At 50.4% G+C, this 57142-nt stretch carries 56 protein-coding genes, 5 tRNA genes and 1 pseudogene; 25 read left to right on the forward strand and 37 right to left on the reverse strand.

Annotated features, from left to right (window positions below):
- The 6 genes from IE054_RS02680 to miaB form a co-directional block, all read right to left on the reverse strand.
- On the reverse strand, positions 1-417 hold a 417-nt coding region (locus IE054_RS02680), incomplete at its 3' end, for an Hsp20 family protein (protein ID WP_189403524.1).
- A 170-nt stretch (positions 418-587) separates the two neighbouring features.
- On the reverse strand, positions 588-2072 hold the full coding sequence (gene lnt, locus IE054_RS02685; RefSeq protein WP_189403789.1) for an apolipoprotein N-acyltransferase: 1485 nt from the start codon (positions 2070-2072) through the stop codon (positions 588-590).
- 18 nt (positions 2073-2090) lie between these two features.
- On the reverse strand, positions 2091-2948 hold the full coding sequence (corC, locus tag IE054_RS02690) for a CNNM family magnesium/cobalt transport protein CorC (protein ID WP_189403525.1): 858 nt from the start codon (positions 2946-2948) through the stop codon (positions 2091-2093).
- Positions 2949-2982: 34 nt separating this feature from the next.
- Complete coding sequence (gene ybeY / locus IE054_RS02695) at positions 2983-3471, reverse strand: rRNA maturation RNase YbeY (protein WP_373293809.1); 489 nt, start codon at positions 3469-3471, stop codon at positions 2983-2985.
- A complete protein-coding gene (locus IE054_RS02700; protein ID WP_189403526.1) occupies positions 3468-4538 on the reverse strand; it encodes a PhoH family protein in 1071 nt (356 codons plus the stop codon). Before IE054_RS02700 ends, ybeY begins: the two co-directional genes overlap by 4 nt.
- A 33-nt stretch (positions 4539-4571) precedes the next feature.
- Positions 4572-6008: a tRNA (N6-isopentenyl adenosine(37)-C2)-methylthiotransferase MiaB gene (miaB, locus tag IE054_RS02705; protein ID WP_189403527.1), complete on the reverse strand. Its 1437-nt coding sequence runs from the start codon at positions 6006-6008 to the stop codon at positions 4572-4574.
- Between the two features lie 341 nt (positions 6009-6349).
- On the opposite strand from miaB, the gene IE054_RS02710 reads away from it, so the two are divergent.
- Both IE054_RS02710 and IE054_RS02715 read left to right on the forward strand, forming a co-directional pair.
- Complete coding sequence (locus IE054_RS02710; RefSeq protein ID WP_189403528.1) at positions 6350-7537, forward strand: FAD-dependent monooxygenase; 1188 nt, start codon at positions 6350-6352, stop codon at positions 7535-7537.
- Positions 7525-7704, forward strand: coding sequence for a hypothetical protein (locus IE054_RS02715; protein WP_189403529.1), 180 nt, complete (start codon positions 7525-7527; stop codon positions 7702-7704). The genes IE054_RS02710 and IE054_RS02715 overlap by 13 nt, the downstream gene beginning before the upstream one ends.
- Here IE054_RS02715 and IE054_RS02720 read toward each other — a convergent pair.
- Positions 7663-8286: a TetR/AcrR family transcriptional regulator gene (locus IE054_RS02720; RefSeq protein WP_189403530.1), complete on the reverse strand. Its 624-nt coding sequence runs from the start codon at positions 8284-8286 to the stop codon at positions 7663-7665. The genes IE054_RS02715 and IE054_RS02720 overlap by 42 nt on opposite strands.
- Before the next feature lie 117 nt (positions 8287-8403).
- Here IE054_RS02720 and IE054_RS02725 point away from each other — a divergent pair, with 117 nt between their 5' ends.
- Positions 8404-8952: a carboxymuconolactone decarboxylase family protein gene (locus tag IE054_RS02725; protein ID WP_189403531.1), complete on the forward strand. Its 549-nt coding sequence runs from the start codon at positions 8404-8406 to the stop codon at positions 8950-8952.
- A 45-nt stretch (positions 8953-8997) separates the two neighbouring features.
- Here IE054_RS02725 and IE054_RS02730 read toward each other — a convergent pair whose 3' ends face one another.
- The 9 genes from IE054_RS02730 to IE054_RS02770 all read right to left on the reverse strand — a co-directional run bounded on the left by IE054_RS02730 (position 8998) and on the right by IE054_RS02770 (position 14646).
- Positions 8998-10401 carry an alanine/glycine:cation symporter family protein gene (locus IE054_RS02730; RefSeq protein ID WP_189403532.1) on the reverse strand — a complete coding sequence of 468 codons (1404 nt, stop codon included), beginning with the start codon at positions 10399-10401 and terminating at the stop codon, positions 8998-9000.
- Between the two features lie 211 nt (positions 10402-10612).
- A tRNA-Gln gene (locus IE054_RS02735) sits at positions 10613-10688 on the reverse strand.
- A gap of 39 nt (positions 10689-10727) precedes the next feature.
- Positions 10728-10803, reverse strand: a tRNA-Gln gene (locus tag IE054_RS02740).
- A 4-nt stretch (positions 10804-10807) separates the two neighbouring features.
- A tRNA-Leu gene (locus IE054_RS02745) sits at positions 10808-10892 on the reverse strand.
- 46 nt (positions 10893-10938) lie between these two features.
- A tRNA-Met gene (locus IE054_RS02750) sits at positions 10939-11015 on the reverse strand.
- 152 nt (positions 11016-11167) lie between these two features.
- Entirely contained in the window at positions 11168-12028 is an 861-nt protein-coding gene (locus IE054_RS02755; RefSeq protein ID WP_189403533.1) for a peptidylprolyl isomerase, read from the reverse strand.
- Positions 12029-12256: 228 nt separating this feature from the next.
- Positions 12257-13348: a redox-regulated ATPase YchF gene (gene ychF, locus IE054_RS02760; RefSeq protein WP_189403534.1), complete on the reverse strand. Its 1092-nt coding sequence runs from the start codon at positions 13346-13348 to the stop codon at positions 12257-12259.
- A gap of 27 nt (positions 13349-13375) precedes the next feature.
- Positions 13376-13963, reverse strand: coding sequence for an aminoacyl-tRNA hydrolase (gene pth, locus IE054_RS02765; RefSeq protein WP_189403535.1), 588 nt, complete (start codon positions 13961-13963; stop codon positions 13376-13378).
- 5 nt (positions 13964-13968) lie between these two features.
- Positions 13969-14646 carry a 50S ribosomal protein L25/general stress protein Ctc gene (locus IE054_RS02770; RefSeq protein ID WP_189403536.1) on the reverse strand — a complete coding sequence of 226 codons (678 nt, stop codon included), beginning with the start codon at positions 14644-14646 and terminating at the stop codon, positions 13969-13971.
- Positions 14647-14962: 316 nt separating this feature from the next.
- Here IE054_RS02770 and IE054_RS02775 point away from each other — a divergent pair, with 316 nt between their 5' ends.
- Positions 14963-16330 carry an amidohydrolase family protein gene (locus tag IE054_RS02775; protein ID WP_189403537.1) on the forward strand — a complete coding sequence of 456 codons (1368 nt, stop codon included), beginning with the start codon at positions 14963-14965 and terminating at the stop codon, positions 16328-16330.
- 48 nt (positions 16331-16378) lie between these two features.
- Here IE054_RS02775 and IE054_RS02780 read toward each other — a convergent pair whose 3' ends face one another.
- Both IE054_RS02780 and IE054_RS02785 read right to left on the reverse strand, forming a co-directional pair.
- A complete protein-coding gene (locus IE054_RS02780) occupies positions 16379-17002 on the reverse strand; it encodes a YceI family protein (RefSeq protein WP_189403538.1) in 624 nt (207 codons plus the stop codon).
- A 112-nt stretch (positions 17003-17114) separates the two neighbouring features.
- Positions 17115-17501, reverse strand: a complete 387-nt coding sequence (locus IE054_RS02785; RefSeq protein WP_189403539.1) for a hypothetical protein — start codon at positions 17499-17501, stop codon at positions 17115-17117.
- 503 nt (positions 17502-18004) lie between these two features.
- Between IE054_RS02785 and IE054_RS02790 the strand changes: the two genes are divergently transcribed.
- Positions 18005-18790 (forward strand): alpha/beta hydrolase, encoded by a 786-nt coding sequence (locus tag IE054_RS02790; RefSeq protein ID WP_189403540.1) that lies wholly within the window; start codon positions 18005-18007, stop codon positions 18788-18790.
- A gap of 398 nt (positions 18791-19188) precedes the next feature.
- Here IE054_RS02790 and IE054_RS02795 read toward each other — a convergent pair whose 3' ends face one another.
- The 5 genes from IE054_RS02795 to lolB all read right to left on the reverse strand — a co-directional run bounded on the left by IE054_RS02795 (position 19189) and on the right by lolB (position 22351).
- Complete coding sequence (locus IE054_RS02795) at positions 19189-19680, reverse strand: hypothetical protein (RefSeq protein ID WP_189403541.1); 492 nt, start codon at positions 19678-19680, stop codon at positions 19189-19191.
- A gap of 131 nt (positions 19681-19811) precedes the next feature.
- The gene (locus tag IE054_RS02800; RefSeq protein WP_189403542.1) at positions 19812-20759 is read right to left on the reverse strand and encodes a ribose-phosphate pyrophosphokinase; all 948 of its coding nucleotides are present in this window, start codon (positions 20757-20759) and stop codon (positions 19812-19814) included.
- A 31-nt stretch (positions 20760-20790) separates the two neighbouring features.
- A tRNA-Gln gene (locus IE054_RS02805) sits at positions 20791-20866 on the reverse strand.
- A 4-nt stretch (positions 20867-20870) separates the two neighbouring features.
- Positions 20871-21749: a 4-(cytidine 5'-diphospho)-2-C-methyl-D-erythritol kinase gene (gene ispE / locus IE054_RS02810; protein WP_189403543.1), complete on the reverse strand. Its 879-nt coding sequence runs from the start codon at positions 21747-21749 to the stop codon at positions 20871-20873.
- Positions 21734-22351 (reverse strand): lipoprotein insertase outer membrane protein LolB, encoded by a 618-nt coding sequence (gene lolB, locus IE054_RS02815; RefSeq protein ID WP_189403544.1) that lies wholly within the window; start codon positions 22349-22351, stop codon positions 21734-21736. The genes ispE and lolB overlap by 16 nt, the downstream gene beginning before the upstream one ends.
- 113 nt (positions 22352-22464) lie before the next feature.
- Between lolB and hemA the strand changes: the two genes are divergently transcribed.
- From hemA to kdsA, 6 genes are all read left to right on the forward strand, one after another.
- Complete coding sequence (gene hemA / locus IE054_RS02820; RefSeq protein WP_189403545.1) at positions 22465-23748, forward strand: glutamyl-tRNA reductase; 1284 nt, start codon at positions 22465-22467, stop codon at positions 23746-23748.
- A gap of 8 nt (positions 23749-23756) precedes the next feature.
- A complete protein-coding gene (gene prfA, locus IE054_RS02825) occupies positions 23757-24842 on the forward strand; it encodes a peptide chain release factor 1 (RefSeq protein WP_189403546.1) in 1086 nt (361 codons plus the stop codon).
- Positions 24835-25680, forward strand: coding sequence for a peptide chain release factor N(5)-glutamine methyltransferase (gene prmC / locus IE054_RS02830; RefSeq protein ID WP_189403547.1), 846 nt, complete (start codon positions 24835-24837; stop codon positions 25678-25680). The genes prfA and prmC overlap by 8 nt, the downstream gene beginning before the upstream one ends.
- 154 nt (positions 25681-25834) lie before the next feature.
- Positions 25835-27385: a DUF3369 domain-containing protein gene (locus IE054_RS02835; RefSeq protein ID WP_189403548.1), complete on the forward strand. Its 1551-nt coding sequence runs from the start codon at positions 25835-25837 to the stop codon at positions 27383-27385.
- Between the two features lie 15 nt (positions 27386-27400).
- The gene (locus IE054_RS02840; protein ID WP_189403549.1) at positions 27401-27772 is read left to right on the forward strand and encodes a SirB2 family protein; all 372 of its coding nucleotides are present in this window, start codon (positions 27401-27403) and stop codon (positions 27770-27772) included.
- A gap of 17 nt (positions 27773-27789) precedes the next feature.
- Complete coding sequence (gene kdsA, locus IE054_RS02845; RefSeq protein ID WP_189403550.1) at positions 27790-28644, forward strand: 3-deoxy-8-phosphooctulonate synthase; 855 nt, start codon at positions 27790-27792, stop codon at positions 28642-28644.
- A gap of 57 nt (positions 28645-28701) precedes the next feature.
- On the opposite strand, the gene IE054_RS02850 is transcribed toward kdsA, so the two are convergent.
- Positions 28702-28980 carry a hypothetical protein gene (locus tag IE054_RS02850; protein ID WP_189403551.1) on the reverse strand — a complete coding sequence of 93 codons (279 nt, stop codon included), beginning with the start codon at positions 28978-28980 and terminating at the stop codon, positions 28702-28704.
- A gap of 218 nt (positions 28981-29198) precedes the next feature.
- Between IE054_RS02850 and IE054_RS02855 the strand changes: the two genes are divergently transcribed.
- The 5 genes from IE054_RS02855 to fusA all read left to right on the forward strand — a co-directional run bounded on the left by IE054_RS02855 (position 29199) and on the right by fusA (position 34458).
- The gene (locus tag IE054_RS02855) at positions 29199-30098 is read left to right on the forward strand and encodes a transcriptional regulator GcvA (protein WP_189403552.1); all 900 of its coding nucleotides are present in this window, start codon (positions 29199-29201) and stop codon (positions 30096-30098) included.
- A complete protein-coding gene (locus IE054_RS02860) occupies positions 30091-30732 on the forward strand; it encodes an alpha/beta family hydrolase (protein ID WP_189403553.1) in 642 nt (213 codons plus the stop codon). The genes IE054_RS02855 and IE054_RS02860 overlap by 8 nt, the downstream gene beginning before the upstream one ends.
- The gene (locus tag IE054_RS02865) at positions 30729-31100 is read left to right on the forward strand and encodes a DUF423 domain-containing protein (protein ID WP_189403554.1); all 372 of its coding nucleotides are present in this window, start codon (positions 30729-30731) and stop codon (positions 31098-31100) included. Before IE054_RS02860 ends, IE054_RS02865 begins: the two co-directional genes overlap by 4 nt.
- Positions 31100-32176, forward strand: coding sequence for a 23S rRNA (cytidine(2498)-2'-O)-methyltransferase RlmM (rlmM, locus tag IE054_RS02870; RefSeq protein WP_189403555.1), 1077 nt, complete (start codon positions 31100-31102; stop codon positions 32174-32176). The genes IE054_RS02865 and rlmM overlap by 1 nt, the downstream gene beginning before the upstream one ends.
- A gap of 197 nt (positions 32177-32373) precedes the next feature.
- Positions 32374-34458, forward strand: coding sequence for an elongation factor G (gene fusA / locus IE054_RS02875; RefSeq protein ID WP_189403556.1), 2085 nt, complete (start codon positions 32374-32376; stop codon positions 34456-34458).
- 353 nt (positions 34459-34811) lie between these two features.
- Here fusA and IE054_RS02880 read toward each other — a convergent pair whose 3' ends face one another.
- The 4 genes from IE054_RS02880 to IE054_RS02895 form a co-directional block, all read right to left on the reverse strand.
- Positions 34812-35759 (reverse strand): transposase, encoded by a 948-nt coding sequence (locus IE054_RS02880; protein WP_189403557.1) that lies wholly within the window; start codon positions 35757-35759, stop codon positions 34812-34814.
- Between the two features lie 212 nt (positions 35760-35971).
- Complete coding sequence (locus tag IE054_RS02885; protein ID WP_189403558.1) at positions 35972-37990, reverse strand: transglutaminase TgpA family protein; 2019 nt, start codon at positions 37988-37990, stop codon at positions 35972-35974.
- Entirely contained in the window at positions 37987-38961 is a 975-nt protein-coding gene (locus tag IE054_RS02890) for a DUF58 domain-containing protein (RefSeq protein WP_189403559.1), read from the reverse strand. Before IE054_RS02890 ends, IE054_RS02885 begins: the two co-directional genes overlap by 4 nt.
- A 2-nt stretch (positions 38962-38963) precedes the next feature.
- Positions 38964-39881 (reverse strand): AAA family ATPase, encoded by a 918-nt coding sequence (locus tag IE054_RS02895; protein ID WP_189403560.1) that lies wholly within the window; start codon positions 39879-39881, stop codon positions 38964-38966.
- A 216-nt stretch (positions 39882-40097) separates the two neighbouring features.
- Between IE054_RS02895 and seqA the strand changes: the two genes are divergently transcribed.
- The 3 genes from seqA to IE054_RS02910 all read left to right on the forward strand — a co-directional run bounded on the left by seqA (position 40098) and on the right by IE054_RS02910 (position 45043).
- On the forward strand, positions 40098-40643 hold the full coding sequence (gene seqA / locus IE054_RS02900) for a replication initiation negative regulator SeqA (protein ID WP_189403561.1): 546 nt from the start codon (positions 40098-40100) through the stop codon (positions 40641-40643).
- A gap of 54 nt (positions 40644-40697) precedes the next feature.
- Positions 40698-42350, forward strand: coding sequence for a phosphoglucomutase (alpha-D-glucose-1,6-bisphosphate-dependent) (pgm, locus tag IE054_RS02905; protein ID WP_189403562.1), 1653 nt, complete (start codon positions 40698-40700; stop codon positions 42348-42350).
- 215 nt (positions 42351-42565) lie between these two features.
- A complete protein-coding gene (locus IE054_RS02910) occupies positions 42566-45043 on the forward strand; it encodes a glycogen/starch/alpha-glucan phosphorylase (RefSeq protein WP_189403563.1) in 2478 nt (825 codons plus the stop codon).
- Positions 45044-45201: 158 nt separating this feature from the next.
- On the opposite strand, the gene IE054_RS02915 is transcribed toward IE054_RS02910, so the two are convergent.
- From IE054_RS02915 to betB, 3 genes are all read right to left on the reverse strand, one after another.
- Positions 45202-45909: a TorF family putative porin gene (locus tag IE054_RS02915; RefSeq protein ID WP_189403564.1), complete on the reverse strand. Its 708-nt coding sequence runs from the start codon at positions 45907-45909 to the stop codon at positions 45202-45204.
- A 70-nt stretch (positions 45910-45979) separates the two neighbouring features.
- Positions 45980-47644, reverse strand: coding sequence for a choline dehydrogenase (gene betA / locus IE054_RS02920; RefSeq protein WP_189403565.1), 1665 nt, complete (start codon positions 47642-47644; stop codon positions 45980-45982).
- 12 nt (positions 47645-47656) lie between these two features.
- Positions 47657-49129 carry a betaine-aldehyde dehydrogenase gene (gene betB / locus IE054_RS02925; protein ID WP_189403566.1) on the reverse strand — a complete coding sequence of 491 codons (1473 nt, stop codon included), beginning with the start codon at positions 49127-49129 and terminating at the stop codon, positions 47657-47659.
- Between the two features lie 305 nt (positions 49130-49434).
- Here betB and IE054_RS02930 point away from each other — a divergent pair, with 305 nt between their 5' ends.
- The 5 genes from IE054_RS02930 (at position 49435) to IE054_RS02950 (ending at position 52959) form a co-directional block, all read left to right on the forward strand.
- Positions 49435-50745 (forward strand): putative bifunctional diguanylate cyclase/phosphodiesterase, encoded by a 1311-nt coding sequence (locus tag IE054_RS02930; protein ID WP_229804976.1) that lies wholly within the window; start codon positions 49435-49437, stop codon positions 50743-50745.
- Between the two features lie 93 nt (positions 50746-50838).
- Entirely contained in the window at positions 50839-51879 is a 1041-nt protein-coding gene (gene astE / locus IE054_RS02935) for a succinylglutamate desuccinylase (RefSeq protein WP_189403568.1), read from the forward strand.
- Complete coding sequence (locus IE054_RS02940) at positions 51872-52276, forward strand: HIT domain-containing protein (RefSeq protein WP_189403569.1); 405 nt, start codon at positions 51872-51874, stop codon at positions 52274-52276. Before astE ends, IE054_RS02940 begins: the two co-directional genes overlap by 8 nt.
- A 25-nt stretch (positions 52277-52301) precedes the next feature.
- Positions 52302-52622 (forward strand): heavy metal-binding domain-containing protein, encoded by a 321-nt coding sequence (locus tag IE054_RS02945; RefSeq protein ID WP_189403570.1) that lies wholly within the window; start codon positions 52302-52304, stop codon positions 52620-52622.
- Position 52623: 1 nt separating this feature from the next.
- Positions 52624-52959 (forward strand): iron chaperone, encoded by a 336-nt coding sequence (locus IE054_RS02950; RefSeq protein ID WP_189403571.1) that lies wholly within the window; start codon positions 52624-52626, stop codon positions 52957-52959.
- Between the two features lie 52 nt (positions 52960-53011).
- On the opposite strand, the gene IE054_RS02955 is transcribed toward IE054_RS02950, so the two are convergent.
- From IE054_RS02955 to IE054_RS02970, 4 genes are read right to left on the reverse strand one after another with little or no spacing between them, the layout of a single operon-like run.
- Complete coding sequence (locus tag IE054_RS02955) at positions 53012-53185, reverse strand: DUF2897 family protein (RefSeq protein WP_189403572.1); 174 nt, start codon at positions 53183-53185, stop codon at positions 53012-53014.
- Positions 53185-53856, reverse strand: coding sequence for a M15 family metallopeptidase (locus tag IE054_RS02960; protein ID WP_189403573.1), 672 nt, complete (start codon positions 53854-53856; stop codon positions 53185-53187). Before IE054_RS02960 ends, IE054_RS02955 begins: the two co-directional genes overlap by 1 nt.
- Positions 53853-54980, reverse strand: a complete 1128-nt coding sequence (gene dapE / locus IE054_RS02965) for a succinyl-diaminopimelate desuccinylase (RefSeq protein WP_189403574.1) — start codon at positions 54978-54980, stop codon at positions 53853-53855. Before dapE ends, IE054_RS02960 begins: the two co-directional genes overlap by 4 nt.
- Positions 54973-55326: an ArsC family reductase gene (locus tag IE054_RS02970; RefSeq protein WP_189403575.1), complete on the reverse strand. Its 354-nt coding sequence runs from the start codon at positions 55324-55326 to the stop codon at positions 54973-54975. Before IE054_RS02970 ends, dapE begins: the two co-directional genes overlap by 8 nt.
- Before the next feature lie 200 nt (positions 55327-55526).
- Here IE054_RS02970 and IE054_RS02975 point away from each other — a divergent pair, with 200 nt between their 5' ends.
- Complete coding sequence (locus IE054_RS02975) at positions 55527-55958, forward strand: OsmC family protein (protein WP_189403576.1); 432 nt, start codon at positions 55527-55529, stop codon at positions 55956-55958.
- A gap of 31 nt (positions 55959-55989) precedes the next feature.
- Here IE054_RS02975 and IE054_RS02980 read toward each other — a convergent pair whose 3' ends face one another.
- Together IE054_RS02980 and IE054_RS02985 are read right to left on the reverse strand one after the other, a co-directional pair.
- Positions 55990-56496, reverse strand: a complete 507-nt coding sequence (locus IE054_RS02980; protein ID WP_189403577.1) for a PTS sugar transporter subunit IIA — start codon at positions 56494-56496, stop codon at positions 55990-55992.
- Positions 56493-56884: pseudogene (locus tag IE054_RS02985) on the reverse strand (ACT domain-containing protein). The gene IE054_RS02980 and the pseudogene IE054_RS02985 overlap by 4 nt, the downstream one beginning before the upstream one ends.
- Positions 56885-57142 lie beyond the last annotated feature (258 nt).

A 57142-nucleotide genomic window follows, 5' to 3' on the forward strand; every position in this document is an offset into this window, starting at 1 on the left:
TTCAATTTGACGCGGCTTCTTCGCTTCTGGAATGACACGCTCCATATCGATATGCAGCAGTCCGTTTTCCATATCGGCGGCCAGTACTTTAACGTGATCGCCCAACTGGAACTTGCGTTCAAAATTACGCTCGGAGATCCCTTTGTGCAGGTACTTGCGTTCGCTACCTTGTTTCTCTTCGGTCTCTTTCTTACCGGTAATGGTCAGCGTATTTTCCTGCACCTCAATGTTGACGTCGTCTTTGCTGAAGCCGGCAATCGCCATGGTAATGCGATATTTATCCTCACCTAACAACTCAATGTTATAAGGCGGATACGTGCTTTGTTTTTCAGCGCGGGACGCTGCATCAACCAGTGATGCCAGGTGGTCAGAACCAATGAATGAACGGTATAGTGGAGATAGATCGATATTACGCATAGTCATATCCTCAAAATTAAGCAATATGTTTTAAGTTAAGTGCCCCGAAACATCGGCGGCGGTAGTTGTCGGCCTGACTGTTCAGCGCCGACAATTACTAAATAGGGTAGGACAAAATGTTTTCAAGAGAGAAAAGTAAAAAAATTAAAAAATTATCGATAAACGGATGATTACTGACGGCGCAGCCGCCAGGCCAGCACCAGCATAGCCAGGGTTAACCCCCAAATCAGGATATCGCCAAACCGACCGTATGGTGTAATTCCTCGGGTCAGGGTGACAGGCGAACTCAGGCTTCCCACTTCAAACTGTGGCAGGCGTGACGTCACATTACCCCGGTGATCGATAAAGCCGGAAATACCATTATTGGTAGAGCGGATCACCGGACGTCCGAATTCCAGTGCGCGTACCCGGGCAATCTCCATGTGCTGTGCCGGACCATGAGAGTTACCAAACCAGGCATCATTACTCAGGGTGATAATGGCGTCGGTGTCGTTATGCACATTTGCCCCGACCTGGCGAGGGAAGGCAATTTCGAAGCATAACGCGGGTGCCATGCTAACCCCGTTAGCCTGGATATTCGGCTGCTGAAAATCCCCCCGTGCGAAAGAGGACATCGGCAAATCAAAAATGGGTGCCAGCCCACGCAGCAGATCTTCGAAAGGTACGACCTCTCCAATGGGTAGCAGGTGGTGCTTGGCGTAACGGTTTGAGTGGAAATAGCGGTAGTGACCCTGCTGAGCGTCAGGCTGTTTCTTACCCAGTACAATCATGCTGTTCCAGGCATCATCATTTTCCCAGTTAAAGTTAACAATGCCTGTCACCAGCGCGCTGTTAGTTTGTGCGGCTTTTTTATCTATCTCAGCGAGGTAATCCAGCGCCAGCGGCTCTAATTTAGGCACTGCGGCTTCAGGCCAGATGATCACGTCATTGTCCCATAGCGGCTCGGTGAGAGTGCGGTATTTCTCCATGGTCGGGCCGTCCTGTTCAGGCACCCAGCGCAGGCTTTGCGCAATATTGCCCTGCACCATGGCCATCGAGATGCTGCGCTCCGGCGTGACCCAACTGTACGTTGAGGCAACCCAGCCACTGACATACGCGATAGCGATAGCCAGACCTGCCCGCAGCAGGGCTGCTCTGGTGTGGGCCAGCGCCAATGCGGCGCCCAGACAGACCAGCAGGGCGCTGATACCTGTTTCACCCAGTATCGGAAACCAGCCTGCCAGAGGACTGTCGATTTGGCTGTAGCCCAGCGACAGCCAGGGAAAGCCAGAAAACACCCAGCTTCGTAACCATTCACTCAACGTCCAGAAAAACGGCAGTGCCAGTGGCATAAGGTGAGCAGGGAACAGCCGCCGGGTAAGATAGAACGCCAGTGCCGGATACAGTGACAGATAAGCACAAAGTAGAGCCATCATGCCGACCGAGCCAATCAGTGGCAGGCCGCCATAATCAGCAATACTGACGTGGACCCAGCTGATCCCCGCGCCAAACCAGCCAAGCCCGAAAACCCAGCCGGTCAAAAAACCACGATGTTCAGTGCGGTGTAATTGTCTGACAGCAATGGCACAGGCCAGGATCGTGACCGGCCATACGCCAAATGGCGCAAACGCGAACGTCAGGCTGGCGCCAGCCAGCAATAATAATCCGTAATGTATGAGAGACGACAGGGGAAATTACTCCAGAGCTGGGACCGTGACTTTTAACTGCACCAGACGGCGCTTGTCGGAATGGGTAATCTTAAACTGAATATCATCAATGGTAATTTCATCATTGGTAGCCGGCATATGACCAAAGGCTTTGAGCACGATGCCGCCAATGGTGTCCGCTTCTTCTTCACTGAATGTGGTTTCAAAGAAACTGTTGAACTCGTCCACCGGGGTCAGAGCTTTAACGGAGTAGGTGTATTTATTCAGCGGGCGAATATCATCGGTGCCATCTTCTTCGGTGTCATATTCGTCCTCAATCTCACCAACGATAATTTCCAGAATATCTTCAATGGTCACCAGACCCGATACACCGCCATATTCATCAACCACAATGGCCATATGATAGCGCTGCTGCCGGAATTCTTTAAGCAGTACATCAACCCGTTTACTTTCCGGCACAATCACTGCCGGCCGCAGGATCTCACGTAAGGAAAATTCTTTCTCAGCATTAAAGGCATAACTGAGCAGATCTTTGGCCAGCAGGATCCCCTCAATGTGATCTTTATCTTCACTAATGACCGGAAACCGGGAGTGGGCAGACTCGAGCATCACGGGCAGGAATTCTTCTACCTTCTGGTTGATGTCAATGGTAGACATCTGCGCCCGGGGGATCATGATATCCCGCACTTTCATTTCGTTAACGCCGATAACGCCTTCGATCATTTCGCGGGTTTGCGGATCGATCACCTCGCGCTGTTCAGCGTCACTGATGACTTCAACCAGTTCATCCTTGCTTTGCGGCTCTCCGGAGAAAGACAACTTTATTTTGTCAAACCAACTTTTACCCGAAGAGCCGTTGGTAGAGTGGGGATTATCGTCGCTCATAAATTCCATAATTTCGATAAACAGAAAAGAAAACTTAATGCTCTTGATACGGATCGTCAATGCCTAAGCGGGACAAAATCGCAATTTCCAGCGCCTCCATTTCTTGTGCTTCAGCATCAGTGATGTGATCAAAGCCCATCAGGTGTAGCACGCCATGTACGATCATGTGCGTATAATGATCAGAAACCGCCTTGTTTTGCTCGCGGGCTTCTTTGCAAATTACCGGTACACAGACCACCAGGTCGCCAAGTAAATTCAGCTCGATACCCGGCGGCGCCTCAAACGGGAATGACAAAACATTGGTAGGATAGTGCTTATCACGGTAATCGCCGTTGAGCGTGGCAGACTCTTCTTCACCGACAAATCGGACGGTCACTTCCTGTGTACCCATTTTCTGATGCGCAAGGACACGTGATACCCAGTATGCGATATCCTCTTCAGAAGGCAGCGATGCGACAAGTTGTGCATCGCCGTCAAAAGCCTGCTGGTAATCTACCAGGGCAGTGGGGGAAGCGTCCGTCACGACGGCGTTTCACCCTCAGGACCGGCTGGCTTGCCGCCGTCTTTGGCCTGCGCTTTTTTCTCATCGCTTCGTTGCTTACGCTGGGTTTCCTGCTCCGCGTCATGCTGCTCATAAGCCTGCACAATACGCGCAACGACGGGGTGTCGAACGACATCGCCGGCGGCAAAGAAGTTAAATGACAAGTCAGACACATCACTGAGCACATCAATCGCATGACGCAGACCAGAGCGCGCGCCGCGCGGTAAGTCAATCTGCGTGATATCGCCAGTAATCACAGCTTTGGAATTAAAGCCAATGCGGGTTAAGAACATTTTCATTTGCTCAACCGTGGTGTTCTGGCTTTCATCCAGAATGATAAACGCATCGTTAAGCGTACGTCCGCGCATGTAGGCCAATGGCGCCACTTCAATCACATTGCGCTCCATCAGCTTTTCGACTTTTTCAAAGCCAAGCATTTCAAACAGAGCGTCGTACAGCGGGCGCAGGTAAGGGTCAACCTTCTGTGACAGGTCGCCAGGCAGGAAACCCAGCTTTTCGCCTGCCTCAACGGCAGGACGGGTCAGCAGTATACGGCGTACTTCCTGACGTTCCAGTGCATCCACCGCACACGCCACTGCCAGGTAGGTTTTACCGGTACCGGCCGGACCAATACCAAAGCTGATATCGTGATTGACGATATTGCTGACGTATTTCGCCTGATTGCCGTTGCGCGGCTTAATCACACCACGCTTAGTGCGTATATTCGCCTCTTTGCCGTAATGCGTCGGCTCATCCTGCTCCAGTGTGCGTGCTTCCTGAATCGCCAGGTGGATCTGCTCGGGTTCGAGCACCGGAATGATGCCTTTCACCGGCTGCGTCTCGATATACAACAGTTTAAGCAGTTCCGATGCACCATTGGTCTGCTGGGGTTCACCCAGCACTTTGAACATGTTGTTCCGATAGGTGATCTCCACCCCCAGGCGGCGCTCTATTTGTTTGATGTTTTCATCAAACGGCCCGCACAGGCTGGATAACCGGCGGTTGTCTTCGGGTTCCAGTACGAATTCGCTACTTACCACTTTACTCAAACTGTTGTTTTCCTCGCTATTGCTTAACTATCGTTACTGAGCGGGAGTAAACTGACCCACGCCCAGCGCGTCGGGCTGACTGCCCTGATGTTTATTCATAATAGATTGGGGCGAAACCGCAACACGCAAGCCCATATCCTGTTCGCGGCGCAGCACATTGCCACGCAGTGAGTTGGTGAATACATCAGTGACGACGACATCCACAAACTCGCCAATCATGTCCGGACTGCCTTCAAAATTAACCACGCGGTTATTTTCAGTACGACCGCTCAGTTCCATCGGATTCTTCTTTGACGGCCCCTCGACCAGAATACGCTGCTCGGTATCCAGCATGTTGCGGGCGATTTGCTGTGACTGCTGATTTAAGCGTTGCTGCAGTAGATGCAGGCGCTGCTTTTTGGTCTCATCGTCCACGTCATCTACCGCATCGGCTGCCGGCGTACCGGGGCGGGCACTGTAAATGAAACTGAAGCTAAGATCGAAGTTGACCGCCTGAATTAAGTCCATGGTGGCTTCAAAATCAGCGTCGGTTTCACCGGGAAAGCCAATAATGAAGTCTGAGGACATACTAATGTTCGGGCGAACTTTCTTCAGCTTGCGGATTTTTGACTTGTACTCAATGGCTGTATGACCGCGCTTCATCAGGTTCAGAACCCGGTCTGAACCGCTTTGCACCGGCAGGTGAAGGTGATCAACCAGCTCAGGAATAGAAGTGTAGGCGTCAATGATATCGTCTGTAAATTCGACCGGGTGTGAGGTGGTATAGCGAATGCGGTCGATGCCATCAATGGCCGCCACCAGTTCCAGTAATTCAGCAAACCGGCACTCGGTGCCATCAAAATTATCGCCGCGATAGGCGTTGACGTTCTGGCCCAGCAGGTTGACTTCACGTACGCCCTGGCCCGCTAACTGCGCCACTTCTAACAGTACATCATCGACCGGACGGCTGACTTCCTCACCACGGGTGTAAGGTACCACACAGAAGGTGCAGTACTTCGAGCACCCCTCCATGATGGAGACAAATGCAGTGGGACCTTCCGCGCGAGGCTCAGGCAGACGGTCAAATTTTTCAATTTCAGGGAAGCTGACATCTACCACCGAGCGTGCGCCACCCTGCAACTGATTAATCATTTCGGGCAGGCGGTGCAGGGTTTGCGGTCCGAATACCAGGTCAACAAACGGCGCACGCTGACGAATAAGCTCACCTTCCTGGGACGCGACGCAACCGCCTACGCCAATGATCAGGTCAGGGTTGGTTTGCTTTAGATTTTTCCAGCGGCCCAGTTGATGGAAGACCTTCTCCTGCGCTTTTTCCCGGATGGAACAGGTGTTAAGCAGGATCACATCGGCCTCTTCAGGCTCAGCAGCTTCGCTGTAGCCATGGGTCGAGTCTAGCAGGTTTGCCATCTTGTCCGAGTCGTACTCGTTCATCTGACAACCCCAGGTTTTGATATACAGCTTCTTAGTCATAGCAAGTAGTTGATAACCCGTAATTAATTGAAGTATGCTCGGTTAACGCCAGCGATTTACATGTGCAGTCAGTACGACAACGTGGCACGACGCTGGGTTCCATACCCGTTCAGTGTCGAAAATAGCCGCACATTTTACCTTTTCTGCTCCGCTTTGCCCAGTCACTCGTAGCATTCATAGTCAGAAATCCAGTTGCCTGGCGTTAGCGCGCATTACAACCGGGCAGGTAACTGCATTGCATCGTCGTGTCTGACCATGACTTTTAGCGCAGCTAACCGCATAATGGCAGGCGCAGGCGCGTCGTTAACCAGAGCGCTGTCTGCGATTTGATAGGAGCTTTCATGTTCGATTTTTGTATTAATGGTGGTGGTATGGTGGGCTCAGCACTGGCGCTGGGGCTGGCGCAGCAGGGCTACCATATCGCGGTGATTGAGCCTGTCACCCCCATGGCGTTTTCAGCAGAGCAGGGACCGGATTTACGGGTGTCGGCCATCAGTCATGCATCCGTCACACTCTTAAAAGCGCTGGGAGCCTGGTCGGCTATTGAACGCATGCGACTTAAACCTTATACCGCGTTATCCGTGTGGGAAACTGCCGACGTCACAACCTTTTCAGCCGACATGGCCAACATCGATACGCTGGGCTATTTTGTAGAAAATCGTTTACTGCAGCTAGGCTGTATGCAGGCACTCAAAGGGTTTGAAAATGTCACCTGGCTGTCAGATAAAACTATCAGGCATATTGCGCAAAACGAGGACGGGGCATCGCTTACACTGGATAACGACGAATGCCTTGACTGTCGGTACCTGATCGGCGCGGATGGCGCTGCTTCGCAGGTACGTAGTGCCGCTAACATTGGTACCAGTGGCTGGCAGTACGGGCAGCAGGCGATGGGGATCGTTATAGAACTGGAACAAGACAGTGGCAGCGAAACCTGGCAGCAGTTCACGCCAGACGGGCCCAGAGCCTTCTTGCCGATGTACGGCAACATGGCCTCGCTTATCTGGTATGACTCACCACAAGTACTAAACAGGATAAAGGGGTTAAGCGACAGCGAATTAAAGGCACAGATTCGTGACCATTTCCCGGCTAAACTCAACGAGCAGGCGGCAGAATTTACCATCAGGGGCAAGGCAGCCTTTCCGCTAAGCCGGTCTCATGCCAGTGCATATGTCGCTGCGCCGTATATTTTAATTGGAGATGCGGCCCATACCATCAATCCGCTGGCCGGACAGGGGGTTAATCTGGGCTTTAAAGACGTGGAAACGTTGCTTGCCGTGACGGCTGACAAGCCGGATTTGAATATACCTGATTTTGCTTCGCAGCTTCGTCAGCGCTATGAGATACCGCGCCGGCGCGAAAACCTGCAGATGATGACCGCGATGGATGGCTTTTATCTCTTGTTTAGCAATAATATCGGCCCCATCAAATGGATAAGAAATCAGTTATTGTCAGCAACCGAGCATTTTGAACTGGGTAAGCGCTCGGTGCTTAAATACGCGTTAGGAATGAACGAATGGAAGTTTTAATCATACTGGCGGTACTGTTTATCAGCCTGGCAGTTATTGTGCCGCTGCTGGAACGCTCGAAAATGCGTATCAGTAATGAAGATGCCGCGAAATGGGCGAAGTGGATCTGGCCATTGATGGGAATTCTACTTGTCGCCCAACTGGTTCGTATGCTGCTCGGTGGATGAAGTGTCTGGCCACGGACTTTGAAGATCCAGCAGCACTTTGTCGATCATGATCGTGGTATCAACCAGATCATCATGGGTGCTGGCAAAGGTGCGCAGTCCGACAAACTGGTTTTGTAGCCACTTGGCCAGGAGGTCTCGTCTGACCGGGTAAGAGAGACGATCCTGCGCGCTTAGCGCATCAACAACACTGCAAAAGCCTGCCTGAAGTTTTTGCATTCCCTGTTCAATGGTCTGGCGGGATGCGGCAGGCAATGTGTCTATCTCCGCGAGTGACTTTACCAGCAAACACTGCCTTTTATAACGGTGGGCTGACGAGGTCGTGATACTGTCGACGAAAAACGCTCTCAATGCCGCTAAAGGGTTTTCAGCGTCAGCCACGCTACGCAACGTTGCCTGCATGTGTTTCACATAGTCCCCAAGCACTCGTTCGAAAAGCGCATCTTTGCTGCGAAACCGCGCATAAACACTGCCTGGCCGGAGGTCCAGCCTGGCCTGTATATCGCGCATACCCGTTGCGTTAAAGCCACGTTGCCAGAATAAATCTGTGGCTTTTTCGACCAGTCTGTCGCTCTCGTATTGCAAAACGTTATTCCTTATAAAAGTTTGTTTTGAACACTTGTTCAATTGATCTTGAACGAGCGTTCAAGCGTTCATATGTTTAAAGCGTCGTAAACGAAATCACTACAACAGGAGATAAGTATGACAGACTTTACTTTACACGATAAATCAAGCGCACCGGAAGAGTCCAAGTCGTTGCTTGAAAAATCAGAACAGGCATTTGGCATGATTCCGAACCTTCATGCTGTGATGGCGGAAGCACCGACCCTGCTAGATGGCTATCAGCAATTGCACGAACTGGCGCAGAAAACGTCATTCAATGCTGACGAACTGACGGTTGTCTGGCAAACGATTAATGTAGAACATGCCTGTCATTACTGTGTGCCGGCACATACTGGCATAGCGAAAAGCATGAACGTCGATGATGCACTTATTGAAGCGTTGAGAAATGATGAAAAACTCACCGACGAGAAGCTTAATACACTAAAAAACACGACCCTTGCATTAGTGCGCAATCGCGGCCACCTTGATGCCTCCGAGAAAGACGCATTCTTCAGCGCCGGGTACGACAAGCAAAACTTACTTGAGATTGTACTTATCCTGTCTCAGAAAGTGATGAGTAACTATGTCAATCACTTTGCTGAGACCCCCGTCGATGAGTCATTTAAAAAGTTTGAGTGGCACAAATAATACAGGGTAGTGCTTAAGCGGTGAGGCGTGTTATCGCCTCACCGGTTACCAGATCCCTTTCTCTGTTTTGCCCTGGATCTCACAGTCACCGCGCTTGTATTCGGGGCGTTCACCACGTTGGTGCTTGGTAAAATAATCTTTGCTTATCGCCACTATCGTGGGCGTTAACCAGATGATGGCAACAATATTAATCACTGTCATCAGCCCCAGTGCCATATCGGCCATAGCCCATACCTCTGGCAGCGCCGCCTGTGCTCCCCAGAAAATCATGGCCAGATAGCCAACGGTATAGGCCGCACGACCAGGCCGGTTGTCCAGTTTAAAAATATGAAGGTTACTTTCGCCGTAGGCATAGTTCGCTACGACTGACGTAAAGGCAAACAGGCAAATGGCAGCGGCCACAAAATCACTGCCACCGTCGCCAAGGTGAGAGACCATAGACTCCTGAGTAAGGCGGATCCCTTCCATTTGATCAGACGACGAACCGCCTGCCAGCAGAATAACAAACGCTGTGGCCGTACATAAAATCATGGTATCCAGAAACACGCCGAGCATTTGTATGTAACCCTGGGATACCGGGTGATTAGGATTTGGCGTGGCAGCCGCTGCAGCGTGTGGGACTGAGCCTGAACCGGCTTCATTAGAGTACAGACCTCGCTGGATCCCGTTTTTAATGGCAGCGCCCAATGCGCCGGCACCGGCCTCCTGTAAACCGAAGGCTGACTGGATAATGTCCATCAGCATACCGGGTACCGCATCAGCATTCATCAGCGTGATCACCAGTGCGACGGCCACGTAGCCAAAACCCATAAAGGGGACGATGTATTCCGCAAAGCGTGCAATACCGCGCAGACCACCAACGACAATGAGTGCCGCCAGTACAATGATGACAAGGCCGGACCAGGTCGTCGGGAACTGGTAGGCATTGTTCAGCGCATCGGTAATAGTATTGGCCTGAACTGCACTGAATACAAAGCCGTAGCCTAAAAACAGACACAACGAAAAGAGAACTGCCAGCCAGCGCTTATTGAGTCCCTGCTTAATGTAGTACGCAGGTCCGCCACGAAACTCGCCGCGATCGTCCCGTACTTTATACAGTTGGCCCAGCACGCTCTCAGCGAAGCCTGTCGCCATTCCCAGCAGGGCAATCATCCACATCCAGAAAATTGCGCCAGCGCCGCCCAGTGAAATGGCCACCGCCACACCGGCAAGATTTCCGGTGCCAACCCGGGCTGAGAGGCTGGTGCACAACGCCTGAAAGGAACTGATCCCGTCTTTCGTCGAGGCAGTGCTGCTCTTCAGCAGGCCGAACATGTGGAAGAAGTGCCTGAATTGTACGCCACCGAGTCGATAGGTAAACCAGCACCCGCACACAATGAGCATTAGGATAAGTACCTGGCCGTCGCCCCAAAGTACATTATTAATGGCTGAAACTAACTCATTAATCACGCTATATCCTTGATTATAATTATGTTTATTGAGCTGTGCGCGCGACTGGGCGCGAGCGCAAAATCCATAGTACCAGTTATGTAGCCGTATGGAAGGCCAGAAGCTCGAGATTAAGCAGTAAAAACCTGCAACTTACCGTAGTAAGGCGGACTGTGTGCTGTAAGGAAAGCGTCAGAGACAAAAAAACCGGCACTGGGCCGGTTTATGTATATGGCTGGGGTAGCAGGACTCGAACCTGCGAATGACGGGATCAAAACCCGCTGCCTTACCAACTTGGCTATACCCCAAGTGGCAACCGCGTTGAAAACGCAATTACTCTGGAAAAATGGCTGGGGTAGCAGGACTCGAACCTGCGAATGACGGGATCAAAACCCGCTGCCTTACCAACTTGGCTATACCCCAACGATGGTGCGGAAGGAGAGACTTGAACTCTCACGCCGTGAAGCACTGGAACCTAAATCCAGCGTGTCTACCAATTCCACCACTTCCGCATGGTTTCACACAATAAAAAACCCATAGACTGGGTTAGTGTGAAAATGGTGGCTACGGCGAGATTCGAACTTGCGACCCCATCATTATGAGTGATGTGCTCTAACCAGCTGAGCTACGTAGCCACTTAATTGTTTACTCCCTCTTGGGAAGTGGCGCGTATTATGCGGATATGCGTTGTCACCGTCAACCCCTTTTTTTACACATTTATTTAAGTGGCTAATATATAACCCGCAGGGGCTAAAAACTATGCTTATTGATGCATAAATGCCCGGTTTTAATCGTGTTTAGCAGCAATTTCCTCGACTTCAGTCTGGTAGTAACAAACGTCAATCATCCGCGGTGTGAGTGACGTGTCGTGGTAAAACGGATTAACTAAAGTACGCGAAATTGAGACTTTCTTCTGATAATCAGGGTGAGAGGCCTGCTGTACACGAAAACGACGCTGCTCGCTGGCGGCAAGTGAGTCGCCAGTGGTTGCCGAGACAATCAGGCTGTCCGAGCCTGGCGAGGCGAGTACGCCGCCTGCCTCACGTTCGCCGCGTGGCAGCATTTGCAGGTGCTCCATTCCGGACAAAACCTTACCTATGACTGACATATTTTTATCCAGGTGGCGCGGTGCCTGGCCAAGGACAATATAAAACTCAGTAGTCGCACTGTCTTTATCATTGTTGCGAGCAAATGCAACGGCGCCCGGACAGTGAAGCAGCCACTGTTGATTGGCTTTTGTATCGCGTCCAGCAGGGATGCCGTTAATAAATCCGGTTTGCGGGGCATGTACTGCATTGGGCTCAACCAGGAGGAAGGACCTAGTCACAGGCGATACAAACTCCGCACCAAGGGAGGACTTATCCGGACCATCCTGGCTTTCCATGTTACTCCCCGCCTGGGCGACGAAACCGTCAATGACCCTGTAAAAATATTTATCATTGTAGTAACCATTATTCACCAGCGCGGTAAAGCGCGCTTTGTGTGCTGGCGCAATGGCACTACTTAACATGATCACCACCTCACCGAACCGGGTGTTAAGGTGTACCAGGTCTTCTGGCGGAGGCGTGTACCACTGCGCGTCATTTGTTTCTGAGTAGACAGGCGTAGTCAGCAGGGCAAGAAGCAGCAATAGGTAACGGTAGGGCATTGAAACCAGCCTTAAATTTGTCAAGTGAGTGCAATAGGTAATGGTATACGCCGCGAGCGAATCATTGCGATTTCACGCTACTATGTTATCGGTATCAAAGACACATATAACGTTATGAGCAGACTTTGTGCAATACCAGATGTGTGGGTAAAACGCTCAAATAAGCAGGGGAATATATAAAAAAGCCCTGCAGTGATCTGCAGGGCTTGGTGTAACGTGACTGGCTGACTAAACGTTAAAGCGGAAGTGAATCACGTCGCCGTCTTTGACGATGTATTCCTTGCCTTCCAGACGCCATTTACCGGCATCCTTAGCACCCTGTTCACCGTTGAACTCGACGAAGTCGTCATAGCTGACCACTTCGGCGCGGATAAAACCTTTTTCAAAATCGGTATGAATTTTACCGGCCGCCTGCGGGGCGGTGGAGCCTTCCGGATAGGTCCAGGCGCGCACTTCTTTAACGCCGGCAGTAAAATACGTCTGCAGGTTAAGCAGGTTGTAACCGGCACGGATAACGCGGTTCAAGCCAGGCTCTTCCAGCCCCATATCCTGCATGAACTCTTCTTTTTCATCGTCATCCAGTTCGGCAATTTCCGACTCAATCGATGCGCAGACCGCAACCACCACAGCATTTTCGCCTTCAGCAATCGCCTTAACTTCATCCAGATAGGGATTATCATCAAAGCCGTCTTCGTTAACGTTGGCAATGTACATGGTGGGCTTCAGCGTCAGCATGTTCATGTGCGCGATTGCCGCTTTTTCTTCTTTGGAGAGTTCCAGAGAGCGCAGCAACTGGCCTTCGTCCAGGTGCGGTTTAATCTTTTGCAGCACTTTTAGTTCGGCTTTGGCATCACCGTCGCCACCTTTAGCGCGTTTACCGACGCGGATCAGGGCTTTTTCGGTGGTTTCCAGGTCGGCCAGCGCCAGCTCGGTATTGATAACATCAATATCATCCTGCGGGCTCACTTTGCCAGACACGTGTACAATGTTGTCATTGTTAAAACAACGCACAACATGACCAATAGCATCGGTTTCACGGATGTTAGCCAGGAACTTGTTGCCCAGACCTTCACCTTTTGAGGCGCCTTCAACCAGGCCGGCAATATCCACAAACTCCATGGAAGTGGGGATCACTTTCTGTGGATTAACAATGGCCGCAAGCTTGTCCAGACGCGTGTCCGGTACCGGTACCACACCGGTATTCGGCTCGATGGTACAGAACGGGAAGTTAGCTGCTTCGATACCTGCTTTGGTCAGTGCATTAAATAGCGTCGATTTACCCACATTTGGCAGGCCGACGATACCGCATTTAAAACCCATGGTGTTGGATCCTTGTCTGGTTGAGTGTCAGGCGTCGGCTTTGAAAGAATGCAGCCGGTTTTGCGCCATTTTAAGATCGTGTTTAAACAGAATACCCGTACAGCGAACCGCCTCATCAATGGCGCTGTCGATAGCCTGCTTTTCGGTTTGCGACGGCTTACCCAGTACGTGGCCGGTCACCTTACTTTTATGTCCCGGGTGGTCAATGCCAATGCGCAACCGCAGAAAATTCTTGTTATTACCCAGCTTGCTCACAATGTCTCTTACACCGTTCTGACTGGAACTGCCGCCAACTTTAAACTTGGCCACGCCTGCCGGGAGATCAAGCTCATCAAAAGCTACCAGGATCTGCTCGGGCTCAATGCGGTAAAAGTTTGCCATTGCTGCTACTGCCTGACCGCTGCGGTTCATAAAGGTAGTAGGGTAGAGCAAACGGACATCGTGACCGTCGATAGTAATACGACCGGTTTTTCCGAAAAACTTTGATTCTGGTTTGAGGTGCGTGTGATGAAAATCGGCTAGCTGGCTAAGATACCAGGCGCCTGCATTGTGACGGGTATGTTCATATTCGGGGCCCGGATTACCCAGGCCCACGATAAGACGAATATCAGCCAAGCTGATTATTCCTCAGTTTTGCCTTCTTCGCCTTCGCTGTCATCGCCAGAAGCTTCGGTGTCATCAGACCCTTCTTCTTCGTCAACTGCTGGGGCTTTAGGTGCAGGCTTAACTGTGACAACTGCCAGGTCGTGAGTTTCGTCTTCTTTAGCAAGCTCTACAGACGATACGCCTTTAGGCAGAGTGATGTCTGACAGGTGAAGGGTGTGACCCATTTCGATGTCAGCCATGTCTACTTCAATGTACTCTGGCAGATCTTTCGGCAGACAGTGAATTTCAATTTCATTCACGTGATGCTCGGCAATGCCGCCGTCATTCTTAATGGCTTCGCACTTCTCTTCATTGATGAAGTGAAGTGGTACATTAGTGTGAAGCTCTTCGCCTGCGATAACACGCTGAAAGTCAATGTGCGTGATTTTAGGCTTGTACGGGTGACGCTGCATGTCTTTAACCAGCGCTTCAACTTTCTTGCCGTCGATGTTCAGTGTAAGAACGTGCGAGTAAAACGCTTCGTAATCAGCAGAGTTGTTGATTTTGTTGTGATCAAAGGTCAGTGCTACCGGCGCTTCTTCACCGCCGTATAGAATACCAGGTACTTTGTCTTCACGACGCAGGCGGCGGCTCGCACCTTTCCCCATGTCTGTGCGGACAGTGGCATCCAAGTTATAAATTGATCCAGCCATGGACTGTCTCCAAATGTTAAGTCATTAAAATTCGTAGATTTTCGCGACCAAAAATCTACCGCTACACTGTAATCTGAGGCTCAGCTACAGCGACCCTGAATTTCAAGGGCGGCGAATTCTACCACTGTGTGCATGAGGTTACAAATGGCCGGCGTTAAAAATCTGCGAGACGCGCCAGCCACGGCCGGGTCTTAAACCGATGCGACCTGCCGCGTCAGATAGTCAGCTGAACGTATATAGAGCAAAATTCAGGAAAATGGTGGGTATAACAGGTTAAGGGGACACAATAATTAATAACAAACGTGAAGGAAATAATATGAAAGCAGCGGTTTTACTGTTAGTCAGTGCTGTTATTGCACTGCCCGCATTCGCCGATAAGCAGGCGCTGGTGGGAGGGCGTCTGATCGATGGGTACGGTCATACGCCTGTTCAGGATAGTGTTATTCTCGTGAATGACGGCGTGATTGAGCAAGTTGGCACCGTTGAAACGCTTGCTATTCCCGATGATTATGAACAGATCAGTACAGAAGGCATGGATGTGTTGCCGGGACTGTGGGAAAACCATGCACACCTGATGCTGAACGGCCATGCGGATTACAGTCATTGGCAGCCAACCTACAAAGACCGGCTGGCTGACGAAATCATGCCGGCCAGTGCTGAGCAGTTACTACTGGCGGGGATCACCAGTGCTCGGGATCTGGGTGCGCCTCTGGAGCCTTCAATAGGACTTAAGCAGGAAATTGCAGATGGTGAGCGTGCGGGACCAACGCTTTATGTGTCAGGCCCGTTTATTCAGGCCGAGCCGTATCCCGGTACCGATCATTACCGCTGGGGCGTAAAAACCAAAGAAGAGGCGAGGCAGAAGGTGAATCAACTGGCGGATGCCGGCGTCGATATCATCAAACTGATTGACCAGGACAAAATGCCGGATGGGGTGGCGCATGAAGTTGTTAACCAGGCCCACAAGCGAAACCTTAAAGTGGTCGCGCACTCGCATCGTCCTGATGAAATCCGCGTAGGTCTTGATATCGGGGTGGATAACTTTGAACACACCGGGCTAACGACGTCGCCTGGTTACCCTGACGATATCATAGAAAAACTAAAAGAGCGCACCGCCACAGGGCGGGTTGCCGGTGGTCCGCTTTTTTGGACACCCACCATTGAAGGGTTGTGGAACTACAACCTGACGGTGGCGAATCCTGAAAAGCTGGATTCGAGCTGCTGGGAACGTGGCTTAAAAGACGACACCATTGCAGATATAAAACAGTCACTGGAGGATCCCGGGAAACTGGACTACATGCAGCTTACACCACTGCGTAAACCCACACTTAAACATAAATTCGAACAGTTGCGAGAGGCGGGCGTCGTGTTACTTGTTGGTACCGACAGTGGTATCCCAACCAAATTTCATTGCCAGAGTACGTGGAATGAACTGGCGCTGTGGGTAGAAGAGTTCGGCATGGACCCCATGGATACCATTCGCGCGGCAACTTACTGGCCTGCGGTAATGATGGGGGTACAGGACAAAGTGGGAACAATTAAAGCCGGTCAGGTGGCCGATATTATCGCCGTAAAAGGCGATGTATTGCGGTATATCAATTTGTTACAGGATGTAGATATGGTGATGAAAGGCGGTACGCTGTATAAGTACGATGGCGATGTCATAGAGAGCGCGTTACCGTAGCGTGAGACTGTCTGAACGATAAAGGTGTGACATGCACACCTTTATTTATCACTGCCTGGCAAATTCAGCTTCAATTGTCACGGTAACCGCATCGCCGACTGTCGGAATGTGTTTTGTCATTCCCCAGTCAGAGCGATTCAATGTTGTCGTCGCTGAAAATCCCAGCGTGGGTTTACCGCTTAACGGCTGCAACGCCATGGCACCGTTTAACGTGACATCGAATGTGACTGGTTTAGTAACACCACGCATTGTAAGGTTCCCGGTCATACTGGCTTGACGTGCCGAATGCATCTCAATGTCGGTGGATTCAAAACGGATAACGGGGTATTGCTTAGCGTTAAACCAGCTATCACTGTTTGCCAGTTCGGCATTAAAGTCCGTTTCCTTAGGATGCGGATAGTGCGTTTCGACTGAATTTGCATCTACGGTCGCGGTGACACGGCTCTGCGAAATATCGGCGGGATCAAATGCAATACTGGCGTCAAACTCGGTAAAAAGTGCGGTGTAGTTCGACAGACCCATGTGCGAAACCTTCCATACAAGACTAGCGTGGGTTTCATCCAGCGTATAGGTGCCCTCAGGCATATCTGTAAAGTCAGATTTAGCCATAACCCAGCTGATACAGCCTGCCATTACAGATGCACAAAGTAATACAAAAGCCGTTTTTTTCATCGTCACACCCGCCCAATAATCAATTACTGTTTATAGTGCGTTTCGCGCCAACCGGATTGAAAATACGCGAACTGAACTGGATAACCGCATAGCCTGACTTTCACCATTAAAACTATAAGCGAGAATTAACAGGCTGCCGTAATTCCACCTTAACTTTTTTGGTGAGTTCAGGTGGTAGTACATCAGCAATCGGCAATAAAAACGTGATTGTTTTTGTGCGGTTTTCTAATTGTATTGTGAGTTTGCGGTGCTCAACGATAAGCGCTTTGACGTCAGCCAGTTTAAAGGTATGCCATACCGGGTAGTCATTGATTCTCAACGACCTGTCATTGACAACAATTGGGTAGCGCCCCACTTTAAAGCAATAAAAAGTCAGCGCAATTACCAGAACAGCATCCAGCAAAAGCCAGAGTGGACGTTGGTCATTCGAAAATAAATTACTCATGCTGCCTAAGATAAAAAGGCTCATTGTGTAATTAAAAAAGAAGAAAAAATTCATAACCTTCTCTGAAAACAGGGGCTGACTATCCCCGCTAAAGGTTGCACTTAGTCATAGCAGAACATAGCGCCACTTATTGATCCGAGTGCCGTAGAGCCCGTGATAAAACTGCGTCATCAATGCCTGCACCGTTTACATTGCTTAGTTCATCCATGGTTAACGGATTCATCTTAAGTTCCTTTTATGAAGGGGGTAACGTCCTGACTACCGCGTTAAATGATGACCTGCTTATCATCGAACATTTGGCAAAAGTTTTCTACTGTTCCAAAAGTCGTAATCAATTAAGACTGTTGTCACTCAACAGTCCTGACGTGCGCTGTTGCAAGGCAGGTTGTGCACACACTGGTCGTAGCCCTTGGTGAGAAATTACGGGTATATATCGTCCTAATTAGATGCCCTGTGAAAAATCTGATATATCTGCATGTAGTGGCTAACAGTAGCCAACTCGTAACCCATACAAAGTACAAAGTACAAAGACCAATATCTAACAGTGAATGCTAAAAATGCCCTCAATACTCAGGATTACCAGTTTTTTCTTTGCTGCACTTTTTATCTGTAGTGCTCAAGGAAGTGAGTTTATATCAATTGACGACAGCCGCTTTTCTGAACCGTTAACATTCAGAATAAGCCTGCCAGAAAGCTATAACAAAAAAACCGACAAGCGCTACACATTACTTTTTGATTTTCATTATTACGGACATACTTATTTAAATGGCATGCATGACTGGTTAAGTCATAATGGCGAATGGCCCTGGCCGGAAACCATCATTGTTACGCCTGTACGGGGCAATCCAGTGGGTCAGTTGTTTGATAGTAGCGGCGAACAGACACCGCTGATTGATTTTTTTGCTGAGTCACTGTTACCGAGAATCGATAAGCAGTACCGTACCAACGGCTACCGGATAATGAGCGGGTTTCGTGTTAATGCCACACTGGTGTTATCTGCCATGCTGAGCAAGCCTACGCTGTTTGATGCGTATTTTGCCGCCAGCCCGGAACTTAAAGATGACTATGCGAAGATAATGAGCACTCTCGAAAGGAAAGGGGTTCCGGAGCAAATGGCTGGTCGCTATTTACTTTATAGTCATGGTAGTAGTGTCAAAGAGCAGCATCAGTTGCAGGAGTACAGGCAACTACACAGGTTGCTACAACGTACATCCGATATTGCGATGAAGTACGATTATCGTGATTTTAGTGAACATGAATTTATGACGCTGCCTTTGTTTACCCTGTTAACTGGCATAGAAAGACTCTACGAGTTGAATCATAGCCAGGGGACAAAGGAGTAACAATTAATAATAACCTCTCTACTTAAACTGCTGGCAAATGTTCAGGCGCTTCTTTCGGCCGTCGCTCTCGTCACGTAAGTGCGCCGTCTCAAACAAGGCTGCGACGGCGCACATTTGTAGAATTAACCGACAATCTCAGAACTGTCTTTGGCATGCAGCAAGCAGCATCATCAGGGCCGGTAATAAAATAAGTATGCTCGATGGGGCAGGTATGTGCCTGACACTGCCTGTGGCGTCGGTAATAACTGAAAACTGCTGGGTACTTTCACCTGGAACGGTTACCAGCGCAGTTACGATTGCAGAAAAGTAAAATGTAAAAAGTGATCAGCACGCCAGAGCCGGCTAAACTAAACCATCCTGTCGGCGTGCTGCCCGTTTATTTATTCATTGATAACGTGTTAACGCTCACGGTTTTTCGGTTCAACCTTCGAGTCATCAACAATTTCGACACTGCTGACTTCAAATGGGGTGCCAAACTGCTGAATGGTGCGCATATTAGGGTGGGGGATGCCGGTTACTTTGGCCACCATGCCGTGCTTTTGGTACTCCACATCCAGATCCTGTAACAGAAAGCGCTGCCCGTCACTGGTAATCAGGGCATAGAAACCACCTTCAAGATCCTTGTAGGTGATGGTGCCGGTCACAGTGGTGGTTTGCATCGGCGACTGCTCCTTAATCGGCTTCTGACTGGCCAGCTCTTTAACGCGTTCGGGCACTTCTCTGGCCGACGCTTCGTCAGTTGACGCAGTTGTATCGCCTTGCTGGGAAACATTGCTGTCGGTTTGCAATTGCTGGGCCTCTGTTGTGTCAGGTGCCTCGGATTCATCATTACAGCCGGTGGCAAGCAAGCTTGTCATTATCAGCGAAGCAAGTGTTACTCGGTTCATCATGGGTAGTTCATCCGGTAAGGGTTTCGAACGAGAATAATGACAATTATCAATAATGTAAATGAATGCAGGATGAACAGAGCAGGATCAAAAAAGGGCAGCGTGACGCTGCCCTGGTGTGCAATAACGTTTTATCAGTAATCGAACATTGCCGAAATTGACTCTTCGTTACTGATGCGGCGAATGGTCTCGGCCAGCATCTCCGACAAGGTCAGTTGCTTAACCTTGTTCAGCGCCTTCATTTCTTTGCTCAGCGGGATAGAGTCGGTCACGATGATTTCATCAATCATCGAATCTTTAAGGTTGGCTACCGCATTGCCAGAGAATATGGCATGCGTTGCGTACGCATAGACATTACGCGCACCATGGGTTTTCAACGCTTCAGCGGCCTTGGCCAGAGTACCGCCAGTATCAATCATGTCATCGACAATGATGCAGTCACGGTCTTTCACATCGCCGATAATATTCATCACCTGTGCCACGTTGGCCTTGGGACGACGTTTATCGATGATAGCCAGATCGGTCTCGTTTAACAGCTTTGCGGTTGCGCGGGCGCGCACAACGCCGCCAATGTCTGGTGATACAACAACCGGGTCGGCAAAGTCACGCTGCATCATATCGGCCAGCAAGATGGGCGTACCGAAGGCGTTATCCACTGGAACATCGAAGAAGCCCTGGATCTGTTCGGCATGCAGGTCAATGGTGAGAACGCGGTCTACACCTACATTAGACAGGAAGTCTGCCACCACCTTGGCGGTAATAGGTACCCGTGCTGAGCGCACCCGGCGGTCCTGACGGGCATAGCCAAAGTATGGCATGACCGCGGTGATGCGGCCTGCAGATGCACGACGCAGGGCGTCGATCATCACTATCAGTTCCATCAGGTTATCGTTGGTGGGGGCGCACGTAGACTGGATAATAAAAACGTCCGAGCCACGGACGTTTTCATGAATTTCGACGCTTATTTCTCCGTCACTAAAACGGCCTACGCTGGCATTACCCAGCTTGGTATAGAGACGGTCGGCAACTTTCTGGGCGAGTTCTGGGACGGCGTTACCTGCAAAGAGCTTCATATCTGGCACAAGTGATTCCTCAGTGCTTTGCTAAAAGAGGTGGCTGGGGTAGCAGGACTCGAACCTGCGAATGACGGGATCAAAACCCGCTGCCTTACCAACTTGGCTATACCCCAATTTTTAATTCATGTCCGATGCGGCGATCACGTCTTGTAATTTTTGTTGTAGTGGCGAGAGGTTCACCCCTTTTGCTACAAAACTCGTCCACTCGGCGGGCAACTTTGCCTGAACCTCGCTGGCTTCGTTCTGGTCAGTAAAAGTGGCGAAAACGCACGCGCCTGTGCCCGTCATCCGCGACGGTGCGTAGTGTACCAACCAGTGTAATAAATTTGCAACTTCGGGATAATGATCACAGACAATTTGCTGGCAGTCATTGCGGGTATTTTCGAAAGAATACGACGCCCAGCTAAGCGCAGGCGTGTTTCTGGGTAGTTCGGGCAATGAGAAAACCTCGCCGGTGCTGACATGCACACCGGGATTGACCACCAGATACCAGCATGGCGCTAACGGTGCCGGCGTGAGTTCCTCCCCCACACCATTGGCAAAGGCGGTACGCCCCCGTACAAAAATCGGTACATCGGCCCCGAGTGACAAGCCAAGCTCTGCCAGCGCATCCTCGGTGAGATTGCACTGCCACAGATGATTCAGCGCCACCAGGGTGGTCGCCGCATTCGAGGAGCCGCCGCCGATACCGCCGCCCATGGGTAACTGTTTGTCCAGAAAAATACGCACGCCAGCATCGGTAGCAGCATGCGGCTTGAGTAAGCGAGCAGCGCGCACAATCAGGTTATCATCATGGGCCACACCGACAATGTGGGTGTCCAGTTGCACGGTACTTGAGCGATTTATATCAAATGCCAGCCGGTCACCATAATCAAGGATCTGAAACAGCGACTGCAACTGGTGATAGCCACTATCCAGGCGACCAAGAATGTGTAGAAACAGGTTTAATTTAGCCGGGCTGGGCCACCAGTCCCGGGACATCAGTTGAGTGTCCATTGGTCTATACGAATCTTAATTAAAATATCAGGTTGCTGGGCGCGGGTCAGGCGGATATCGTGAGGCAGCCACACCGTTTGGTTGGCAAATTGCACGTCGCCATAATTGTTATAACTGACTTGCCAGCCGTTACAATCATCACACGCTGGCCACAGGGCGCTGACCAGCCCCTTCTCGTTGAGTCGGTAGCGGTCGTCATTCTGTGGCAGCCCTTTAACCCACACCAGCAGATCTTTCAGTGGTATTGCCAGACCGGTAACAGACGCAACAAGCCGCTCGGCGTCGGTATCACGCAGCGTATCACCGTCGGCTTGTAGGGTGGCCCCGTCTTCATTCACGCGAAGATCGGCCAGTGTGATACCCAGTAAATTGGTTAATCTAAAATGAAAATTCCGACCATCGGTTTTCCAGATAACAGTGGCGCTTACCGCTTTTTGCTGGTTGCGGATCGCCATTTTTCCGCGTAGCTGCCAGCGGTTCACTTTTTCCAGAGCAGCAAGCTGCGCCGGCAGGTCTACGGTGCGCTGCGGGCCATCGGGAAGGGTGCTGCAGGCACTGAAAAACACTACCAGCAATGAAACAAAAACCAGACGGAACGTCATTGAAATCTAGCCTGCAAATGTAAAACGTCAATGCTCACACAAATCCGTGAACACTTTCAATCATTTTGGCTTTTTCGTACAATGCCGCTCCGACGTTGCCAGCACGAAATTGCATGACCTTACTCGCCCTCGGCATTAATCACAAAACTGCGCCAGTAGCGCTTCGCGAAAAAGTGGCATTTACACCTGACTCTCTGGTGCAGGCCCTGTCATCGCTGAAGTCACTGGAGGGCGTGTCTGAGTCTGTCATTGTTTCGACCTGTAACCGCACAGAGTTGTATATCAATGCTGAGTACGACTGCGCGGGCGAACTGCTGCGCTGGCTGTCAGCATTTCATCAGCTCTGTGATGACGAGATTGCCAAAAACAGCTATGTATTGACCCAAAACGATGCGATTGCGCACATTATGCGTGTTGCAAGCGGTCTGGATTCACTGATTCTTGGCGAGCCGCAAATTCTTGGTCAGGTCAAGCAGGCGTTCAGTGATGCGAAGCGCTCAGGCATGATTAGCAGTGAGTTTGACAAGCTGTTTCAGCATACTTTCTCGGTGGCTAAGCGCGTTCGCAGTGAAACCGATATTGGTGCCAATGCGGTGTCGGTGGCGTATGCGGCGGTGCAGCTGGCGAAACACATCTTTGCCGAATTGCCAAAGCGTTCAGTATTACTGGTGGGGGCCGGCGAAACCATCGAGCTGGTTGCCCAGCACCTGAAAGAACAAGGCGTGCAACGCCTGGCTGTTGCCAACCGCACTGTGGCCAGAGCCACTGACCTGGCAGCGAAACTGGATGCCGACGTCTACACACTGGCCCAGCTACCAGAGCACCTCAAAGATTTTGATATTGTGATAAGTTCCACTGCCAGTCAGTTACCCTTGATTGGCAAAGGAATGATAGAAAAAGCGTTGCGTCTGCGTAAAAACATGCCAATGTTTCTGGTCGACCTGGCAGTGCCACGGGATATTGAAGCAGAAGTTAATGAACTCGGCGATGCCTATTTGTACACGGTTGATGACCTGCAGCATATTGTGCAGCAGAATCTGGCCAACCGCGAACAGGCGGCCTTTGAAGCCGAAAAGCTGATTGCCGCGCAGGTGGCCGATTTTCTTAGTTGGCGGCAGGCACAGCAATCTGTCGATTTAGTAAGGGCCTTTCGGGAACGAGGGACACAGGTACGCGATGAACTTGTCGATAAGGCTCGCAATCAGCTTAGCGAAGGCAGAAATCAGGAAGACGTAATTGAAGAACTGGCGTATAAATTAACCAATGCGTTATTACATGCGCCCACTAAGGCATTGCGCGAAGCCGCAGCGGAAGAATCACAGGCAATGACACGATGGCTTAGCGATGCTCTGGCCCTGTCGGGTGACAGGCCAAACGATAAACATAAAGGTAAATAGACACATTTATGAAAGAGTCAGTATTCAGAAAGCTGGAAAATCTGGTTGAACGCTTTGAGGAAGTACAGGCGCTATTGGGCGATCCTGACATCATTGGCGATCAGGATCGTTTTCGCAGTCTGTCTAAAGAGTTCAGTCAGTTAGAAGACGTGATCAAAGGCTTTAATGCCTATCAGCAGGCGCAGGAAAATCTGACTGCCGCGCAGGACATGCTGGCGGAAGACGATGCAGAGATGCGTGATATGGCGCAGGACGAAATCAATCAGGCGAAAGCCGAGATTGAGCAGCTAGAAACGGAATTGCAGGTGCTGTTGCTACCCAAAGACCCCAATGACGATCACAACTGCTTTCTGGAAGTGCGCGCCGGTGCAGGTGGCGATGAGGCCGCAATTTTTGCCGGTGATTTATTTCGCATGTACAGCCGTTATGCGGAGTCCCGGGGCTGGAAAGTAGAAGTAGTCAGTGCCAGTGAAGGTGAGCATGGGGGCTATAAGGAAATTATTGCTAATATGAGCGGTGACGGCGTGTATGGCGTAATGAAATTTGAGTCAGGCGGCCATCGCGTGCAGCGTGTTCCCGAGACGGAGTCGCAGGGCCGGATCCATACATCAGCTTGTACCGTTGCCGTTCTTCCTGAAATTCCAGAGTCAGAAGCCATTGAAATTAACCCTGCTGATTTACGTACCGATACCTTCCGCGCGTCTGGTGCCGGAGGTCAGCACGTTAATAAAACTGACTCGGCAATTCGTATAACCCATATTCCCACCGGACTGGTGGTTGAATGTCAGGATGAACGTTCTCAGCATAAAAACCGCGCGAAAGCGATGTCTGTACTGCAGGCCCGCTTAAATCAGATTGAAGAAGAAAAGCGCGCTAAGGAAGAAGCCAGTACCCGAAAGAGTCTGGTGGGCAGTGGTGACCGCTCTGAGCGTATCCGGACCTATAACTTCCCTCAGGGTCGGGTAACGGATCATCGTATTAATCTGACGCTGTATCGGCTGGACGAGGTCATTGCCGGGGATGTCAGTCAGCTTATTGATCCAATTATTCAGGAGCACCAGGCTGACATGCTGGCTTCGCTGGCAGATGACTAAACCGCACCGTATTGATGCTGCGTTGCAGTGGGGAAATGCGCAGCTAACAGACAGTGCGTCGCCTGCGCTGGACGCCCGGGTGCTGCTATGCCATGCGCTGGCGAAACCGCTTAGCTATCTGTACACCTGGCCAGATAAAGAAATAAGTTCAGCGCAGTTAGCAACGTATAAAACGTATATTGCAGAGCGGCAGCAGGGCAGGCCGATTGCGCATATCACCGGCAGCCGTGACTTCTGGTCGCTGACGCTGCAAACCAGCCCGACGACCCTGATCCCCCGACCGGAAACAGAGCTGCTGGTCGAGGCGGCGCTTGCGCGCTTACCGGATGGAGCCTGTGGCGTTTGCGACCTTGGCACCGGAACAGGTGCTGTCGCGCTGGCGATTGCCAGTGAACGCCCGGATGTGACGGTATTGGGCTGCGATGTTGTTCCCGAAGCGGTGGCCCTTGCAAAGCGCAACGCCAAACGTAATGGACTCCCTAATACCCACTTTATAGCCAGTCACTGGTTTGACGATATAGAGGGGCGCTTCAGCGTTATTGTTTCGAACCCGCCCTACGTGGAATCAGACAGCCATTACCTGAATGAGGGCGATGTCCGCTTTGAACCTGCTTCTGCACTGACATCTGGGAAAGACGGGCTGGATGCGATTCGGCATATCATAAGCTCGGCGCCGCCGTTTCTGAAATCACCGGGATACCTGCTGCTTGAGCATGGTTACCAGCAGGCTGAAAAGGTGCGCGAACTGTTGCATGAACGGGGGTTTACTGAGGTGGAGACGATACAGGATCTGGCCGGACTCGATCGGGTGACACTGGGGAAGATGCATTTTGCATAAGTATTGTAGGTATCTCCGTGTTCCTGCCCGATTGCCCGGTTTATTCAAGTACAGCGACACCGCATGTTAGGCGAGAGCGCTTGCGAATAATTCCTTTTCAAGTAGTATTTTAAAATTACACGTGTTGTGCACTCACAGAATGCAGGAAGCGGCGATGAACGATGATTTACTGTTCGCAGATGACATTGAGGATGAGCCGGATGAGCCTCTCGGATTATGGAAGGTTCTCATCGTAGATGACGAGCCCGAAGTTCATGCCGTTACAAAGCTGGCCTTGTCAGACTTTGCACTAAATGGCAGAACCCTGGAATTTATCAGTGCATATAGTGGAGAAGAGGCTAAAAAGTGCTTTCGAGAGCACGAGGACATAGCGGTTGTTCTGCTGGATGTGGTGATGGAGTCTGATGACGCCGGGCTACAGGTTGCCGAATACGTGCGCAATGAGTTAGACAACCACTTCACTCGGATTATTTTGCGCACCGGCCAGCCTGGTCAGGCACCGGAAAAAGACGTCATCATCAACTACGACATCAATGACTATAAGTCGAAAACGGAACTAACTGCACAAAAACTGTTTACCGTGATCATCGCGGCACTTAGGTCCTATCGCGATATTATTGTCATTGAAGAAAACCGGGCAGGGCTGGAGAAAATACTGGATGCCTCGGTTGATCTGTTCTCTTCCCGTTCGCTGGAAAAGTTTATGCAGGGCATTATCCAGCAATTATCCTCGATCCTCGGGTGTTCGAGAGACGCGGCCTATATCACTACCGCTGTTGCCGCACCGCGGCCCATTGCCTCTGATGATCCGGAAGAGTTGTACGTGTTCGCTGGCAACGGCAATTATTCTGATAAAGAAGGTGTACCGCTGCGCGAGGCGGTCTCAGAGCATGAGTATGCGCTTTGTCTGCAAGCAATGCGGCAACGTGAAATTGTATACGCTGAAGACCATGTTGTAGCTTACTGTAACAGTAAGTCGCAGAAGGGATCGCTGCTTTATTTGTCGGGGCTGCCACGGCGTATTGGAGAAGGTGACAAACACCTGGTCAGACGGTTCTCAGAAAGTGTGCAACTGGCGTTTGATAACGTGTTAAATGCCAGTGTGGTAGAAGCCACACAACGGGAAATTATTGAACGCCTGGGCAAGGCCATGGCGTTTTCTGAACAGGGTAATCAGCACATTGGTCGTGTTATTAAAATGGCCGACCTTATCGCTACCAAGTTAGAGATGGACGCCAGGCAGAAAAGTCAGTTATTGCTTGCCATCCCGCTACATGACGTCGGCAACTCACGGCTTTCCGAAAATTTACTGAATAAGTCTGAGTCACTGACTGAGGATGAGATATTTGCCATTCGCCAGCATGCAGAGTTTGGTTATCAGATCCTCAAAGACTCACAGCAGCCGACTGTGCAACTTGCCGCTACGCTTGCACGCCAGCATCACGAACGCTGGGATGGCAGGGGGTATCCCGATGGCCTCAAGGGGAGTGCCATAAAACTGGAAAGTCGCATCACCTCTTTGGTGGATGCCATCGATGCAATGTTTAATAAGCGTCCGTATAAGCCTGCCTGGCCGACTGAAAAGGTGGCAGAGGTGATTAAGAGCGAACGGGGCGCACATTTTGAACCGGCACTGGTAGATGTGGTGCTGGAGAATCTGAATGCAATTGAAGCCATCCAGGCTGAATTCCAGGATCAACAATAATAAAAGGGTAGTCCTATGTATATGATGGCAAAACATCTTCATCTGACCGCGGTAGTGCTGAGTATACTGCTGTTTATTTTGCGGTTTATCTGGTCGCAGTTTGACGCAAGTATTTTACAAAAGAAATGGGTGAAAGTACTTCCCCATATTATCGATACCGTGCTGCTGGCCTCAGCCATCTGGCTGTGCATCATCCTTTCCCAATACCCGTTTGTGCAAAGCTGGCTGACTTTTAAAGTGCTGGGTGTTATTGCGTACATTCTGCTTGGGCTGGTTGCATTGAAATGGGCTAAGTCGACACCAGGACGCTGGATTGGCTTTGTAGCGGCGCTGGCAGTATTAACGGCCACGGCAATGGTCGCCGTAACCAAACAACCACTCTTTTAAGAGGTATAAAACTCGTAATGACAGAATCGACACGCGTCATTTCGGTTGGTGACATTCAGGTCGCCAACCACAATCCGTTTGTTCTTTTTGGTGGCATGAATGTGCTTGAGTCCCGTGATATGGCAATGCGAATTGCCGAGCACTATGTGACTGTCACCGATAAACTTAACATTCCATATGTTTTCAAAGCATCGTTTGATAAAGCCAACCGCTCATCTGTGCACTCCTTTCGGGGGCCGGGTATGGACGAAGGACTTAAGATCTTTGAAGAAATTAAACAACAGTTCCAGGTGCCGCTGATCACCGACGTGCATGAACCCCACCAGGCCAAGCCCGTTGCCGATGTCGTCGATGTGATTCAGCTTCCGGCTTTTTTAGCCAGACAGACAGACCTGGTGGTGGCCATGGCTGAAACGGGCGCTGTGATCAATGTTAAAAAACCACAGTTTCTGGCGCCACATGAAATGCGACATATCATTGGTAAACTATCTGAAGCAGGCAATGACAATGTTTTGCTGTGTGAAAGAGGCAGTTGCTTTGGTTACAATAACCTGGTCGTTGATATGCTGGGTATGGATGCTATGAAAGCGTATGCACCGGTCATTTTTGATGCGACACATGCCTTGCAAATGCCGGGTGGCAGAGCATCATCGGCAGATGGTCGACGTGCGCAGGCGGCACAGCTTGCCCGAAGTGGGATGGCGCTGGGGTTGGCAGGCCTGTTTATTGAAGCACATCCTAACCCTGACGAAGCGAAGTGTGATGGTCCCTGTGCTTTGCCTCTGGCAAAACTGGAGCCGTATCTGGCGCAAATGAAGGCGCTAGATGAGATGATCAAAGGTTTTGCGGAACTGGATACCAGCAATACCTGATTGATAGCAATAACCGGCGGCGTTGCCGCCGGTCTGCGTATCAGGTGTGAGAGAAACTTATTCGCTACGCGCAGTCTGGCGTGTGTTTCGTTCCTCATTCATCACGTATAGTCCTTTGCCTAGCAGGCGCTGACTTTCTTCATTTAAGGTGACAAGCGTCTGTGCTTTGACAGAGTCGTTCATGTTGATGGCAGGTAAGCTGACCACCATGTCAAGTTCAGCTTTTGCAACATCTTTTAGTTTTGCAGTGTCAGTGCTGGTGGTGAGTTCAGTCGCATTGGTAGCAGCGGTGACAAACGCCATGACTGAAACGCTGGAAAGAAGTAATTTATTCATTTTCACACCTAATATAGATAATTAAAAAATATAAGCAGTTTTGTTAACGCTGTTAACAAGTGGGTTGTGTAACCTATTGACTGTTAAGCGCCTTTCTTGACCGCGATGAAATAGTAAACAAACATTGTGTAAAAATAAAACGAGTAAAAGTATGGGTTATGCATTAGAATATCTAATCCTAATGTCATGTGAAATTCATAAACCAGTCAGGTCTGTTCATGCAACGTCGATTACCCCCGCTTAATGCCCTGAAAGCCTTTGAAGCTGCGGCGCGTCACTTAAGCTTTACGCGTGCTGCTGATGAACTGTTTGTCACCCAGGCGGCGGTCAGTCACCAGATTAAAGCACTCGAAGATTTCTTATCCATGAAGTTGTTTATTCGCCGCAACCGCACGCTGCTGCTTACCGAAGAAGGTCAGGCGTATTTTCTGGAACTGAAGGATATCTTCAAAAATCTGGCGGAGGCGACCGACCGGCTGCTCGCCAAGGGCAGTAAAGGGGCTATTACGGTCGCTATGCCGCCCAGCTTTGCCAGTCAGTGGCTGGTGCCCAGAATCAGTCAGTTCAGTCTTGCACATCCGGATATTGATGTGCGGATCAAAGCTGTCGACTTTGATGAAGGCTTTCTTGAAGATGACATTGATGTTGCGATTTATTATGGGCGAGGGCGCTGGAGCGGACTTCAGGCTGACAAACTGCATCGCGAATTTCTAACACCGTTATGTGCACCTGGATTATTGAGCGGCCCAAAACCGCTAATGCAGCTTAACGATCTTCGTCACCACACTTTACTGCATGATTTAAGTCGGTCGGCCTGGAAAACCTGGCTGAAGCAGGTAGGCGTAATCGGTGTCAACGTGAACCAGGGGCCGGTATTCAGTCATTCCATGCTGGTCTTGCAGGCTGCCGCACTGGGTCAGGGGATTGCGCTGGGCAATACCATTCTGGCTCGACCTGAAATTGACGCAGGCCGGCTGGTGATGCCGTTTGAGGAAAAAGTGGAAAGCCGTGATGCTTTTTATCTGGTGTGTGATGAATCGCGCGCAGATTTAGGTAAAATTACGGCCTTTCGAGAATGGATAATGGCTTTGGTAGAGGAGGAACAGGACGATGTTTGATATCCAGCGGGTGCACGTAAAAGAACCGCACACCCCTGTCGCACGCCTTATTCTGGCCCACGGCGCAGGCGCCGGGATGGAGCATGAGTTTATGCAGCAACTTGCTGCAGCTTTGGCCGCTAACGGCATTGAAGTGATCCTGTTTAACTTTCCCTATATGCAGACGATGAAAGCCGAAGATAAACGCCGGCCACCCAATAAAGCGCCCGTGCTGATGTCTCACTTCAGCGAGCTGGTTGCTCAGATTGGTAGTGAATCCCCTGCGCTACCAACACTGATAGGCGGGAAATCAATGGGCGGACGAATAGCCACCATGGTTGCCAATGACACCGATTGTGTGGGTGTCATCGCATTTGGTTACCCGTTTCACCCACCGGGCAAGCCTGAGAAAACACGGACATCACACCTGCCAGAGCTTAAGGTACCGCTGTGCGTAATTCAGGGAGAGCGCGATACCTTCGGCACTCAGCAGGATGTTGAGTCTTATACGTTTAATGACAGCACTACTTGCCACTTTCTCGCAGACGGCGACCATAGTTTTAAGCCACGCAAGGCGAGTGGTTATACGCAGCAGCAACACATTGATGAGGCGGCAGCGCTGAGCGCTGCCTTTGTACAAAGGAGCGTAGTGTGAAAGGGCTGCTGTTGTTTGGCGTTTGCAGTGCGCTTGCTGGCGTGATCTTGGGAGCGTTTGCGGCCCATGGTCTGAGGGATGTTCTTAGTACATCGATGCAGTCAACCTTCGAAACCGGTGTGCGGTATCAGATGTATCATGCACTCGCATTGCTGGCCCTGCCTGGATTGTCAGCGCATGCTGACAGCCGGTATCTGGTAAGGGGCGGAAGGTTGTTTGTGGCCGGTACGCTGCTGTTTAGTGGCAGCCTGTATTTATTAGCGACGCTGAACCTGACCGTATTGGGCCCGGTGACCCCGGCAGGCGGTTTGTGTTTTATAGTCGGCTGGCTTTTTGTGTTGGTAGCAGTGTGGCGGGGTAAACAATAATGGCCAGTGTTCTGGCGTATTGTCGTGCCGGTTATGAAAATGACACGGCAAATGAGCTGACAACCTGGTTGGCCGAGAAAGGTGTTTATGGTTATCCCATGTTCAGGCCGGGCGACGCCTATGTGCTTTTTCATCAATACGATACCACCGACAACAGCGCTGCTGAACCTGCGCTTGAGGTAAACAAGGTTATCTTTGCCAGGCAGTTAATTCATGTGATTAAACACCTGTCTGAGCTGGACCGGGAAGATCGGATAGGCCCCATCCTTGACGCGCTCAAGACAGCAACGCTGCCATTTAATAAAGCCGGGGATATTGTGATCGAGTACCCGGATACCGAGGAGGGGAAAAATCTGGCGAAATTTTGCCGGAAGTTTCTGGTACCGCTCAGACAGACGCTGCGCAAGCACGGGCTGCTCAGCAAACAGGAAAACCACGCGAAGCCGCGTCTGCATATCTTCTTTACTGACTTCGATAATTGTCACCTGGGCTATTCGTTACCGGCCGAAGCCAGTGAGTTTGCAATGGGGATTTGCCGTTTACGCTTTCCGTCCGATGCGCCAAGCCGGTCAACCCTAAAGCTTGAAGAGGCGCTGTTAAGCATGTTGAATGACAGCCAGCGACAACGCGTCTGTCGTCGTTCAGGCCGTGCAGTTGATTTGGGGGCCTGCCCCGGAGGCTGGACCTATCAGTTGGTTCAGCGTGAAATGTTTGTTGAGGCGGTGGACAACGGCAGTATTGATGAGACACTCATGTCCACAGGGCAGATAGAACATTTTGCTGCAGATGGTTTTAGCTATCGCCCACAAATGGGGCGTGTCGACCTGCTGGTCTGTGATATGATAGAAAAGCCTGATCGGGTGGCAGACCTTATGGGGGACTGGCTGGTCAGGGACTGGTGCGATCATGCCGTGTTTAATCTCAAACTTCCCATGAAGAAGCGTTTTGAGACCGTGACGCAGGCGCTGGACGCGCTACATGAGAAGTTGCGTAAGCTACATGACACATTTTATATACGGGCCCGGCATTTGTATCATGACCGGGACGAGGTCACCGTTGTCGTTGTCCGTAATTAGCACGGCAACAAATTGACTGTATATCTTTAATGAATCAGTAATATCACGTAAGCGACTGAATATGTTGCTTATTTTATCTTGAACGCGCGGGTGCGTTGGGCGAAATTTATACTTTCTGCACAAAAGGGTGTAAATCTGGTGCAAAGATCCTTTATAATCCCGCCGTTTTTTTACTTCGAACCAACAAAAGTGAACTAATGGCAGACTTATCTCAATACAGAAATATTGGTATTTTCGCCCACGTTGATGCGGGAAAAACCACGACAACAGAACGAATTTTGAAACTGACCGGTAAAATCCACAAGACCGGTGAGGTACACGATGGTGAGTCAACAACTGACTTTATGGATCAGGAAGCAGAGCGTGGCATCACGATCCAGTCAGCGGCGACCACGTGTTTCTGGAAAGATCACCGTATGAACATCATCGATACGCCAGGACACGTTGACTTCACGGTTGAAGTTTACCGCTCACTGAAAGTCCTTGATGGTGGTATTGGTGTATTCTGTGGTTCTGGCGGTGTTGAGCCTCAGTCAGAAACCAACTGGCGTTATGCTAACGAGTCAGGCGTTGCCCGTTTGATCTTCGTAAACAAGCTGGACCGTATGGGTGCAGACTTCTACCGTGTAATCGGTCAAATCAAGAAAGTACTGGGCGCCAAGCCGCTGGTTATGACGCTGCCAATCGGTATCGAAGACCAGTTCAACGGAATCGTTGACGTACTTGAAGAAAAAGCCTACATCTGGGACGAAACCGGTCTGCCAGAGAACTTCGAAGTATGCGATGTTCCTGAAGACATGAAAGATAAAGTTGCTGAGTACCGTGAAGATCTGATCGAAACTGCGGTAGAAATGGACGACGATCTGATGATGGCGTATATGGATGGTGACATGCCGTCTATCGAAGACATCAAGCGTTGTATCCGTAAAGGTACCCGCGATCTTGAATTCTTCCCAACATTCTGTGGTTCTGCCTTTAAAAACAAAGGTGTTCAGCTGGTACTGGACGGTGTTATCGAATACCTGCCTAACCCAACTGAAGTTATCCCTCAGCCACTGACTGATGAAGAAACCGGTGAACCTACTGGTGAAGTCGCGACCGTCTCTAAAGACGAGCCGTTCCGTGCACTGGCGTTCAAAATTATGGACGACCGTTTCGGTGCTCTGACCTTCATCCGCGTATACTCTGGTGTACTGAATAAAGGTGACACAGTACTGAACAGTGCGACAGGCAAAACTGAGCGTATCGGCCGTATGGTGGAAATGCACGCCAACGACCGTACTGAGCTGACTACTGCACATGCTGGTGACATCCTGGCGGTTGTCGGTATGAAGAACGTACAGACAGGTCACACGCTGTGTGCAACCAGCGCACCTTGTACGCTTGAGCCAATGATCTTCCCTGATCCGGTAATCTCAATTGCGGTTAAGCCTAAAGATAAAGGCGCAACTGAGAAGATGGGTATCGCAATCGGTAAACTGGTTGCAGAAGATCCGTCATTCCAGGTTGAGACTGACGAAGATTCAGGCGAAACCATCCTGAAAGGCATGGGCGAACTGCACCTGGATATCAAAGTAGACATCCTGAAGCGTACTTACGGCGTAGAGCTGGAAGTTGGACAGCCACAGGTTGCCTACCGTGAGACAATCACGCAGGAAATCGAAGACAGCTACACGCACAAGAAGCAGTCTGGTGGTTCTGGTCAGTTCGGTAAAATTGATTACCGTATCAAGCCAGGCGAAACCAACTCAGGCTTCACCTTCGAGTCTACGGTTGTTGGTGGTAACGTACCAAAAGAATTCTTCCCGGCCATCGAGAAAGGCTTTAAAGGCATGATGGAAGAAGGTCCACTGGCAGGCTACCCTGTACTGGACGTTGAAATTGAACTGTTCGACGGTGGCTTCCACGCGGTTGACTCTTCTGCCGTTGCGTTCGAAATTGCTGCCAAAGGTGCATACCGTCAGTCTATGCCAAAAGCAGGTCCTCAGCTTCTTGAGCCTGTGATGAAGGTTGACGTGTTCTCACCAGAAGATCACGTTGGTGATGTAATTGGTGACCTGAACCGTCGTCGTGGCATGATCAAAGATCAGGAAGCAGGCGCAACTGGCGTACGCATCAAAGCAGACGTACCTCTGTCTGAGATGTTCGGGTACATTGGTCACCTGCGTACCATGACATCTGGTCGTGGTCAGTTCTCAATGGAATTCAGCCACTACGCTGCATGTCCGCAGAACGTTGCTGACAAAGTGATTGAAGAAACCAAAGCACGTAACAGCAAGTAAGCGTTACGCATGTTGATAAAAACCCGCCACCCGGCGGGTTTTTTTATGTCAGTAATAACGTCGTGCATGCGTTAGGTCACAGCCTGATGTTATCTGATAACCGGTGACACCCACCAATGAAAACCGCCGACACCCACAATTCAACAATCAAGACACCCACTAAGAGCACTAGAAAAAAGTGTCATGGCTTTTCAGAAGGAAATGGCGTTTCTTAAATTTTATAGGCTAAGAAGAGAGGTCGCTAAGCATCTAAGAATCATTATTTGTAGACAATGAAACAGTTAAGCGCTTTGAGGGCAGCTCGAATCTGGCGCAGTATAAACCTGGTTAATGAGAATGGGGTTGGTTGTTTATCAGGCTGAACTGATGCCTCGCCTTAGTTCAAACCGCCGGTGTGCCAGTGTGAGACTTACTGAAGTGGAGAAGTGTGTCTCTATACTGCTTGCTAATGACGGCCAGCAAACGGTATCAAGTCCGGTGCGGGCCAGCACAGGCGTAATATCCGGTCTGATAACTCCGGGCTTGTCAGTGTGGGGGATGCGGCCGGTCATGTCGAGTAGCGTCAGGTAATCCTCTAAATGAAAGGGCAGGGCGTGTGTCTGCTCTTCGGCCAGGCCACTGAAAGGCAGCAGACTGGCAGGCTGGCGTCCGTGGCGTGCTGCACGGATGCGCCGGCAGATACTGGTGTGGGCAGAGGCCTCCGGCGTATCAGCGATACCGGCGCGTATAGGATTTAAATCGACATAGGCCATACAGGCGGCCAGTGATGCCTCGTCCATAAGCGCCTGCGATTTAAACCGGCCTTCCCAGAAACGCCCGGTGCACTCATCTTCCTCGTTGGCCCGCCGGGCAATCTGCTCATTCAGCGCACGCATAAACCAGCTGATGTCGTACAGCCTGGCCCGGTATACCTCGGCGGTCTGGCGAACCGACTCCAGCTCAGCCGGGGAGAGTAAAGCGGCCTGTTTCGGACAACAGTATCGCTGCGTCAGGTGTGTGCCGCGAAACACCCGATGCCAGCGACTGAGTATTTCGAAGTGACACCAGGTTTGTGTGGCAGCTTTATCTACCTTGAGTACGACATGGGTGTGGTTACTCATCACTGAGTAGGCACACATAAGCACCGAGAAGGCCTGAACAAGGACTATCAGACGGTCTTCCACCCACTGACGGCGATGCTCATAGGATTGACCCGATAGCGGATCATGGCCACACAGATAAGCCCGGCGCACACAGCGTGATACACAGTGATAGTAGGGTGTCTCATCCAGACAGATAAGCTCAGAGCGGGGCCGGGCCATGATAATCGGTCATAGTTAAACAGGTTATACCCGTAGCATGGACGATGCGGCGGGAAAAATCACCGGGACCTTAGGCCAGAATGGTGGGTGTCTGTGGGGAACGTCTATATGACGAGTGGTTAGAATAAAGAAACTACTTCTGTCAGTGTCACTTTCAGAGCTCCTTTGTGAAAAAAGTAAAAAGGTAAAAAGGTGGGTGTCCATATGATTGTCTACTTTTTGCGCCGCAGGTTTCTTCTCAATTGCTTAAGGCTCTGCTTCATTTCCGAGACCAGTCCACTGGAAGCGCGTTGCCGGTAACTTGCATCTATAAATGCAAGCGTGAGATTTTCGAAACTGGTTCTGGCCGCCTCTGGTAAGTGAGGTTTGATGCTTTCACAATAGCGTTGCGGGGGCTGGGTGCTTCGTGGTATCCCGGCGTAGGAGGCCACGGCCTCCACACCAAGCAGGTATAAGCGTTGGTGCTGTACTATACGTTGGCGTTGCCAGCTTGGTAGAAAATACAATGCCAGCAGTGCGGCAATTAAAAAAAGAACACAAACGAAAAGAATCGCCAGTTTTCCTGCAGACAGTTCACCGAGTAGGCGCTTGAATAAGTTACGCTGAGAATGGGCATCAAAACCTAATACCCAACGACTCCAGAGGTAATCAACGTTAGCAAAGAATCGCCGCAGCTCTGTGAAGCCGGCGCTTTGATACAAGCCATCAAATGCACTTGCGTTGATTGTTTCACCTGACTCTTCCAGTGCACGTTGTAACCCAAATTCCAGGCGGGCAGGGGCCACCACACTGGTAGGATCGAATCGTACCCAGCCGCGCTCTCCCAGCCAGGCCTCTACCCAGGCGTGCGCATCGTACTGTCTGACAGTAAACACATTGGGAGAGATTTCTTCACCGCCATGATAGCCAGTAACCATGCGCGCAGGAATATTAGCAAGACGCAGCAAGTAAGCCATAGTACTGGCGTAGTGACTACAAAAGCCGGCTTGCTTGTCGAACAAAAACATATCCACGGGGTTTGTCTGCATTGGTTCTGGTTCAAGCGTATAGCGATATACCGGATCAGCGAACCGTTGCATGATTGCCTGCGCATACTCGGCATCAGAGCTGAAGCGCTGGCGTAATTGCGAAGCTAGCGCCTGGGTTCGGGGATTACCTGATTCAGGTATGCGTAGATTAAGGTTTTTATCGAACCGTGTGTGTCCACTATTGAGTGAGGCCGCTGGATACGAAATAAGCCGGTATGCGCGCTTACTCATCAGTGGCTCTCTGGCAATTAACTGATAATCATGCCCCTGCCAGATAAGCTCATTGGCAGACTGGCCATCGGGACTGGCAATATCAATGCCGTACAACCAGCGTTGTCCGGTTGGTTCTGCAATAACCTGATAGCGAAACGATGTGCCACTTACAGACGGCGAAAATTCATTGCTCTGTTTCTGAAACTGGGTACGCAAATCCCGCCGTATCTGACTGACTGACCATGTCTTTCCGTCAAAATCCTCGAGTGTAAGTGCCCGCCAATAGCGTTCGCTCGCAGGTGGCAGGTTTTCATCGAAACTTGCGGTAAACGCCAGTTCAGAGGACTGGCTAAGGCTGGCAATATCACCGGGCGTTACTTGCTCTGATAAGCCGGTGGCGGTGCTTTTTGCGGTAGGCATTTTCCACAGTGGAGACAGTTGCGGCATGATAAGAAACAACATTACTGCAATCGGTGCGGCCTGAATAAACATCATACCGAGTAGTCGTAATTGCTTTATAAGTGCCAAAGATGGGGCAAATGCACTTAATAGTGACAATAATGCCAGGCCAAGAAGTACCAGGTACATTGTCAGCGCCGAAATAGATTGGGCGAAAATAAACCCGCATCCAATTAGAAACAGCATCGCAGTAAATAACTGCAGAAAGTCCTTGCGCCGGGTCATGATCATCAGCTTTAGCGCACATGCCATGATTAGCAGATTGACCATAGACAGTAACAGACCTAGACTGACACCAAACCAGGCCAGAGCAATCGCGCACAACACGGCCAGCAGGTTGATGGTGCGGACGCTGGGCGCGGAGTGATACCAGCCAAGGTACAGGGCGACGCGTACCATCACTGAACAGCCAGCCAGTAGCATAACCCACAGCAGCGCCGGCTCGGACAGGCTTAATGTGATCAGTGCAAACAGCACTGCAATGGTTAAGCTAGCCTTATGTCCGGCTATCGGTAAGCGTGGCGGGCTCATCGCGGCATCCTGTCTTCATCGGGGTATACCGCTAGCAGTGAAAGGCAGACGTGACGGTGCTCAGCACCTGATGCAGGCGGTACCACTTTGTCTGGCAGCCTAAGACCAAACTGCACAGCTTTATCGGTCAGGTTATCAATCTGATAGGCCAGCTGACTAAGCGCGGTTTCGATATTTTTACCGTCGGCCAGGCACAGGTAACCTGATTCACTTTGTTGCTGACTAAATGCTTTACTTACCCAGTCACCACCTTTGGCGACATGCTTCCAGGCCACGCGTTGCAAAGGCTCGCCCAATTCATACTTACGTAAAGAGTAGAAATCGTCATAGCCTGTTTGCTCGGTTTGCGCGTCGCCCTCGCCACTGACACTCTCCAGTCTGACAGGCGCGGGAATCAACTTAGGATAGATAACCAGCGTCTGGTCAAAATCCAGATGACTCCAGCACTTGAAAAGACCAAGCGGATAATTGCTGAACACGGTGACCCGGGGGAGAGAAACAATCCCCCGTTGTTCAGTGAAGTAGGGAAGGCGAAGTTGCCACTGCCCATCGTCCAAATCGGTGTGCACAACGCCACTTTCAGCCAGCCAGTGGGCATTTAGCAAGCCGTTGATGTCAGGATGCTTAGTATTCTGTGAAGCTACCTCCAGAACCAGGGTTGCTGGCTGACCTGCAAAAACGGGTTTTATTGGATCGGAGGTTATTTTCAGCGCTGCCATATTCTGATAGCTGGTAAACAGGTTAACCAGCATCAGCGCGGCCAGAAAATAACACAAAAAAAGCATCAGGTTATTTTGATAGTTGGTGCCCAGCAAAAACAGACACACACACATAACCAGATAACCCCAGCCAAATATACTGGGAAAAATGAAAATAGATTTCAGGTTAAGGCTGTGCTGACGTGCCGCAGGAATACGGGCATCAATCCAGCGTTGCCAGCGAGACGAGAGCCTTTGACGAAGCCAGCGCATAATCAGGCCGCCAGAGGGTCGACATCATCCAGTAACGTCTGACTGAGTACATCGTCATTTTGCAGATCACTGCGACTACTTCGCAAGCGGTGCTCAGCAACGGCAATAAAAATGGCCTGCACGTCTTCTGGCACCACATAATCACGCTCATGCAAATAGGCCCAGGCACGCGCAGCATGAAGCAGCGCTTTGGTCGCGCGGGGCGAAAGCGGATTCGGATAGTGGCTGTCTTCGCGGCTTCGTGTTACCAGACGCAACACATAATTAAGTACATCATCACTGGCATGAACATCACTCACTGCTTTTTGATGCATTTCCAGCGTTTCTGCCGTCATCAGCGAATTCAGGTGATCAAACGTACGCTGGCTTCCAGACTTTAGCATGGCTTTTTCTGCTTCCCAGTTGGGGTAGCCAAGAGAGATTCGCATTAAAAAGCGGTCAAGCTGAGACTCTGGCAGGGGGTAGGTTCCTGACTGATAGCCGGGGTTTTGTGTTCCGATCACAAAAAAAGGGCTGGGCAGAGGATAAGTCACACCATCAATACTGACCTGTTTCTCTTCCATCGCTTCGAGCAGTGCACTTTGGGTTTTCGGGCTGGCCCGGTTTATTTCATCAGCCAGCAATAACTGCGTAAAAATAGGGCCTTCACGAAAGCTGAACTGCTGTGCGCCTTTATCAAAAATATTGACACCGAGCATGTCAGAGGGCAATAAATCTGACGTGAACTGCACCCGTGAGAAGGCCATACCTAATGCATCAGATAATGAATGAGAAAGCGTGGTTTTGCCCATGCCGGGTAAATCTTCGATCAGCAGGTGACCATTTGCCAGTAAACAGGTTACGGCAAGCTTTATTTGCTCGGTCTTACCAATAACCCGTTGCGAAAGCGCCCGGACAACAGCATGAAACTCGCTTTTCATTAAGACAGCCTTATTACCAGAATTGGAAAAGTCACCAGTCTATCAAGTACGTACAGATATTAGGTGATACGAGTAATACCCAAGTATAGGATCGGGTCCTAAAAATACATCTCGTCAGGACATCCTTGGTATACCTTTTGTAAAAATAGGCCGGATTTAGTGCTGCGTGACGGCTGGCTGTTGTCTATAATGGGGCGTTCAAAAAAGGAAGTAGTTATGAAAAGCATTGATATTGATGACGATTTGTATGCCTTCATCGCCGGTCAAACAAAGCACATTGGCGAAAGTGCGTCCGACATTTTACGGCGCCTGCTGTTGCAGGAAACGCCAGCATCCGCCGTGCCTGCGCCGGTCATTGCAGAGCAGGTAGACACTACCCCGGCGGCATCGCCAGTCGCTGCGGACATAGACACTGACGACATTCTGGCGCTGGTAACCGTGGAGCGGCTAACACAACTCAGTAAGCGCGTGGATCAGTTTTTGTACATACTGGCCGCCCTTCACGCGCTGCACCAGGACCGTTTTGAGCGTGTCGAACAAATTCGCGGGAAAAACCGTACTTACTTTGCAACCAGTAAGGAAGCACTGCTGGAAAACGGCAGCAGCACCAACCCTAAATCCATTCCAGACAGTCCTTACTGGGTGGTGACGAATAACAACACAGCGAAGAAAATCGCCATGCTGGAGCAGGTTATGCAGCAGCTTGGCTATGCTGAAGAAATTATTCAGCAAGTATTAGCCCGTTTTTCCCCGGGAAACTGAGACGTAGGGGCCGAATCGGTAATCAACGCGTAATTACAAGGTAAAGGAGCAACAATGGCATTACATCCGCAAGCTGGGAAACCGGCCTCGAAAGAACAACTCATCAACGTCGCTTCGCTGGTGAGTCAGTATTACAGCTATCGCCCCGATGCCGAAAATGTTGCTGAAGTGGTCAGTTTTGGTACCTCTGGTCACCGCGGTACTGCTGCTAATGCTACTTTTACCGATACGCATATTGCGGCGATTTGTCAGGCACTGGTTGAGTACCGGCAAGATAACGGTATCACGGGGCCGTTGTACATAGGTAAAGACACCCACGCCTTGTCTGAACCTGCAATGTGTACCGCAATTGAAGTACTGGCTGCCAATGATGTGTCTGTGGTCATTCAGCGAAGCGATAATGAAAGCCGTGGCTATACACCTACGCCGGTGATTTCACGCACAATTATCCGACACAATCGCACCCATCCCAATACACAGGCCGATGGCGTTGTGATCACTCCGTCTCATAATCCGCCGTCTGATGGCGGCTTTAAATATAACCCCCCTCATGGTGGCCCGGCAGATGGCGACGTGACACATCAGATTCAGACGCGTGCAAATGTGTTTATTGCAAATGGCAATAAAAATGTTAAACGCATGGAACTGCGCGCGGCCCTGGCCAGTGACAGGGTCAGGCAGGAAGATTTTATGATGCCGTATATTGAGGATCTTGAACAGGTCGTTGATATGCAGGCGATAAAAGAGGCAAACCTGACACTGGGAACGGATCCGCTGGGTGGAGCCGGCGTGGGTTACTGGTCCTGTATTGCGCAGAAATACGGGCTCAATATCACTGTTGTGAACGATGATGTCGATCCGCAGTTTGCGTTTATGACCCGCGATAAGGACGGAAAGCTGCGTATGGATTGCTCATCGCCATATGCGATGGCTGGTCTGATTGAAATGAAAGACAGCTTTGATTTGGCCTTTGGTAACGATCCTGACTTCGACCGGCATGGCATTGTGTGTAAGAGTGCAGGGCTCATGAACCCCAATCATTACCTTGCTGTTGCTATTGCTTATTTATACCAGCACCGTAAGGAATGGGCCAGGGACTTAAAAATTGGCAAGACGCTGGTGTCCAGCAGTATGATCGACCGCGTGGCAGATAAACTTGATCGCAAGCTGGCGGAAATGCCAGTTGGCTTTAAGTGGTTTGTCGACGGGCTCAGCAATCGCCAGATTGGCTTTGCTGGCGAAGAAAGCGCTGGGGGCATCTTTCTTCAGAGAGACGGGCAAACCTGGGCGACTGACAAAGATGGCTTTATTATGTGCTTACTTGCTGCAGAAATAACCGCAGTCACGGGCAAAGATCCGGGCGAGCATTATCAGCAGCTTACGCAAGAGTTTGGTGAGCCAGTTTACAGGCGCAATGATGTGGCGGCGTCGCTTGAAGAAAAACAGAAGCTGTCTGCAATGCAGGCAGATGTTGTCAGCAGTAAGTCGCTGGCCGGCGAACCCATCACTCAGGTACAAACACGGGCACCAGGAAATAACGCAGAAATTGGTGGCGTGAAAGTCTCGACTGAGAGCGGCTGGTTTGCGGCACGCCCTTCCGGCACGGAAGATGTGTACAAAATATACGCAGAAAGCTTTAAGGGTGAAAGCCACTTACAGAATTTGCTGACTGAAGCAGAAGCACTGGTTGCAAAAATCATTAAATGAAAATGCCTTTTCGCTTAGTGGTGTGTAAATAAAATGTTAATTTTAATGTTATTGCATACGTTTTCATCGAAAAATGTTGAAATTTAACAAATGTTTTACAAACTAGCGGCGTTTTCGCTGCTATATTGCTCTCATATCTGATGATTATCTTGTAATTTAATTACATTAGGCGGGTGGTATACCCACCCGCATTTAATAACAGAGTGAGACTGCATATGAATACCTCCGTCACCGCGGCACCATCTGCCGGCAAGCTGGACAAAAACGACTTTAAATCTGCTGTCGTCAGGCACCTGCATTGCACGTTAGGTACTGATGAGAATAAAGCGAACAACCACGCATGGTGGAAAGCCACCTGTGCGGCCATTCAGGAACAGGTTCTTGAAGGATTGCGCCGTACCCAAAAGGCGCACTATCTAAATGATACTCGTGCCGTACATTATTTCTCTGCCGAATTTCTGATGGGGCGACTGCTCTCCAACAATATGCAAAACCTCGGCCTGTTCGACGTGGCCAGCAGCGCGCTGCAGGAGCTAGGTGTTGAACTGACCGATATTATGGAAGAAGAGCCGGATATGGCGCTGGGCAACGGCGGGCTGGGACGGCTGGCCGCCTGTTTTATCGATTCACTGGCAACCATGGAACTGCCGGCTATTGGTTATGGCATTCACTACGAGCACGGCCTGTTTCGTCAGGAAATTAAAAGTGGTGCGCAAATCGAGCGTCCTGACAGCTGGCGTGACTACGGCAACCCCTGGGAAATCTGTCGTCCTGAGTCAACTCAGGAAGTGTCGCTGTTTGGTTATGTCGAGACCAAATACGGTGATAAAGGCCAGATTCAGAAAGAGTGGCACCCAGGTTCGATTGTAAAAGGGGTGCCCTGGGATATCCCTGTTGTGGGTTATGAAGGCAAAACCGTTAATGTGTTGCGTTTGTGGCAGAGTGAAGCCTCAGGGTACTTTAACTGGGATGTGTTCAACGCTGGTGGGTATGTCGATGCACAGCGTGAAAACGTACAGGCAGAAACCATTTCCAAGGTTCTGTACCCGAATGACGAGACCGAAGCGGGGAAAGAGTTGCGGCTTATTCAGCAATACTTTTTCTGCTCATGCTCGCTAAAAGACATTATACGCCGTTACAAGCGAGCGCACGGCGATGACTGGAGCCGCTTTGCAGACCAGGTTGTTATTCAGTTAAATGACACCCACCCGGCCATCGCGATACCGGAACTGATGCGTATTCTGGTGGACCGCGCGGAGCTTGACTGGGATACCGCCTGGGATATTTCCACCAAGGTGTTTGCCTACACCAATCACACGTTGCTACCAGAAGCCCTCGAAAAATGGCCAGCGCGCATGATTGAAAAGATCCTGCCGCGTCATTTGGAGATTATTTACGAGATAAATCATCGCTTTATGGCCAAGGTGGATCAGAAATGGCCGGGTGATAACGCGATTAAAGCAAAGCTTTCCATTATTGAGGAAGGTAACGAGAAAATGGTGCGTATGGGTCACTTGTCAGTGATTGGTTCATTTGCGGTAAACGGCGTTGCAGAGATTCATTCACGTTTGGTGAAAAAGAACCTGTTCCCGGAGTTTGATCAGCTCTGGCCGGGTAAACTGACCAATGTGACCAACGGGATCACACCACGTCGCTGGCTGAAGGCGTGTAATCCTGCGTTGTCTAAGCTGATTGATAAGAAGGTTGGCAGTGACTGGCCGCGGGATCTGTATAAGCTGGAAGGGCTGGAAAAACATGCAGATAACAAGACATTTCAGAAGCAGTTTATGCAGGTCAAGCTTGAAAATAAAAAGCGGCTGGCTGAGGAAATCAAAGCGAGTACCGGCATTGATGTTGATGTAAACGCCATATTTGATGTGCAGATAAAACGTCTGCACGAGTACAAACGGCAGCATCTGAACCTGCTGCACATTATGGCACTGTATCGTCGGCTGCTGGAAAACCCTGACTATGACATGCACCCACGGGTATTTATATTTGGCGCAAAGGCGGCACCTGGCTACAAGCTGGCGAAAGACATTATTTACGCTATCAATAAAGTGGCGGAACGTATCAATAATGACTGCCGTGTAAATAAGAAGCTGAAAGTGGTGTTTTTACCTAATTACCGGGTGTCGATGGCAGAAAAGATGATCCCGGCGTCCGATGTGTCAGAGCAAATCAGTACCGCAGGTAAAGAAGCCTCAGGCACCGGCAATATGAAACTGGCGCTTAACGGGGCAGTGACCATAGGTACACTGGATGGTGCGAATATTGAAATTGCCGAGGAGGTCGGTGATGACAACATCTTTATTTTTGGTATGACGGTAGAGGATGTAGACGCGTTGCGCGAGAAAGGCTACAACCCGCAGGATTACTACTATCGCGATCCGGAAATTAAAGCGGTACTGGACTGGCTGGAGACGGACTACTTCACGCCCGGCAAGCCTGGTGCACTGGTATCTATTAAACAAAGCCTGCTTGATCAGGGGGACCCGTTCCTGGTACTGCCGGATTTCCGGGCGTACTCCGATGCGCATGAGAAACTCGATGCAGCGTATCGTGGCAAGACACGCTGGGCACGCATGGCGATCATCAATACTGCCAAAATGGGGAAATTTACGTCAGATCGGTCCATTCAGGACTATGTTGACCGTATCTGGAAGCTAAAGCCCTGCAAGGTGGATGTCTGATAAACGTGCTTTAACGTTAAAGTGGGTGTCATGGACACCCACCCCGCACACCCATACTCTTCATCCGGAAGTAGTGTGGGTGTCCATCGTTTGCGATAGTCTGTCCTTAACGTAAAGGTGGGTGTCCAGAGCTTGCGGGAATGACCAGCTGAGTCAGATTAGAAACTAAACGTCCGGCTCACACTGGCGACGATTCGCTCATCCGCGTTGTCGTTATTATCTAAGGTGGTATTTTCTGCGCCGATTTCGAAGTTGAAGCCATTCCAACTGGTCTGGTAGGCAACTTTATAGTGAACATACGACGTGCCGCCGTCGGCTTCCCAGGCATACTTGTTTTCATCCAGAGATTTGGAATAATCCACGCCGACATAAATTGCGTGATTATCGGCAAGAGGGTAGGTGTGTGTCACCATTCCGATCACATGACCGGCACCGGTACCAAAGTAATCCCATGTGTACCAGAAATTAAACCCGGTAGTGCCATAATCTGCGCTGCGCGAAAACTTCGCATACACTTCCGGGTAATTAAGCGAACTGCCATCAGTGCCGTCGTGATAAGTGTAATAGGCGATGCCGTAGTCCAGACCCCAGGTATCGTCCATTTGAATATACTGGCCAATATAGGGATCTAATTCTCGCTCAGCTAAGGCACCATAATCGACATTCGAGGTCCAGACGCCTGCATAAAAGCCGTCGCTACCAGAATAGTCCAGGCTTGCCTGCAGCGCGGGATCATTATTGGTCTGACTCACACCATTAAACATGTAGTCCGACGCGACAGTTACGGTCGTTGACCAGTCAGCATGTGCAGCAGAACTGCAAAGTAGCAGTGCAGAGGTCAGTGCGGTATGTGTGTGCTTGATCATAGTCACTCCAGAATAAGACTGTCTGAATTAGTAAAGTTGAGGTCATAACCTTTACTGTTCAGTAAAAATATTAAAGTTGATTGCTGCGCTGCTGACTCTCCCAGTTACTATCCTCAATGACCGGGACATCTTCTTCCGGTAGCGGCGGGTTACCTAAAATCATATCTGCGGCTTTTTCTGCGACCATAATGGTTGGGCCGTTAAGATTACCATTTGGGATGGTTGGAAAGATTGAAGAGTCGACCACATGCAGGCCTTCCAGACCTCTTACACGGGTTTGCGAGTCAACCACGGCCATTTCATCCTCGCCCATTTTGCACGTGCAGGAAGGGTGATAGGCGCTTTCTACCGCTTTGCGCACAAATGCGTCGATTTCCTCATCGGTTTTAACCTCTTCACCGGGCTGAATTTCACTGTCCCGATATTCATCAAATGCACTCTGGTCGATGATTTCACGGGTTAACCTGACGCAGGCACGGAACCCCTCAATATCTTCCTGGGCTTTAAGGTAGTTAAACTGAATCTTCGGTGCCTGTTCGGGGTCTGCGGACTGAACCTTCACAAAACCGCGGCTCTTCGGTTTATTGTGTCCCACATGCACCTGAAAACCATGGCCGTCGAAAGCACTTTTGCCGTCGTAGCGTATGGCCGCAGGCATAAAGTGATATTGCATATCAGGCCACTTTACCCCTGCCTTTGAGCGAATAAAGGCGCAGGATTCAAAATGGTTAGTGGTACCCAGGCCTTTCTTAAAGAAAAACCACTTTGCACCAATGATTCCCTTCGAGAACCAGTCCAGTTTACCGTTGATAGTAATGGGCTTTTTACAGCGGTACTGGAAATAAAATTCCAGATGATCCTGCAGGTTTTCACCTACACCAGGCAGGTTGTGAACGCATTCAATGCCTACGCTTTTAAGGTGCTCGGCGTCGCCAATACCAGAGTGTTGCAGTAATTGCGGTGAGCCGATGGAGCCAGCACTCAAAATGACGTTGTTATCTGTACGGGCTTCGTGCATGTTACCGTCTTTGCGATAACTCACACCTACCGCACGCTTACCGTCCATGAGTATTTTATGGACCCGGACATGCGTTAAAATAGTAAGGTTGTCGCGGTCTTTGACAGGATCAAGGTAAGCTCTGGCGGCCGAGCAGCGTTTGCCACCTTTTACCGTCATGTGCATGGGCCCGAAACCTTCCTGTTGCGCCGCATTGTAATCGTTGGTAATGGGGTAACCGGCTTGTTCACCGGCTTTGATAAACGCACGGTAAAGCGGGTTTTGCATTTCATTACCGTTATTTACGCCCAGAGGGCCACTGCCACCGCGATGTGTATCGCCGCCAAGATACCAGCTTTCGGCACGTTTGAAGTACGGCAGGCACTTCTGATAACCCCAGCCTTTTGCGCCACAGGCTTCCCATTCCTCAAAGTCCTCCGCGTGTCCGCGCACGTAAACCATGCCGTTAATAGACGAGGAGCCTCCAAGCACTTTGCCGCGTGGACAGTGCATTTCGCGGTTATCCAGGTACGGCTCAGGTTCGGAATGAAATTGCCATGCGTACTTATCTGTATTCATGGGAATAGACAGGGCTGTCGGCATCTGAATAAAAATACTTTTGTCACTGCCGCCTGTTTCCAGTAGTAATACACTGTTGTTGGGGTCTTCACTTAAGCGATTCGCCAGTACGCACCCTGCAGATCCGGCGCCGACGATAATGTAGTCATAAGAACTCACTGGCAACCTCCTTTAGAACGGGCTTTCAAGCTTGACCATGCCCACATACACTGACTTGGTCTGGGTATACTGATTCAGTGTTTCTACGCCATTCTCGCGGCCTATACCTGACAGTTTGTAACCGCCAACGGGCATTTCAGCCGGAGATGCGCCATAACTGTTAACCCAGCAGATCCCGGCCTGGAGTTGATGGACAACCCGGTGGGCACGGCGTATATCTTTGGTCATGACACCGGCTGCCAGACCCATAGGGGTATCATTGGCGCGTCGAATGCCTTCATCTTCATCAGAGAAGCGTAAAACGCTCATTACCGGACCAAAAATTTCTTCACGACAAATGGTCATATCGTCGTTGCAATCCACAAATACGGTGGGTTGGACAAAAAAGCCACTGGTTGCGCCATCAGGTGAAAATGCCTCGCCACCGGTGAGAACTCTGGCGCCTTCCTGCTTGCCTTTTTCGATATAGTCCATGACCAGCTTGTGATGTTCTTTTGAAATCAGCGCGCCGAAATTAGTGTGGGTGTCCAGCGGGTCGCCGGCTACGATATTCTCCTCGGTGCGCGTTTTGAGCCGTGCAAGAAAGTCATCGTAGATTGCGTCATGCACAAACACGCGGGTACAGTTGGTACAGACTTCACCCTGAGTAAAAAAGTTACCCAGCATGGCGGCAGACACGGCTTCATCAAGATCGGCATCATCAAATACCAGCAGCGGAGACTTACCGCCAAGCTCCATTGTGACATCTTTAAGTGTGCTGGCGGCACTTTCCATCACCTTGCGTCCAGTGCCCACTTCGCCGGTAAATGAGACTTTTTCAATCTCGTCGCTGGTAGTGAGCCAGCTCCCGACTTCTGCATCGCCCTGAATCACGTTGAAGACGCCGGCAGGCACGCCAGCGTCGATAAATATCCTGGCCAGTTCTACCGCGCCACGCGGGGTTTCCTCTGACGGTTTAAAGATCATGACATTGCCCACTGCCAGTGCCGGTGCTGATTTCCAGCAGGCAATTTGCAGAGGGTAATTCCATGCGCCAATGCCGGCACAGACGCCCAGTGGCTCTTTACGGGTGTAGTAAAAATCACCATCCACTTCTTGCTGTTGCCCGGTCTGAGTGGGCGCCAGTGAGGCGAAGAACTCCAGCACATCAGCGCCGGTGACCACATCAACCTCTCTGGCTTCCTGGATGGGTTTGCCATTGTCCAGGGTTTCAACACGGGCGAGGTGATCGGTGCGTTCATGAAGCAGTGAAACGGCCTTATGTAAGATCCTGCTGCGTTCGATTGCAGACATATATGACCATGTCTGGAACGCCTTCTTTGCGCTTTCGATAGCTAGCGAACGAATATGCTCATCCGCCTGTTCAACGACGTAGATAACCTCTCCCGTCGCGGGATTAACGACATCAAATGTTTCGCCGGTCTGGTTAGCAACAAACTCGCCATCGATGAAATTCAACAACCGCTCAGAGCGATCCTGTGTCATGCGTCCCTCCACTGTGGTCAATAACCTTGCTACATGAACTTGTAACAGGGCATAAGTAAATTTTATTTAATCTATTACTCACTACCTAGCGAAATGGATTGATTCGATAGTCGCCAAATTTTTAAACGGCGCAGTCAGAATCAGGCGTCAGCGGCAAAAATGCGGGATTTGGGCAGCAAAAGGTGAAAACATAACCAGGTATTCCAAATTATACGAATTACTAGTTGCGCGTTGTGTGTAGCCGTGATTCTATGAAATCGTCGTTTAATAACCGTAACCTATAGCATAAGGTAATGAATGTAAGAGTGCCCCGAGAGCATACATCACTGGTGACAATTCCGAACCGCTACGCGTTTATCGACACGGTTGAAAAATGTGTGGCGCAACATTCATACGCCTCATTAATGCTGGTTGATGTCGTGCGGTTTTCTGATGTAACAACAAGTCTCGGGATCACGGTAGGCGACCAGTTTTTACTTCAAATTGCCAATCGTATTATCACGTTGTTTGATGAGAACGTTGAGCTGGGACGAATAAGTGGTGATATCTTTGGGCTCATCTTCCCGGGCAAATATTCACACAATCAGATGCAGCAAAAGTTTGAGCGGCTGGTTGAGCACTTCAAAACCCCGATGCAGTATGACAATAATGCGTTTATTGCCGATTTTAACGTTGGGGTTGTCAGCGGGCGCTGCAAAAATATCAATTTAACGGCCTTTGTGTCGCGCGCGGAAGCTGCGCTTAAGCAAGCCAAAGAAAATAAATATCAGAATTTTTCCTTCCTGAGTACTGAAGAGAAGGCCGATACAGGTCGAAGTCTGGCATTGAAAGCCGATCTAACCCGGGCCTTGTCTCACAATGAACTTGAGCTTTATTTCCAGCCTAAAGTTGACCTGACAAATCTGGAAGTGGTCGGGGCCGAGTGCTTACTTCGCTGGAATCATCCGTTGGATGGCGTACTGTTTCCAGGTCCGCTCATTGAAGCCGCCGAATCGTACAATATGATGAATGAACTGGCATACTGGACCTTCGAGCAGGCATTCAGAAGTCTTGGCGAACTCGATGCCTGCGGGTTGCGGCTTACCTTGTCGGTAAATATTTCGCCAACCCAGCTGTATGACAGCCAGTTGATTCCCACACTGGTGCTGCTAAGTAAAAGCTACAGTATTGAGCTTAACAGAATTGAGCTGGAACTAACCGAAGACGTCGCCCTGTCGAACTCGCTGATGGTGAAAAAGCAATTATTTCAGTTGCGGGCTATGGGGATCAGCATCTTGGTGGATGATTTTGGTAAAGGCTACTCTAATCTGGCATATATCCGTGAGCTGGAAATCAATGCGCTTAAAATAGATAAAACGTTCGTGATGTCACTAACCGATGGCCAGGTCAACCGGGCCATCATTGAAGCGGCCAGGATCATCGGGCAGGCGAAGGGATGCGAAGTAATCGCCGAGGGCATTGAAACCATTGAACAGCTCCATATTTTGCGGGATGTAGGGATTAGCAAAGGGCAGGGCTATCTGTTTTCCCGGGCTGTCCCGCTGAATGAATTTCTGAAACTGGCCACCCGAGAAATTATTGTTGGCGGCTCCCCACTTCGTAAAGTCAGTAACTAGCCGAGCTGCGGCTGCGCAGATAAACGAAGAATTTTGCATTCTCTCTGACCGGCGGTAGACTTACTCCCCATCGTAATAGCAAAAAGAAATACCATGACAGCTAACCCTATAAAGGACGGTGAGTTTCTTCACCAGTCTCGCCGCGCCCCTGACTCACTTGAGGCCATCTCCCCGTTTACACTGAGTAACCAAACCCGCGTAAGTATAGACGCGCCCGGCATTATCCGCTTTGATCCGCCCGCTCAGCAGCATGCAGGCAAATACGTTGTGCTCTCATGTGGTGTGCACGGAAATGAAACCGCGCCTATCGAGATATGTGATGATCTGGTCCGTGATATCCTGCTAGAGCGCCTGACGCTTCGCCACTCGGTATTGTTCTTATTCGGTAACCTGCCAGCGATGGATATCGCAGAGCGCTTTGTAGAAGAAAACATGAACCGGCTGTTTAGCGGCGCGCATTCTGAAGGCGAGGGGTGTGTGAATGCTGAGCGTCAGCGCGCGAAGCAACTGGAAGCGGCAGTGAGCGATTTTTTCGCTGACGCGCCAGACCATAGCACGCGTCTGCACTATGATTTGCACACGGCGATCCGCGCGTCAAAAAATGAAAAGTTTGCGGTATACCCATACCTTCATGGCAGGCCACACAGTCTTGGTCAGCTAGGCTTTCTGGCCGCCTGTGGCGTGAAAACGATTCTGTTATCGGAAAGTCCGACCACCACCTTCAGTTATTATTCATCGCATGTCCACAACGCACATGCCTTTACTGTCGAACTTGGCAAGGTCAGACCGTTCGGACAAAACGACATGACACGCTTTGCCGATGCACGTAAGGCCATTACCCGGCTTACCAGCGAGGAAGACTACGCGCCTCAGGTAGCGCCGGAAACACTGGATATTTACCGTGTGAACCAGGTCATCAACCGCCAGCAGGAAGCGTTTGAACTGCATTTTGACGACGATACCCCTAATTTCACTGATTACGCTAAAGGCACGGTACTGGCGTCAGAGCCTGGCAGACAGTACGAGGCGCAGCAGGACGGTGAGGCAATTGTATTTCCTAATGCCAGGGTAGCTATTGGACAACGGGCGTTGCTAACGGTAGTGCCTACCACCCTTGAGCATACTGATGTTTAAACTTGATGCGCGCTTAAGAAATGATACCTTTCCGGTCGGCGATCTGCCGCTTTGCAGTGTATTGCTAATGAACGATGCGCAGTTTCCCTGGGTGATCCTGGTGCCACGACGCGCTGAGGTTTATGATTTAATCGATTTGTCGGACGAAGACAGACGCGTTTTTCAGCAAGAGTCTGATCAACTAAGTCAGGTATTGCGAAAGCTGTTTTCGCCACATAAACTGAATGTGGCAGCACTGGGGAACGTTGTCGCGCAACTGCATGTTCATCACATCGCCCGGTTTACCGATGACTGTGCATGGCCACACCCTGTGTGGGGACGCCAGCCAGCCCAGGCCTACACCCAATCCCAGGCGGATAAGCACCTAGCAGCACTCAAAGCAGCGCTGGAACTGTGATAAATAACCTACAAGGAATAGCATTATGATCCTGACAACCACACCCTCGGTGGAAGGACAGTCAATTGAACAGTATTGTGGCATTGTGATTGGTGAGGCTGTAATGGGGGCCAATCTGTTTAAAGATATGTTTGCCTCGATTCGTGACATTGTCGGTGGCCGCTCTGGTTCGTACGAAGACGAGCTTACCCGGGCCCGCAAAATGGCTTTCGCTGAACTGGAGCAGGAAGCGCGGAATATGGGCGCCAATGCGGTCGTGGGAATTGATATCGACTACGAAGTGATTGGTGAAAAAGGCAGTATGCTGATGGTCAGTATCAGTGGTACGGCAGTGAAGCTGAGCTAAAATGCAGGACGTCAGTCACTACATTGAAGGTCAGCCTGAAGATCGCAGGCTGGTCTTACGGCAACTGGTTGAATTAATTGAAGCGCAGGCTCCTGATGTCAGCGTCAGTATGAAATACAAGATGCCCACATTCGAACGGGAGGGTCACTGGATAGCGGTTGGCAATCTGAAACACTGCATAGCCTTGTATACCCGTGAACCGGCACATATTGCTGAATTTAAACGCAAACATCCGAAAGTAAAAACCGGCGAGGGCTGTATCAACTTCACCCGGATGGACAGTATTCCCTATAAAGATTTGGAGACGGTCATTGATAATGCACTGGCACTGCACTAGCTGCTAGTCACTGACCCCAAGTCTGCAACAGTCCTGACGGCCAACGAGGCAGTCACCACTTGTCGTCTTCATCGTCGTCAAAATTGGCGTTATTGTCTTTTATTTTGCTGCCATCTTTGTTGCGGGTGGGCAATTTAAAATTCGCGCTGTCTCTCAGTAGCAGCAGGTTTCCAACGATAATTCCCAGTACAATCGCCACAATGGCGATGATCCAGATAATGTCCATCAGCGTCCCTTATTCAGTACGTAACGCTCAAAAAGTCTTTCAAAGTCGTCAAGAATCACCGATTTACCGGCAATCTCCACATCTTCAATATACGCCCTTAGCGTGTCACAGTTCACTGCGCTCTCGAACTGACGGGCCGTCGCGGTATGACTTAAATGCCATAATTCCCGGGCTACACCGCCGCGATAGTCAAGATAAGGCCTGGCAAACCCAAAGCGACCGGCATATTCAGTTAACCAGCTGGCTAACTCAGCGCAGGGGCCGTCATTGCAATATTCGTCATTGACCAGCGAGAAGCTTCCCGCCCAGGCCTCGACGCTGGCTTTGTCATACACATCAATATCGCTGCCCCAATGATGACGGCTACCGCCGGGTAGCGCTGAAAAGGTCAGGATGGCATGCAGTTTTTCGGTGTCGGATAAGCGTTCAGGATCGAGCCGGTTGCCCCTGGCATCATACAGCGGCCGTTCCCCGTGCCATTTTCGGTTCCAGATTGCCAGCTGACGTTCAAAACTGCGAAACCCACTGACCAGCTGACAGTCAACCCCATCCTCTGCTGCCGCCTGTTGCATAGCAATAAAAGGCCCGGCTGTATCAGCGTGGATACGCTGACCCTCACCGACATCCACCAGCGCAGGATTATCGACACCTAGCCACTGCAATGCTCTCATGCAAGCAACTCTCTTAAGGTATGGTAGTACATGTCAGTAAGCGCGATCAGGTCGTCCATTCGCACACACTCATCCACCTTGTGAATGGTGGCATTCACGGGGCCAAGCTCCACCACCTGAGCACCGGTAGGCGCAATAAAACGGCCATCGGAGGTCCCGCCAGCCGTCGATAACGTTGTCGCCTGTCCCGACACGCTTTGAATTGCCTTTTCTACTGCATCTACCAGATCACCACTGTCCGTCAGGAAGGGCTGACCGTTATGTGTCCAGGTAATGTCATAGTCCAGTTGATGTTGGTTCAGGATAGCCTCAACACGGTCAATCAGCATGTGATCGGTCACCTGCGTTGAAAAGCGAAAGTTGAAACAGACCTCAAGCGTACCGGGGATCACATTCCCGGCACCTGTACCGGCATGGATATTGGAAATCTGAAAACTGGTAGGCGGGAAAAACGCATTTCCTTCATCCCAGTGTGTGTCGGCCAGCTCAGCCAGTGCGGCGGCTGCTTCGTGTACCGGGTTACTGGCCAGGTGCGGGTAGGCGACATGCCCCTGCACTCCTTTTACCGTTAAGTCACCGGTCAGCGAGCCGCGCCGGCCATTTTTTACCACATCGCCAACACGCTGGGTGCTGGATGGTTCACCGACGATACACCAGTCAATTTTTTCATTGCGCGCTTCCAGTGTATCAACCACACGCGTTGTGCCATTAATGAAAGGGCCTTCCTCATCGCTGGTAATAAGAAACGCAATGCTACCTTTGTGGTCGGGGTAGTCCTTCACAAATCGCTGAGTGGCAACAAGCATTGCAGCAAGACTGCCTTTCATATCAGCTGCACCGCGGCCATGCAGGTAGCCATCGACTTCTGTGGCGGTAAAAGGCGGCGTCTTCCATGCTGCCTCAGGACCACTTGGCACGACATCGGTATGACCGGCGAAACAAAATAATGGACCTTGCTGGTTTCGCCGGGCCCATAAATTGGTGGTGTCTTCAAATACCAGTGTTTCGTTGGAAAACCCCAGTTCCTGCAGCCAGTCCTGCATCATCTGCTGACAGCCGGCGTCATCGGGCGTCACAGAGCGGCGGTTTATCAGCGCCTTGGCCAGTTCAATGACATCAGTCATGGGTAAAAATCGCCGCGTAGTTGTCGGCTTTAAAGCCAACATAGACATTGCCGTTATGTTCCAGTACGGGGCGCTTTATCATTGCCGGGTAGGCCAGCATCAATCCCAGCGCTTTCGGCTCGTCCAGCGAGGCTTTGTCGGCCTCATCAAGCTGGCGGTATGTGGTTCCCCGTTTATTCAGCAGCGTTTCCCAGCCTACTGTCGCGGCCGTGTCCGCCAGCCACGCTTCTGCTATCCCGTCTTTGCGAAAGTCGTGAAACACGAAGTCAATGTCATTATCATTAAGCCATTTTTTAGCCTTTTTGATGGTGTCGCAATTGGCTATTCCGTAGAGGGTTGTGGTCATACTCGTTTTCGCATTGATGATTTACTAAAGTGCTGCTAAGTCTATCTGCTGGTGTGGTCTGATGCAAAACATCACCGACTGTGGTGAGCCATGCAGGCGAACGTTGCGTAAGCATCGGCACACGCAATTAATAAACGCTCACTTAACGAGCGCTACGCGTGGCGTAGACCTCATACATTGACCAATGATAAGGAGTCATTATGGCTATTGTGAAGACTGCCTCAGCAAGCTACTCACCACTGGGGAAAAACGGGCAGGGACATGTCAGCCTGGCAAGCGGCGCACTGTCAAATCAGCCTTACGGGTTCAATACCCGGTTTGAAGATAAAGCGGGGACCAACCCCGAGGAGTTAATTGCGGGGGCCCATGCCAGTTGCTTTGCGATGGCGCTGTCATTTGCACTGGAAGGCGCAGGATTTGATGCCGGCGAGCTGAATGTTGATGCAGCGGTCACCCTGGTCGAAGACGGCGAAGGCTTCAAAGTGAGTGCATCGGCGCTGACACTGGATGCCAAAGTGGTCGGTATTGATGAAGATAAATTTAAAGACATTGCAGAAGGCGCAAAAGCTAACTGCCCCATCTCTAAACTGTTAGATGCTGATATCTCGCTGGAATATACGCTGACGGCGTAACGAACGGCAACAAGGGCCGCGAGGCCCTTGCTCAGACATACACGGTCATTAACGGATCATCCATTGCCCGGCAATGATGCAACGATGTTGGAACGATAGCGCTCAATTTGCTGCTGTTAAGAACAGTAACAAGACAAATGGTGTCTATACCATTTTGCTTCAGAAAAGGCGGCGACACCTGAAATAAGGTCTGCCCTTTTTTCACTTTCTGGTTTTTGGAGACCAGAAACTCACATCGCTCTCCCATGAGGGCGTGGACGTTAATGCCAACCTGAATGCGGAAAAGTAAGCCATTGTTAGCCTGAACAACTATCGAGTAGTCAAGCGCATCACAGCGTAAGACTTTGCAGGACAGTGGTGACGCAATCAGGCTGGATGAGGTCTTAAGCGCATACCCGTGCCCCCACACACCACTGCTTAAAACAGGATCGCTGAGAGTATTCAGTGAAACAGGCTTACCACTGACAGGACAGGGGATCGCCACGTTACGCTTTGCCTGCTCAGGCTCACTGTCGGCAACAAAAAAAAGTGCGGTCATAATTCTGGTTCTGTGACGGTGTAGCCAGCCGCCTTAAGTGCCGTAATGGCATCTTTTAACTTGCTGTTCTTCATTAAAAAAAGTCGGTATCAAACGTTGATACGACAAAAATTGACACTTTGGCTTTAGCCAGCACAGCGCCAATCTGCGCCATAATTCCTACCATCGACAAGTGGAATGGCCCGATTATCTCAAGCGCACGCCAGTTAGTGTCGGAGTCAAGCGAGGCCACCTCCACATCCGATGGGACAACAATAGATAATTCTTCCGGGGTTCTGCCGATAAAAAAACGGGAGCAGGCCAGAACTGACGCTGGGATCCCGTCGTCGGGATCCATGCTGTGTATACTGAAACTTTGGGGGAGCACTGCCAGCGTCTGCTTGGGCATGGGGTTACCTGTATCAATTTCTACTCTGTATGCATTAAATCATTAAGTGCCAGACAAGGCTACGCTGTTATCCACGTATTCTGTGGATAAGTTTGTTGAGTAGTTTGGGGACTTCTTTTATCTTGCTGATTTGATTGAATTAATCGATTTGGTTAAACAATGGGCAACGCAGAAAAATGCGCTGGGGAGGCATTTTTATACGTCGCTGTCCAGTCATAAACAGTACCGGGTGTGACGTAATTAATGATACAGGGGGAT

The organism is Alteromonas halophila (assembly GCF_014651815.1).
In the GTDB taxonomy this organism is placed as follows: domain Bacteria; phylum Pseudomonadota; class Gammaproteobacteria; order Enterobacterales; family Alteromonadaceae; genus Alteromonas; species Alteromonas halophila.

Bases quoted from the DNA above. Each gene is read 5' to 3' on its own strand.
- corC (WP_189403525.1), bottom strand. From the start codon at position 2,948: ATGAGCGACGATAATCCCCACTCTACCAACGGCTCTTCGGGTAAAAGT.
- miaB (WP_189403527.1), bottom strand. From the start codon at position 6,008: ATGACTAAGAAGCTGTATATCAAAACCTGGGGTTGTCAGATGAACGAG.
- IE054_RS02710 (WP_189403528.1), top strand. From the start codon at position 6,350: ATGTTCGATTTTTGTATTAATGGTGGTGGTATGGTGGGCTCAGCACTG.
- IE054_RS02715 (WP_189403529.1), top strand. From the start codon at position 7,525: ATGGAAGTTTTAATCATACTGGCGGTACTGTTTATCAGCCTGGCAGTT.
- IE054_RS02725 (WP_189403531.1), top strand. From the start codon at position 8,404: ATGACAGACTTTACTTTACACGATAAATCAAGCGCACCGGAAGAGTCC.
- IE054_RS02755 (WP_189403533.1), bottom strand. From the start codon at position 12,028: ATGCCCTACCGTTACCTATTGCTGCTTCTTGCCCTGCTGACTACGCCT.
- ychF (WP_189403534.1), bottom strand. From the start codon at position 13,348: ATGGGTTTTAAATGCGGTATCGTCGGCCTGCCAAATGTGGGTAAATCG.
- IE054_RS02770 (WP_189403536.1), bottom strand. From the start codon at position 14,646: ATGGCTGGATCAATTTATAACTTGGATGCCACTGTCCGCACAGACATG.
- IE054_RS02775 (WP_189403537.1), top strand. From the start codon at position 14,963: ATGAAAGCAGCGGTTTTACTGTTAGTCAGTGCTGTTATTGCACTGCCC.
- IE054_RS02780 (WP_189403538.1), bottom strand. From the start codon at position 17,002: ATGAAAAAAACGGCTTTTGTATTACTTTGTGCATCTGTAATGGCAGGC.
- IE054_RS02785 (WP_189403539.1), bottom strand. From the start codon at position 17,501: ATGAATTTTTTCTTCTTTTTTAATTACACAATGAGCCTTTTTATCTTA.
- IE054_RS02790 (WP_189403540.1), top strand. From the start codon at position 18,005: ATGCCCTCAATACTCAGGATTACCAGTTTTTTCTTTGCTGCACTTTTT.
- IE054_RS02795 (WP_189403541.1), bottom strand. From the start codon at position 19,680: ATGATGAACCGAGTAACACTTGCTTCGCTGATAATGACAAGCTTGCTT.
- ispE (WP_189403543.1), bottom strand. From the start codon at position 21,749: ATGGACACTCAACTGATGTCCCGGGACTGGTGGCCCAGCCCGGCTAAA.
- lolB (WP_189403544.1), bottom strand. From the start codon at position 22,351: ATGACGTTCCGTCTGGTTTTTGTTTCATTGCTGGTAGTGTTTTTCAGT.
- hemA (WP_189403545.1), top strand. From the start codon at position 22,465: ATGACCTTACTCGCCCTCGGCATTAATCACAAAACTGCGCCAGTAGCG.
- prfA (WP_189403546.1), top strand. From the start codon at position 23,757: ATGAAAGAGTCAGTATTCAGAAAGCTGGAAAATCTGGTTGAACGCTTT.
- prmC (WP_189403547.1), top strand. From the start codon at position 24,835: ATGACTAAACCGCACCGTATTGATGCTGCGTTGCAGTGGGGAAATGCG.
- IE054_RS02835 (WP_189403548.1), top strand. From the start codon at position 25,835: ATGAACGATGATTTACTGTTCGCAGATGACATTGAGGATGAGCCGGAT.
- IE054_RS02840 (WP_189403549.1), top strand. From the start codon at position 27,401: ATGTATATGATGGCAAAACATCTTCATCTGACCGCGGTAGTGCTGAGT.
- kdsA (WP_189403550.1), top strand. From the start codon at position 27,790: ATGACAGAATCGACACGCGTCATTTCGGTTGGTGACATTCAGGTCGCC.
- IE054_RS02850 (WP_189403551.1), bottom strand. From the start codon at position 28,980: ATGAATAAATTACTTCTTTCCAGCGTTTCAGTCATGGCGTTTGTCACC.
- IE054_RS02855 (WP_189403552.1), top strand. From the start codon at position 29,199: ATGCAACGTCGATTACCCCCGCTTAATGCCCTGAAAGCCTTTGAAGCT.
- IE054_RS02860 (WP_189403553.1), top strand. From the start codon at position 30,091: ATGTTTGATATCCAGCGGGTGCACGTAAAAGAACCGCACACCCCTGTC.
- rlmM (WP_189403555.1), top strand. From the start codon at position 31,100: ATGGCCAGTGTTCTGGCGTATTGTCGTGCCGGTTATGAAAATGACACG.
- fusA (WP_189403556.1), top strand. From the start codon at position 32,374: ATGGCAGACTTATCTCAATACAGAAATATTGGTATTTTCGCCCACGTT.
- IE054_RS02880 (WP_189403557.1), bottom strand. From the start codon at position 35,759: ATGGCCCGGCCCCGCTCTGAGCTTATCTGTCTGGATGAGACACCCTAC.
- IE054_RS02885 (WP_189403558.1), bottom strand. From the start codon at position 37,990: ATGAGCCCGCCACGCTTACCGATAGCCGGACATAAGGCTAGCTTAACC.
- IE054_RS02890 (WP_189403559.1), bottom strand. From the start codon at position 38,961: ATGCGCTGGCTTCGTCAAAGGCTCTCGTCTCGCTGGCAACGCTGGATT.
- IE054_RS02895 (WP_189403560.1), bottom strand. From the start codon at position 39,881: ATGAAAAGCGAGTTTCATGCTGTTGTCCGGGCGCTTTCGCAACGGGTT.
- seqA (WP_189403561.1), top strand. From the start codon at position 40,098: ATGAAAAGCATTGATATTGATGACGATTTGTATGCCTTCATCGCCGGT.
- pgm (WP_189403562.1), top strand. From the start codon at position 40,698: ATGGCATTACATCCGCAAGCTGGGAAACCGGCCTCGAAAGAACAACTC.
- IE054_RS02910 (WP_189403563.1), top strand. From the start codon at position 42,566: ATGAATACCTCCGTCACCGCGGCACCATCTGCCGGCAAGCTGGACAAA.
- IE054_RS02915 (WP_189403564.1), bottom strand. From the start codon at position 45,909: ATGATCAAGCACACACATACCGCACTGACCTCTGCACTGCTACTTTGC.
- betB (WP_189403566.1), bottom strand. From the start codon at position 49,129: ATGACACAGGATCGCTCTGAGCGGTTGTTGAATTTCATCGATGGCGAG.
- astE (WP_189403568.1), top strand. From the start codon at position 50,839: ATGACAGCTAACCCTATAAAGGACGGTGAGTTTCTTCACCAGTCTCGC.
- IE054_RS02940 (WP_189403569.1), top strand. From the start codon at position 51,872: ATGTTTAAACTTGATGCGCGCTTAAGAAATGATACCTTTCCGGTCGGC.
- IE054_RS02945 (WP_189403570.1), top strand. From the start codon at position 52,302: ATGATCCTGACAACCACACCCTCGGTGGAAGGACAGTCAATTGAACAG.
- IE054_RS02950 (WP_189403571.1), top strand. From the start codon at position 52,624: ATGCAGGACGTCAGTCACTACATTGAAGGTCAGCCTGAAGATCGCAGG.
- IE054_RS02955 (WP_189403572.1), bottom strand. From the start codon at position 53,185: ATGGACATTATCTGGATCATCGCCATTGTGGCGATTGTACTGGGAATT.
- IE054_RS02960 (WP_189403573.1), bottom strand. From the start codon at position 53,856: ATGAGAGCATTGCAGTGGCTAGGTGTCGATAATCCTGCGCTGGTGGAT.
- dapE (WP_189403574.1), bottom strand. From the start codon at position 54,980: ATGACTGATGTCATTGAACTGGCCAAGGCGCTGATAAACCGCCGCTCT.
- IE054_RS02970 (WP_189403575.1), bottom strand. From the start codon at position 55,326: ATGACCACAACCCTCTACGGAATAGCCAATTGCGACACCATCAAAAAG.
- IE054_RS02975 (WP_189403576.1), top strand. From the start codon at position 55,527: ATGGCTATTGTGAAGACTGCCTCAGCAAGCTACTCACCACTGGGGAAA.
- IE054_RS02980 (WP_189403577.1), bottom strand. From the start codon at position 56,496: ATGACCGCACTTTTTTTTGTTGCCGACAGTGAGCCTGAGCAGGCAAAG.